At 71.0% G+C, this 53,058-nt stretch carries 70 protein-coding genes and 1 pseudogene (1 of these 71 only partly in view); 50 read left to right on the top strand and 21 right to left on the bottom strand.

The window, feature by feature from the left end; genetic code table 11:
• The 15 genes from ABTZ58_RS09965 to ABTZ58_RS09895 all read left to right on the top strand — a co-directional run.
• Positions 1 to 474, top strand: partial view of a hypothetical protein gene (locus ABTZ58_RS09965; protein ID WP_351352954.1) — the final stretch only. Its footprint begins 864 nt before the window's first position; only the last 474 of its 1,338 coding nucleotides appear in the window; the start codon falls outside the window, past its left edge; its stop codon occupies positions 472 to 474.
• A gap of 36 nt (positions 475 to 510) precedes the next feature.
• On the top strand, positions 511 to 729 hold the full coding sequence (locus ABTZ58_RS09960) for a hypothetical protein (RefSeq protein ID WP_351352951.1): 219 nt from the start codon (positions 511 to 513) through the stop codon (positions 727 to 729).
• Entirely contained in the window at positions 726 to 890 is a 165-nt protein-coding gene (locus ABTZ58_RS09955) for a hypothetical protein (protein ID WP_351352948.1), read from the top strand. Before ABTZ58_RS09960 ends, ABTZ58_RS09955 begins: the two co-directional genes overlap by 4 nt.
• Positions 891 to 899: 9 nt before the next feature.
• Positions 900 to 1,445 carry a class I SAM-dependent methyltransferase gene (locus ABTZ58_RS09950; RefSeq protein WP_351352945.1) on the top strand — a complete coding sequence of 182 codons (546 nt, stop codon included), beginning with the start codon at positions 900 to 902 and terminating at the stop codon, positions 1,443 to 1,445.
• Positions 1,438 to 1,644, top strand: coding sequence for a hypothetical protein (locus ABTZ58_RS09945; RefSeq protein ID WP_351352942.1), 207 nt, complete (start codon positions 1,438 to 1,440; stop codon positions 1,642 to 1,644). The genes ABTZ58_RS09950 and ABTZ58_RS09945 overlap by 8 nt, the downstream gene beginning before the upstream one ends.
• Before the next feature lie 793 nt (positions 1,645 to 2,437).
• On the top strand, positions 2,438 to 2,602 hold the full coding sequence (locus ABTZ58_RS09940) for a hypothetical protein (protein WP_351352939.1): 165 nt from the start codon (positions 2,438 to 2,440) through the stop codon (positions 2,600 to 2,602).
• 194 nt (positions 2,603 to 2,796) lie between these two features.
• Positions 2,797 to 3,234: a phage terminase small subunit gene (locus ABTZ58_RS09935; protein ID WP_351352936.1), complete on the top strand. Its 438-nt coding sequence runs from the start codon at positions 2,797 to 2,799 to the stop codon at positions 3,232 to 3,234.
• Positions 3,227 to 4,954, top strand: coding sequence for a terminase large subunit domain-containing protein (locus tag ABTZ58_RS09930; RefSeq protein WP_351352933.1), 1,728 nt, complete (start codon positions 3,227 to 3,229; stop codon positions 4,952 to 4,954). The genes ABTZ58_RS09935 and ABTZ58_RS09930 overlap by 8 nt, the downstream gene beginning before the upstream one ends.
• Positions 4,951 to 6,381 carry a phage portal protein gene (locus ABTZ58_RS09925; protein WP_351352930.1) on the top strand — a complete coding sequence of 477 codons (1,431 nt, stop codon included), beginning with the start codon at positions 4,951 to 4,953 and terminating at the stop codon, positions 6,379 to 6,381. Before ABTZ58_RS09930 ends, ABTZ58_RS09925 begins: the two co-directional genes overlap by 4 nt.
• Positions 6,359 to 7,132 carry a VG15 protein gene (locus ABTZ58_RS09920; RefSeq protein WP_351352927.1) on the top strand — a complete coding sequence of 258 codons (774 nt, stop codon included), beginning with the start codon at positions 6,359 to 6,361 and terminating at the stop codon, positions 7,130 to 7,132. The genes ABTZ58_RS09925 and ABTZ58_RS09920 overlap by 23 nt, the downstream gene beginning before the upstream one ends.
• A 59-nt stretch (positions 7,133 to 7,191) precedes the next feature.
• Positions 7,192 to 7,788: a hypothetical protein gene (locus ABTZ58_RS09915; protein ID WP_351352924.1), complete on the top strand. Its 597-nt coding sequence runs from the start codon at positions 7,192 to 7,194 to the stop codon at positions 7,786 to 7,788.
• 15 nt (positions 7,789 to 7,803) lie between these two features.
• A complete protein-coding gene (locus ABTZ58_RS09910; protein ID WP_351352921.1) occupies positions 7,804 to 8,763 on the top strand; it encodes a phage major capsid protein in 960 nt (319 codons plus the stop codon).
• Between the two features lie 50 nt (positions 8,764 to 8,813).
• Complete coding sequence (locus tag ABTZ58_RS09905; RefSeq protein ID WP_351352918.1) at positions 8,814 to 9,788, top strand: glycosyltransferase family 4 protein; 975 nt, start codon at positions 8,814 to 8,816, stop codon at positions 9,786 to 9,788.
• 9 nt (positions 9,789 to 9,797) lie between these two features.
• Positions 9,798 to 10,214, top strand: coding sequence for a hypothetical protein (locus ABTZ58_RS09900; RefSeq protein ID WP_351352915.1), 417 nt, complete (start codon positions 9,798 to 9,800; stop codon positions 10,212 to 10,214).
• The gene (locus ABTZ58_RS09895) at positions 10,214 to 10,585 is read left to right on the top strand and encodes a hypothetical protein (RefSeq protein WP_351352911.1); all 372 of its coding nucleotides are present in this window, start codon (positions 10,214 to 10,216) and stop codon (positions 10,583 to 10,585) included. The genes ABTZ58_RS09900 and ABTZ58_RS09895 overlap by 1 nt, the downstream gene beginning before the upstream one ends.
• Here the strand turns inward: ABTZ58_RS09895 and ABTZ58_RS09890 are convergent.
• Entirely contained in the window at positions 10,582 to 10,905 is a 324-nt protein-coding gene (locus ABTZ58_RS09890) for a DUF4429 domain-containing protein (protein WP_351352908.1), read from the bottom strand. The genes ABTZ58_RS09895 and ABTZ58_RS09890 overlap by 4 nt on opposite strands.
• 32 nt (positions 10,906 to 10,937) lie before the next feature.
• Here ABTZ58_RS09890 and ABTZ58_RS09885 point away from each other — a divergent pair, with 32 nt between their 5' ends.
• From ABTZ58_RS09885 to ABTZ58_RS09810, 17 genes are all read left to right on the top strand, one after another.
• Positions 10,938 to 11,264: an HK97 gp10 family phage protein gene (locus ABTZ58_RS09885; RefSeq protein ID WP_351352905.1), complete on the top strand. Its 327-nt coding sequence runs from the start codon at positions 10,938 to 10,940 to the stop codon at positions 11,262 to 11,264.
• The gene (locus tag ABTZ58_RS09880; RefSeq protein ID WP_351352902.1) at positions 11,264 to 11,665 is read left to right on the top strand and encodes a hypothetical protein; all 402 of its coding nucleotides are present in this window, start codon (positions 11,264 to 11,266) and stop codon (positions 11,663 to 11,665) included. The genes ABTZ58_RS09885 and ABTZ58_RS09880 overlap by 1 nt, the downstream gene beginning before the upstream one ends.
• A gap of 74 nt (positions 11,666 to 11,739) precedes the next feature.
• Positions 11,740 to 12,327, top strand: coding sequence for a phage tail tube protein (locus ABTZ58_RS09875; RefSeq protein WP_351352899.1), 588 nt, complete (start codon positions 11,740 to 11,742; stop codon positions 12,325 to 12,327).
• Between the two features lie 86 nt (positions 12,328 to 12,413).
• Positions 12,414 to 12,833, top strand: a complete 420-nt coding sequence (locus ABTZ58_RS09870; RefSeq protein WP_351352896.1) for a hypothetical protein — start codon at positions 12,414 to 12,416, stop codon at positions 12,831 to 12,833.
• A 59-nt stretch (positions 12,834 to 12,892) separates the two neighbouring features.
• Positions 12,893 to 13,243, top strand: a complete 351-nt coding sequence (locus ABTZ58_RS09865; RefSeq protein ID WP_351352893.1) for a hypothetical protein — start codon at positions 12,893 to 12,895, stop codon at positions 13,241 to 13,243.
• An 18-nt stretch (positions 13,244 to 13,261) separates the two neighbouring features.
• A complete protein-coding gene (locus tag ABTZ58_RS09860; RefSeq protein ID WP_351352890.1) occupies positions 13,262 to 17,788 on the top strand; it encodes a hypothetical protein in 4,527 nt (1,508 codons plus the stop codon).
• Positions 17,788 to 20,016: a hypothetical protein gene (locus ABTZ58_RS09855; RefSeq protein WP_351352887.1), complete on the top strand. Its 2,229-nt coding sequence runs from the start codon at positions 17,788 to 17,790 to the stop codon at positions 20,014 to 20,016. The genes ABTZ58_RS09860 and ABTZ58_RS09855 overlap by 1 nt, the downstream gene beginning before the upstream one ends.
• A 3-nt stretch (positions 20,017 to 20,019) precedes the next feature.
• Positions 20,020 to 21,111: a DUF5047 domain-containing protein gene (locus ABTZ58_RS09850; protein ID WP_351352884.1), complete on the top strand. Its 1,092-nt coding sequence runs from the start codon at positions 20,020 to 20,022 to the stop codon at positions 21,109 to 21,111.
• Positions 21,108 to 21,386 carry a hypothetical protein gene (locus ABTZ58_RS09845; protein ID WP_351352881.1) on the top strand — a complete coding sequence of 93 codons (279 nt, stop codon included), beginning with the start codon at positions 21,108 to 21,110 and terminating at the stop codon, positions 21,384 to 21,386. Before ABTZ58_RS09850 ends, ABTZ58_RS09845 begins: the two co-directional genes overlap by 4 nt.
• An 11-nt stretch (positions 21,387 to 21,397) precedes the next feature.
• Positions 21,398 to 21,988 (top strand): hypothetical protein, encoded by a 591-nt coding sequence (locus tag ABTZ58_RS09840; RefSeq protein WP_351352878.1) that lies wholly within the window; start codon positions 21,398 to 21,400, stop codon positions 21,986 to 21,988.
• A gap of 22 nt (positions 21,989 to 22,010) precedes the next feature.
• A complete protein-coding gene (locus ABTZ58_RS09835; RefSeq protein WP_351352875.1) occupies positions 22,011 to 22,781 on the top strand; it encodes a peptidoglycan recognition protein family protein in 771 nt (256 codons plus the stop codon).
• A gap of 2 nt (positions 22,782 to 22,783) precedes the next feature.
• A complete protein-coding gene (locus ABTZ58_RS09830; protein WP_351352872.1) occupies positions 22,784 to 23,140 on the top strand; it encodes a hypothetical protein in 357 nt (118 codons plus the stop codon).
• A 33-nt stretch (positions 23,141 to 23,173) separates the two neighbouring features.
• Positions 23,174 to 23,494: a hypothetical protein gene (locus tag ABTZ58_RS09825; protein ID WP_351352869.1), complete on the top strand. Its 321-nt coding sequence runs from the start codon at positions 23,174 to 23,176 to the stop codon at positions 23,492 to 23,494.
• Positions 23,451 to 23,666, top strand: coding sequence for a DUF7620 family protein (locus tag ABTZ58_RS40150; protein ID WP_502996042.1), 216 nt, complete (start codon positions 23,451 to 23,453; stop codon positions 23,664 to 23,666). Before ABTZ58_RS09825 ends, ABTZ58_RS40150 begins: the two co-directional genes overlap by 44 nt.
• A gap of 8 nt (positions 23,667 to 23,674) precedes the next feature.
• Positions 23,675 to 23,992, top strand: coding sequence for a putative phage holin (locus ABTZ58_RS09820; protein ID WP_351352866.1), 318 nt, complete (start codon positions 23,675 to 23,677; stop codon positions 23,990 to 23,992).
• A 3-nt stretch (positions 23,993 to 23,995) separates the two neighbouring features.
• A complete protein-coding gene (locus ABTZ58_RS09815) occupies positions 23,996 to 24,307 on the top strand; it encodes a hypothetical protein (RefSeq protein ID WP_351352863.1) in 312 nt (103 codons plus the stop codon).
• An 8-nt stretch (positions 24,308 to 24,315) separates the two neighbouring features.
• Positions 24,316 to 24,474, top strand: coding sequence for a hypothetical protein (locus ABTZ58_RS09810; RefSeq protein ID WP_351352860.1), 159 nt, complete (start codon positions 24,316 to 24,318; stop codon positions 24,472 to 24,474).
• Between the two features lie 151 nt (positions 24,475 to 24,625).
• Here ABTZ58_RS09810 and ABTZ58_RS09805 read toward each other — a convergent pair whose 3' ends face one another.
• The gene (locus ABTZ58_RS09805) at positions 24,626 to 24,913 is read right to left on the bottom strand and encodes a sigma-70 family RNA polymerase sigma factor (protein WP_351352857.1); all 288 of its coding nucleotides are present in this window, start codon (positions 24,911 to 24,913) and stop codon (positions 24,626 to 24,628) included.
• An 85-nt stretch (positions 24,914 to 24,998) separates the two neighbouring features.
• On the opposite strand from ABTZ58_RS09805, the gene ABTZ58_RS09800 reads away from it, so the two are divergent.
• The 3 genes from ABTZ58_RS09800 (at position 24,999) to ABTZ58_RS09790 (ending at position 26,866) form a co-directional block, all read left to right on the top strand.
• On the top strand, positions 24,999 to 25,193 hold the full coding sequence (locus ABTZ58_RS09800; RefSeq protein WP_351352854.1) for a hypothetical protein: 195 nt from the start codon (positions 24,999 to 25,001) through the stop codon (positions 25,191 to 25,193).
• Between the two features lie 212 nt (positions 25,194 to 25,405).
• Positions 25,406 to 25,627 carry a hypothetical protein gene (locus tag ABTZ58_RS09795; RefSeq protein ID WP_351352851.1) on the top strand — a complete coding sequence of 74 codons (222 nt, stop codon included), beginning with the start codon at positions 25,406 to 25,408 and terminating at the stop codon, positions 25,625 to 25,627.
• 219 nt (positions 25,628 to 25,846) lie between these two features.
• Positions 25,847 to 26,866, top strand: coding sequence for a tyrosine-type recombinase/integrase (locus tag ABTZ58_RS09790; RefSeq protein WP_351352848.1), 1,020 nt, complete (start codon positions 25,847 to 25,849; stop codon positions 26,864 to 26,866).
• A 194-nt stretch (positions 26,867 to 27,060) separates the two neighbouring features.
• Here the strand turns inward: ABTZ58_RS09790 and ABTZ58_RS09785 are convergent, their stop codons facing one another.
• Positions 27,061 to 27,399, bottom strand: a complete 339-nt coding sequence (locus ABTZ58_RS09785) for a DUF6233 domain-containing protein (RefSeq protein ID WP_351352845.1) — start codon at positions 27,397 to 27,399, stop codon at positions 27,061 to 27,063.
• Between the two features lie 24 nt (positions 27,400 to 27,423).
• On the opposite strand from ABTZ58_RS09785, the gene ABTZ58_RS09780 reads away from it, so the two are divergent.
• The 3 genes from ABTZ58_RS09780 to ABTZ58_RS09770 all read left to right on the top strand — a co-directional run bounded on the left by ABTZ58_RS09780 (position 27,424) and on the right by ABTZ58_RS09770 (position 28,425).
• Entirely contained in the window at positions 27,424 to 27,630 is a 207-nt protein-coding gene (locus ABTZ58_RS09780) for a hypothetical protein (protein ID WP_351352842.1), read from the top strand.
• Between the two features lie 21 nt (positions 27,631 to 27,651).
• Entirely contained in the window at positions 27,652 to 27,867 is a 216-nt protein-coding gene (locus ABTZ58_RS09775; protein ID WP_351352839.1) for a hypothetical protein, read from the top strand.
• 99 nt (positions 27,868 to 27,966) lie between these two features.
• The gene (locus ABTZ58_RS09770) at positions 27,967 to 28,425 is read left to right on the top strand and encodes a DUF6221 family protein (protein WP_351352836.1); all 459 of its coding nucleotides are present in this window, start codon (positions 27,967 to 27,969) and stop codon (positions 28,423 to 28,425) included.
• Here ABTZ58_RS09770 and ABTZ58_RS09765 read toward each other — a convergent pair.
• Positions 28,422 to 28,619 (bottom strand): hypothetical protein, encoded by a 198-nt coding sequence (locus ABTZ58_RS09765; protein ID WP_351352833.1) that lies wholly within the window; start codon positions 28,617 to 28,619, stop codon positions 28,422 to 28,424. The two genes, ABTZ58_RS09770 and ABTZ58_RS09765, sit on opposite strands and share 4 nt — an antisense overlap.
• A 145-nt stretch (positions 28,620 to 28,764) precedes the next feature.
• On the opposite strand from ABTZ58_RS09765, the gene ABTZ58_RS09760 reads away from it, so the two are divergent.
• Together ABTZ58_RS09760 and ABTZ58_RS09755 are read left to right on the top strand one after the other, a co-directional pair.
• Positions 28,765 to 29,376 (top strand): hypothetical protein, encoded by a 612-nt coding sequence (locus ABTZ58_RS09760; protein WP_351352830.1) that lies wholly within the window; start codon positions 28,765 to 28,767, stop codon positions 29,374 to 29,376.
• Positions 29,377 to 29,418: 42 nt separating this feature from the next.
• Entirely contained in the window at positions 29,419 to 29,958 is a 540-nt protein-coding gene (locus ABTZ58_RS09755) for a hypothetical protein (protein ID WP_351352827.1), read from the top strand.
• Between the two features lie 18 nt (positions 29,959 to 29,976).
• Here ABTZ58_RS09755 and ABTZ58_RS09750 read toward each other — a convergent pair whose 3' ends face one another.
• Positions 29,977 to 30,168, bottom strand: a complete 192-nt coding sequence (locus ABTZ58_RS09750) for a hypothetical protein (protein WP_351352824.1) — start codon at positions 30,166 to 30,168, stop codon at positions 29,977 to 29,979.
• 85 nt (positions 30,169 to 30,253) lie between these two features.
• Here ABTZ58_RS09750 and ABTZ58_RS09745 point away from each other — a divergent pair, with 85 nt between their 5' ends.
• Positions 30,254 to 30,490, top strand: a complete 237-nt coding sequence (locus tag ABTZ58_RS09745; RefSeq protein ID WP_351352821.1) for a hypothetical protein — start codon at positions 30,254 to 30,256, stop codon at positions 30,488 to 30,490.
• A 6-nt stretch (positions 30,491 to 30,496) separates the two neighbouring features.
• Here the strand turns inward: ABTZ58_RS09745 and ABTZ58_RS09740 are convergent, their stop codons facing one another.
• The gene (locus ABTZ58_RS09740) at positions 30,497 to 30,763 is read right to left on the bottom strand and encodes a GntR family transcriptional regulator (protein ID WP_351352818.1); all 267 of its coding nucleotides are present in this window, start codon (positions 30,761 to 30,763) and stop codon (positions 30,497 to 30,499) included.
• A gap of 161 nt (positions 30,764 to 30,924) precedes the next feature.
• Between ABTZ58_RS09740 and ABTZ58_RS09735 the strand changes: the two genes are divergently transcribed.
• On the top strand, positions 30,925 to 31,110 hold the full coding sequence (locus tag ABTZ58_RS09735; RefSeq protein ID WP_351352815.1) for a hypothetical protein: 186 nt from the start codon (positions 30,925 to 30,927) through the stop codon (positions 31,108 to 31,110).
• Positions 31,111 to 31,389: 279 nt separating this feature from the next.
• Here ABTZ58_RS09735 and ABTZ58_RS09730 read toward each other — a convergent pair whose 3' ends face one another.
• The 3 genes from ABTZ58_RS09730 to ABTZ58_RS09720 all read right to left on the bottom strand — a co-directional run bounded on the left by ABTZ58_RS09730 (position 31,390) and on the right by ABTZ58_RS09720 (position 33,589).
• Entirely contained in the window at positions 31,390 to 31,620 is a 231-nt protein-coding gene (locus ABTZ58_RS09730; protein ID WP_351352812.1) for a helix-turn-helix domain-containing protein, read from the bottom strand.
• A 649-nt stretch (positions 31,621 to 32,269) separates the two neighbouring features.
• On the bottom strand, positions 32,270 to 32,623 hold the full coding sequence (locus ABTZ58_RS09725) for a DUF8825 domain-containing protein (protein WP_351352809.1): 354 nt from the start codon (positions 32,621 to 32,623) through the stop codon (positions 32,270 to 32,272).
• 51 nt (positions 32,624 to 32,674) lie between these two features.
• Positions 32,675 to 33,589, bottom strand: coding sequence for a ketopantoate reductase family protein (locus ABTZ58_RS09720; RefSeq protein ID WP_351352806.1), 915 nt, complete (start codon positions 33,587 to 33,589; stop codon positions 32,675 to 32,677).
• Positions 33,590 to 33,690: 101 nt separating this feature from the next.
• Here ABTZ58_RS09720 and ABTZ58_RS09715 point away from each other — a divergent pair, with 101 nt between their 5' ends.
• A complete protein-coding gene (locus tag ABTZ58_RS09715; protein WP_351352803.1) occupies positions 33,691 to 33,924 on the top strand; it encodes a DUF2277 domain-containing protein in 234 nt (77 codons plus the stop codon).
• Positions 33,925 to 34,344: 420 nt separating this feature from the next.
• Here the strand turns inward: ABTZ58_RS09715 and ABTZ58_RS09710 are convergent, their stop codons facing one another.
• Both ABTZ58_RS09710 and ABTZ58_RS09705 read right to left on the bottom strand, forming a co-directional pair.
• Positions 34,345 to 35,625, bottom strand: coding sequence for a phosphatase PAP2 family protein (locus tag ABTZ58_RS09710; protein WP_351353663.1), 1,281 nt, complete (start codon positions 35,623 to 35,625; stop codon positions 34,345 to 34,347).
• Positions 35,626 to 35,764: 139 nt separating this feature from the next.
• The gene (locus tag ABTZ58_RS09705; protein ID WP_351352800.1) at positions 35,765 to 36,361 is read right to left on the bottom strand and encodes a DedA family protein; all 597 of its coding nucleotides are present in this window, start codon (positions 36,359 to 36,361) and stop codon (positions 35,765 to 35,767) included.
• Positions 36,362 to 36,652: 291 nt separating this feature from the next.
• Here ABTZ58_RS09705 and ABTZ58_RS09700 point away from each other — a divergent pair, with 291 nt between their 5' ends.
• The gene (locus tag ABTZ58_RS09700; RefSeq protein WP_351352797.1) at positions 36,653 to 37,192 is read left to right on the top strand and encodes a superoxide dismutase family protein; all 540 of its coding nucleotides are present in this window, start codon (positions 36,653 to 36,655) and stop codon (positions 37,190 to 37,192) included.
• Between the two features lie 98 nt (positions 37,193 to 37,290).
• Here the strand turns inward: ABTZ58_RS09700 and ABTZ58_RS09695 are convergent, their stop codons facing one another.
• The 4 genes from ABTZ58_RS09695 to ABTZ58_RS09680 form a co-directional block, all read right to left on the bottom strand.
• A complete protein-coding gene (locus ABTZ58_RS09695) occupies positions 37,291 to 37,743 on the bottom strand; it encodes a DoxX family protein (RefSeq protein ID WP_351352794.1) in 453 nt (150 codons plus the stop codon).
• Between the two features lie 77 nt (positions 37,744 to 37,820).
• Entirely contained in the window at positions 37,821 to 39,761 is a 1,941-nt protein-coding gene (locus tag ABTZ58_RS09690; RefSeq protein WP_351352791.1) for an FAD/NAD(P)-binding protein, read from the bottom strand.
• Positions 39,762 to 39,968: 207 nt separating this feature from the next.
• Positions 39,969 to 41,609: an alkaline phosphatase D family protein gene (locus ABTZ58_RS09685; protein ID WP_351352788.1), complete on the bottom strand. Its 1,641-nt coding sequence runs from the start codon at positions 41,607 to 41,609 to the stop codon at positions 39,969 to 39,971.
• Positions 41,610 to 41,691: 82 nt separating this feature from the next.
• Positions 41,692 to 42,336 carry an HNH endonuclease family protein gene (locus tag ABTZ58_RS09680; protein ID WP_351352785.1) on the bottom strand — a complete coding sequence of 215 codons (645 nt, stop codon included), beginning with the start codon at positions 42,334 to 42,336 and terminating at the stop codon, positions 41,692 to 41,694.
• Between the two features lie 398 nt (positions 42,337 to 42,734).
• On the opposite strand from ABTZ58_RS09680, the gene ABTZ58_RS09675 reads away from it, so the two are divergent.
• Positions 42,735 to 43,316, top strand: coding sequence for a TMEM165/GDT1 family protein (locus ABTZ58_RS09675; RefSeq protein WP_351352782.1), 582 nt, complete (start codon positions 42,735 to 42,737; stop codon positions 43,314 to 43,316).
• 197 nt (positions 43,317 to 43,513) lie between these two features.
• On the top strand, positions 43,514 to 44,173 hold the full coding sequence (locus ABTZ58_RS09670) for an HAD-IA family hydrolase (protein ID WP_351352779.1): 660 nt from the start codon (positions 43,514 to 43,516) through the stop codon (positions 44,171 to 44,173).
• Positions 44,174 to 44,246: 73 nt separating this feature from the next.
• On the opposite strand, the gene cpt is transcribed toward ABTZ58_RS09670, so the two are convergent.
• A complete protein-coding gene (gene cpt, locus ABTZ58_RS09665; RefSeq protein WP_351352776.1) occupies positions 44,247 to 44,786 on the bottom strand; it encodes a chloramphenicol phosphotransferase CPT in 540 nt (179 codons plus the stop codon).
• Between the two features lie 27 nt (positions 44,787 to 44,813).
• Positions 44,814 to 46,631, bottom strand: a complete 1,818-nt coding sequence (locus tag ABTZ58_RS09660) for a peptidoglycan-binding domain-containing protein (protein WP_351352773.1) — start codon at positions 46,629 to 46,631, stop codon at positions 44,814 to 44,816.
• Between the two features lie 158 nt (positions 46,632 to 46,789).
• Between ABTZ58_RS09660 and ABTZ58_RS09655 the strand changes: the two genes are divergently transcribed.
• Positions 46,790 to 48,841, top strand: coding sequence for a DHA2 family efflux MFS transporter permease subunit (locus ABTZ58_RS09655; protein ID WP_351352770.1), 2,052 nt, complete (start codon positions 46,790 to 46,792; stop codon positions 48,839 to 48,841).
• A 2-nt stretch (positions 48,842 to 48,843) separates the two neighbouring features.
• Here the strand turns inward: ABTZ58_RS09655 and ABTZ58_RS09650 are convergent, their stop codons facing one another.
• Entirely contained in the window at positions 48,844 to 49,335 is a 492-nt protein-coding gene (locus ABTZ58_RS09650; RefSeq protein WP_351352767.1) for a GNAT family N-acetyltransferase, read from the bottom strand.
• A 170-nt stretch (positions 49,336 to 49,505) separates the two neighbouring features.
• Between ABTZ58_RS09650 and ABTZ58_RS09645 the strand changes: the two genes are divergently transcribed.
• Positions 49,506 to 50,204, top strand: coding sequence for a hypothetical protein (locus tag ABTZ58_RS09645; RefSeq protein ID WP_351352764.1), 699 nt, complete (start codon positions 49,506 to 49,508; stop codon positions 50,202 to 50,204).
• Positions 50,205 to 50,208: 4 nt separating this feature from the next.
• Complete coding sequence (locus tag ABTZ58_RS09640) at positions 50,209 to 50,838, top strand: hypothetical protein (protein ID WP_351352761.1); 630 nt, start codon at positions 50,209 to 50,211, stop codon at positions 50,836 to 50,838.
• Positions 50,839 to 50,856: 18 nt separating this feature from the next.
• On the opposite strand, the gene ABTZ58_RS09635 is transcribed toward ABTZ58_RS09640, so the two are convergent.
• Positions 50,857 to 51,264 (bottom strand): DnaJ family domain-containing protein, encoded by a 408-nt coding sequence (locus ABTZ58_RS09635; protein ID WP_351352758.1) that lies wholly within the window; start codon positions 51,262 to 51,264, stop codon positions 50,857 to 50,859.
• Positions 51,265 to 51,351: 87 nt separating this feature from the next.
• Here ABTZ58_RS09635 and ABTZ58_RS09630 point away from each other — a divergent pair, with 87 nt between their 5' ends.
• On the top strand, positions 51,352 to 51,744 hold the full coding sequence (locus ABTZ58_RS09630) for a hypothetical protein (RefSeq protein WP_351352755.1): 393 nt from the start codon (positions 51,352 to 51,354) through the stop codon (positions 51,742 to 51,744).
• Between the two features lie 10 nt (positions 51,745 to 51,754).
• Here the strand turns inward: ABTZ58_RS09630 and ABTZ58_RS09625 are convergent, their stop codons facing one another.
• On the bottom strand, positions 51,755 to 52,423 hold the full coding sequence (locus ABTZ58_RS09625; protein WP_351352752.1) for an O-methyltransferase: 669 nt from the start codon (positions 52,421 to 52,423) through the stop codon (positions 51,755 to 51,757).
• 96 nt (positions 52,424 to 52,519) lie between these two features.
• Positions 52,520 to 52,672: pseudogene (locus tag ABTZ58_RS09620) on the bottom strand (MFS transporter); the annotation flags it as partial.
• Positions 52,673 to 53,058: the final 386 nt, after the last annotated feature.

Genomic DNA, 53,058 nt, shown 5'->3' with positions numbered 1-53,058 from the left:
GCGACCACCGGCTCGCTGCTGACGAACGGGACCGTGTACCTGTCGAAGATCCACATCCCGGACGACGTCACCATCACCAAGATCTACTGGTGGGTCACCACGGCCGGGGCCACCGCCACCGCGGGGCAGAACTGGGTCGGCCTCTACAGCGCGGCCGGCACGAGGCTCGCCACCACCGGCGTCGACTCCTCCGTCGCTAGCACCGGGCTGAAGACCACCACCATCTCCGGCGTCAACCTCACCGCGGGCAGCTTCGTGTGGGTGGCGATGGTGTTCAACGCGACCACCGCGCCGACCATCGCCCGGGCCACCGGCAGCGGCGGCCTCGCCACTGCCGTCAACGCCGGGCTCACCTCCGGCACCTACCGGTTCGCCACCAACGGCACGGCACAGACCACACTCCCCGCGTCGATCACGCCCGGCAGCAACACCGCCGCAGGCTTCGCCGGACCCTGGGCCGCCATCGGACCCTGACCGGCACCCAACCCGCATCCCGAAAGGCCCGCGCCCATGGCCCGCTTGCAGATCCTCGAACTGCCCACCGAGCATCACGGCGACGACATGATCACGCCGTTCGTGCTCGTCATCGACGAAGTCGACACTGACCCGGACGGGAAAGTGATGATGAAGGCCGCCGACTGGGAGGCCACGCGCGACCGCCTCGGCGCCAGGGCAATCCTCATCTTCGAGGAGACCGTTGAAATTCCGGCCAACGAGGTGTCGCCGTGAGCGACAAGAAGACCAACCCCGTCGACGAGGCCCGCCGCCTCGTCGCCGAAGACGAGCAGCGGAAAACCGACGACTGCCTCGCCGAGATCGAGCAGGTGCTCGCCAAGTACGGGCGGAAGCTGCAGATCACCCAGCCGCAGATCACGATCGTCCCCATGTAGGAGACCGCCATGCCCACCAGCATCGCCGAGGGCAAGGATTGGTCCCTCGAACGGTTCAAGCGTCACCTGCCCGACACCGTCTGCGACGTCGGGCCCGGTGAAGGCACCTACGCCAAGCTGTTCCGGCCCGCACACCACGGCGTGTGGTGGACCGCAGTCGAGATCCACAAGCCGTACATCCGCAAGTACGGGCTCAAGAACACGGCCAAGCGCAAGGACATGTACGACGAGGTCCACAACCTCGACGCCCGCGTCGCACCCGACCACCTGTTCCACCGAGACCTCGTGATCTACGGCGACGTCCTGGAACACATGGCCCGAGGCGACGCCGTCGACCTCCTGCGCAAGGCCGAAGCCGCCGGCGCGTGGAACATCCTCATCAGCCTGCCCATCGTCGAAGCCCCGCAAGGCGAAGTCGACGGAAACCCGCACGAGGCCCACGTCCACCACTGGGACGCCGACGACATGGACCAGGTGCTCGCCGAACTCGGTGGCGCGGTCGAGTCGATGCGCGGCGGCACGCTCGGCGTGTGGTGGTGGAGTCGGCGTGGCTGACGTTCACATCAAGATGTCCGACGGCGTCCGTGAGGTCGACGTCGAGATAAGCGGCAGCGAGGACGAGCCACTTCAGCGCGCGGAAGATACGGCTGTCCGCCTGCTCGGCCACCTCACTCGGTCCGCGCCAGCTGACCGGCGCATCGGCTTCAACAACTGGGCACTCAACAGCGAGACGGAACGCAGCCCCGAGGAGTAACCGATGCCTGGAGGCTGGACAAACAGCGACCGCAAGACCCGGCTACCGTCCGGCTGGGCGAAGATCCGAGCCCGCATCCTCGAACGCGACCCGATCTGCAAGCTGTGCGGCGTTCGGCCCTCGACGCACTGCGATCACACCGTGCCCAAGGAAGATCGCCATGGTGACGAGGACCTTCAGGGCGTGTGCGGCATCTGCCACGACCAGAAGTCCAGCCGCGAGGGGAACGAAGCCCAGCGCAACAACCCCCGGCCCGGACGAACACGGCCCCCCGAACAACACCCCGGGCTGAGGTGAGACTGTGCCCCGCTACCTGATCGTCCACCCCCGGGACCAGCGCAGGGATGACGTCCTTGTTGAGGACCCCCACCTCAGCCTCCGCTTCGACGCGGGCTGGGCCGTGCTCGAAGATGCACGAGGTGTCTGCCTTGCCATCCCGAGCGGGCAAGGAGCGTCCATCCAGCGGGTAGACGAAGGGGAGCCCGCGCCGCAAGAGGAGTGATCCACTGTGGCAAGCCGAGGACGAGGCAACGCATCCACGCTGCGCAGGTACTGGAGCACAGGACCGGGCGCAGCCAAGATCCGATGGGGCACACCCGGCGACTGGACCAGGTGCACACGCCAGCTGCACAAGTACATGGGCGCCAGGGCCAAGGGCTACTGCCAGCTACTCCACATCCGCAACACGGGAGTAGGCGCAGGCAGCAGGGCCAACGTCGGCAGGAGGTAGGCGGCCGGCCACCCGAGGGGCACGGCAGGCCAGGGCCTGGGCCACGGAGGGAGCGTGGTCAGGGTGCTGCACGTCGTGCCCTTGGGTGACGCGGTGGAGCACGTGGCCGAGGACGACTGTGTCTGCGGGCCAACGCTCAAGCCGATCGTCGGTGATGGCGGGTCGATCCAATGGCTGATGATCCATCACAGCCTGGACGGCCGGGAGATCATCGAAGAAGATCGCTGATTCCATGATCCAAATGGAAACGGACATAGGGGGCATATCCCCTCCCCCATGATCTTTTCGGATCGGGGCCGTATAGCACCTGACATCCCGCCCGGGTTTCCTAGGGCGGCCGGCCGCCCTGGTGGCGCGCCGTTTCAAGATCGTGGCCACGCCCTGGAGGCGGGGCCGTCCGCACCGAGACCCTGGAGGTCGCCATGGGTGCACGTGGACCTATCGGCAAGCGCTCCGAGGAGCGGATGGGGCATCGCTCCAAGGGCGAGAAGGATTCGATTACCAAGGCCCCGTCTGGCCCGCCGCTGGATCTGCCGGAACTGCCGGACCCTGATCCGCTGTGGCATCCGATCGCCACCGACTGGTACCTGTCTCTGCAGGAGTCCGGCCAGGCCGTCTTCTATCAGCCGTCGGACTGGGCGATGGCCCGCTACGCGGCGGAGCTGATGTCGCGGGGCCTGTCCTCGGACCGGCCCCCGAACGGCCAGTACGTCTCGGCGCTCGACAGCGTGATGGCCCGGCTCCTTACGACCGAGGGGGATCGTCGCCGGGCGCGGATCGAGCTGGAGCGGAAGCCAGCCGGTCCGCAGTTGGCGTCGGTGAAGCCGCTGGATGCCTACCGTGACCTCGCGGGTGGCTGACGAGGCCGTCCCTGAGGTCGTGGAGCCGTTCACGATCGGGCCGACGTGGAAGCGTGGCCCGGACGGCCGGTTCATCCTTCCCGAGTACACGCTGGGCTGGCACTGCCTGGCGTGGACGGCCACGTATCTCCAGCACTACGTCGGAAAGGCCTGGCAATACACCCCTGAGCAGGCCCGGTTGACGCTGTGGTGGTACGCGATGGATCCGGCGACGAACCGGTTCCTGTGGCGGGACGGTGTGATCCAGCGACTGAAGGGCTGGGGCAAGGACCCGCTGATCGCCACGTGGTCGGCGTTCGAGTTCGTCGGCCCGTGCCGATTCGGCCGGATCGCCGACGAGGACAACGAGTGGGGCGTCCCGGCCGGGCAGCCGCTGGGCGTGCAGCACCCCGCGGCCTGGGTGCAGATCGCGGCAGTGTCGCAGGACCAGACGCGGAACACGATGACGCTGTTCCCGTCGATCCTGACGAAGCGGGCGATCGAGGAGTACCGCATCGACCTCGGCAAGGAGATCATCTATGCCGACAAGGGGCGGGCTCGCATCGAGGCGGTGACCTCGTCGCCGCGCGCGCTGGAGGGCGGCCGGCCGACGGCGGTGAACCTGGGGGAGACCCACCACTGGGTGGAGGGCAATCAGGGCCACGAGATGGCCGCGGTGATCGAACGCAACGCCACCAAGAGCGCGGACGGTCAGTCCCGGACCTTGGCGAACACGAACGCCTACGAGCCTGGCGAGGATTCCGTCGCCGAGCGGACCAGGGAAGCCTTCGAGGCGGCCGAGGCTGGCCGCGCGGCGGACACGGGCTTGTTCTACGACTCGCTGGAGGCCCCGGCTGAGGCGAAGCTGACTGAGGAGTGGATCGAGCCGACGCTGCGGGCGGTCCGCGGCGACTCGGCGTGGCTGGACATCGAGCGGTTGAAGGCGTCGATCCTGGACGTCCGGAACCCGCCGAGCCGGTCCCGCCGTTTCTGGTTCAACCAGATCGTTGCTGCGGAGGACGCGTTCCTCGCCCCGTATGAGTGGGACGCCTGCCGCCGGGAGGGCGCCGGTCTGCAGCCGAACGACGAGATCGTCCTTTTCTTCGACGGGTCCAAGAGCGACGACGCCACGGGCCTCGCTGCCTGCCGCATGTCGGACGGTTTCGTCACGGCGCTCGGTGTGTGGCAGCGGCCGGCGAACTGGCCGCAGGACGTGCCGTGGCGGGTGCCGCGCGAGGAAGTCGACGGGACGGTGGACCAGGTGTTCGCGGACTACCGGCCGATCGCGTTCTTCGCCGACCCGGGCGCGGGCCACGACGATGCGGACGGCGAGCGCTACTGGGACGGCTACATCGACGCCTGGGCACAGCGGTACGGCAAGAAGCTGAAGCTCAAGGCCGTGACGGGCGGAGCGAACCGGCACGCGGTGCTGTGGGACATGCGTGACCGGCGCCGACAGCAGACGTTCACGGAGGCTGTGGATCGCTTCTACCGGGACGTTTTGGAGCGGCAACTGACCCACGACGGGCACCGGGTTCTGCGGCAGCACGTGGCGAACGCGCGGCGCCGCACGAACGCCTGGGGCTACACGATCGGCAAGGAGCACCGTGAGTCCGCTCGGAAGATCGACCTCGCGGTGTGCGCGATCGGGGCGCGGATGCTGCGCCGGATGATGCTGAACTCGACGGCGTGGGCGAAGCGCGGCACGCCCGGCAAGGGACGGGTGGTGGTGCTCCGATGACTGCGACCATCCCCGAACTGCCGCTTCTGTCGCTCTCCGGTGACGAGGCTCAGTTGCTGACGGCGCTGCGCTCCGATCTGCTGTCGCAGCGGTTCAAGCTGGAGCTGCTCGACGCGTACTTCAACGGCGAGCAGCGCGTTCGAGACCTGGGCATCTCCATTCCGCCGCAGCTCAAAGGTCTCCACACGGTGATCGGCTGGCCGCGCATCGGCGTGGAGGCGCTGGAGCAGCGCCTCGACCTGGAGGCGTTCCGCTGGGCTGACGGTACGGACGCCTCTGATCTGGAGGAGATCGCCGAGTCGAACGACCTCTACGACGAAGCGTCGTTGGCGCACTTGGACGCTCTGACCTACGGCCGCGAGTATGTGGCGGTCGGCTCGGGGGAGGGCGACGATCCGCCGCTGATCACGTTCGAGTCGCCGCTGGACATGACGATGTTCTGGGATGCCCGGCTGCGTCTGGCGACAGCTGCGCTGCGGGAGTCCGTCGAGGATGGGATGCGGATCGCGACCCTGTATCTGCCCGATCAGACGGTGTACGCGGCCGAGGTCGATGGCGGCTGGGAGGTCTTCGACCGGGACATCCACAACCTGGGCATGGTGCCGGTGCTGCGGATGGCGAACCGGCAGCGCACCGCGGACCGCATCGGCAAGTCGGAGATCACGCCCGAGGTGATGTCGATCACGGACGCGGCCTGCCGCCGGCTGATGGGTATCGAGGTGGGGGCCGAGTTCTTCCAGGCGCCGCAGCGGTACATTCTCGGCGCCTCAGAGTCGGCGTTCCAGGACGCGGAGGGCAATCCAACGGCGGCTTGGGAGACCTACCTAGGGCGCTACGTGGCGCTGGAACGGGATGAGGATGGCGAGGTCCCGACTGTGGGGCAGTTCGCAGCTCATGATCCGTCCGGCCAGACGAAGATCATCGACCTGTATGCGCGGATCATGGCCACTCAGCTAGGCCTGCCGCCGCACATGCTGGGCTACACCAGCGACAACCCGGCCTCCGCGGATGCGATCCGCTCGTCGGAGGCGATGCTGGTGAAGAAGGCGGAGCGGAGGATTCGCCGGTTCTCTGCGACGCACCGGGACGCGATGAGGCTGGCGCTGTGGTTCCGTGATGGCGAGCCGCCGCCGAAGGAGCGACGCATCGAGTGCGTGTGGCGCAACCCGGCCACCCCGACGATCGCCGCCCAGACGGATGCCGCGGTGAAGATGGTCCAGGCTGGGATTTTGCCGGCCGACGGGGACGTGGTGCTGGAGATGGCGGGCCTGTCGGAGGATCAGCGGCGCCGGGTGGCGGCCGAGCGCCGTCGCAGCGTCAGCAGCGCGGCCAGCCGACAGCTCATGGAGCGCCTGGCGTCCCTGGGCGGAGGCGACGAGCCGCCGCCGGTGGCGGAGGTGACCGGTGGCGACGACGGTCTCGGATAGCGGCGATGAGGCGAACCGCTACCGGGTCGCGCAGATCGGTCTGACGCGGCTGCTGGTGCGGGACGTTCGCGGGGTGCGGCGGTTGATCCTGCCGTCCCGTCTGCGTGAGAGCGTCCCGGACTGGCTGACCGTGATGAACGCCATCGTTGCCCAGTACGCGCGGACCTCGGCCGCTCTGGCTGCGGACTTCTACGAGGCGCAGCGGGAAGCGGCCGGTGTGCCAGGTTCGTTCACGGTGCCCGTCGCGGATCCGCCTTCGCCTGAACAGACGGAGGCCTCGCTGCGCTGGGCGACGAAGGATCTGTGGCCCCGGGCTCCGGAGGAGGCCACCCCGGCGCAGCTGCAGCCGATCGGCGTGCGGCTGGCGCAGGCGGAGAAGAAGGTCGAGCAGGTCGCCCAGAAGCTGGTGGCTGATACGGGCCGCGGCACTGTCCGGGAGGCGGTGCGGCAGGATCGGCAGGCCACCGCGTGGGCGCGTTCGGCGGCCCGTGGGGCGTGCGCCTTCTGCAAGATGCTCGCCCTGCGCGGTGCGGTGTACGAGAAGGACACGGCGGATTTCCGGGCGCACGACGGCTGTCACTGCGGCGTGGTCCCGGTGTTCAAGGGGCAGCGGTTCGAGCTGTCCCCGCATGCCCGTGAGTGGGAGCGCATCTACCGCGAGTACGCGCAGGGCCACTCCGGCGACCAGCTGCGCCTGTTCCGGCGGGCGCTCGCCGAGCACGACAGCAATCCGCTGCCGGGCTCGCACTGACCAACCCCTATGGCCGTCCCGGTGGCGGCCTCTCTCAGCCCCTGGAGGGCGACTTCACCATGCCCGAGAACGAGGAGACAACCGAGCAGGTCGAGACGGAGCCGCAGGAGACCGCGACCGCCCCGGAGGCGGCGCAGGCGAAGGCGGATCCGTGGGCGGACCCCGAGGCGGCGCGCAAGGAGATCGAGAAGCTGCGCAAGGAGTCCGCCGGCTGGCGCACGAAGTACCAGGAGACCAAGCCTCTGGCGCAGAAGGCACGGGAGCTGGAGGACGCGCAAAAGTCGGAGCAGGAGCGGCTCACCGAGCAGCTCACCGCTGCCGAGCAGCGCATCCAGTCCTTCCGGCAGCGCGCCGTCCGCTCCGAGGTGAAGGCCCTGGCGGCGGCCGAGTTCGCCGACCCGGAGGACGCGCACGCGTTCCTCGACCTCAACTCCTACGTCGACGACGACGGCGACGTCGACACGGCGGCGATCCAGCAGGACCTGAAGGACCTTCTGAAGCGCAAGCCGCACCTCGCCAAGCCGGCCGATACCTCGCCGCGGGCGCCGAAGGCGGACCGCACGCAGGGCTCCTCGGGCAACGGCAACCGAACCCCCAATGATCCGGCGGCTGTGTTCGCCGACTTCATGAGCCAGGGCCTCGCACGGGGCCACTGAGAGAGGTAGCCCCCGATGGCGACGAATCCCATCAAGCTGTCCACCATCGACCCGATCTTCCTTCCGGAGACGCTGGTCGGCCCCATCTTCGAGAAGTCCGTCGAGGGCAGCGCCGTCATGTCGCTGGCCCGCCGGGTGCCGCTGTCGATGACGGCGAACACCGCGGTGCCGGTGCCGCTGGACGTACCGATGGCCGACTGGGTGTCCGAGGGTGGCCGTAAACCGCTCAGCTCGGGCGGCGTCGAGGTCAAGCAGATGAGCGGCAAGAAGATCGCCGTCCTCATCCCCGTGTCGATGGAGGTTGCGAACTCCAACGCGGCCGGCCTGTGGACGCAGCTGCAGCGCGACCTGCCGACGGCGTTCGCCCGGGCTTTCGACATGGCCACGATCCACGGCAAGAACATGAAGGGCGGCACCGGCCCCTTCGCCGACTACCTGGCCGCCACCTCCAAGGCCGTCTCGCTCGGCACGACCGCCCAGAACCAGGGCGGCATCTGGGGCGACTTCGTCTCCGGCATGGAGGAGATCATCGACGACGACTGGGACTACACCGGCACCGTCGCCGACAACCGGCTGAAGCCGAAGCTGCTGGCCGCCACGTCCACCACGGGCGAGCCGCTGTTCGTGGCGACCCGCCAGCCGGGCGCCGGCACCGGGGCTGCACTGCAGGGCGAGCTGATCGGCGAGCCGATCGCCTACTCCCGCAGCGTCTCCGGCAAGCTGCGCCGCCAGTCCACCTCGGTCGACTCGGGGCTGCGCGCGATCGGCGGCGACTTCTCGCAGGCCGCCTACGGCGTGGGCATGGAGATCAGCATCCGTCTGTCGCGTGAGGCGACGTACATCGACGAGGACGGCGGCGTCCACTCGGCGTTCCAGGAGAACCTGGTGCTGCTCCTCGCGGAGGCGTACTACGGCTTCGTTCTGGGCGACGCCGAGGCGTTCGTCAAGTTCACCGGCACTCCGAGCGGCAGCTGATGGACGCGGTCCCGGCTTCCGCGCCGGGCGGGACCGCGCCGCTCAGCATCGTGGCCCGTGTTCACGCGATGCCGCCGGAGCACAACGCGGGTGCCGAGCACATGCTCGTGTCCATGCTGCGGCCTCTGGTGGAGCGCGGGCACGACGTGTCCGTGTGGCTGTCCCGGTACGGCAAGGCCAGCAAGGTCTACGACTACCGGGGCATCCGCGTGGTGCCGCTGGAGGCCCGCCTGGACTTCCCCACAGCAGTCCGTAAGGCGCACGTGCTCATCTCGCATCTGGAGTGCGTGCCGTCCACGTCGGCACTCGCCCGCGGGTACGGCAAGCCGGTGGTGGTGATCTGCCACAACACGCACCGGCCCACGTTCCGGGACGCTGCGGCGGGCGGCACGGCTCTCGCCGTGTACAACAGCCAGTGGATGCGGCGGGAGGCGGAGTTGTTCTTCGCCGAGTACCCGAAGGCCGTGCGCCCGGGCGCCGAGCTGATCGTGCGCCCGCCGGTGTTCGCCGACGAGTACGCCACCCGGCCCGGCAAGGCGATCACGCTGATCAACTGCAACCCGGAGAAGGGCGGCAAAGTCCTGGAGGCCTTGGCGCGCCGCATGCCGGATCAGCAGTTCCTCGCGGTCAAAGGCGCCTACGGAGAGCAGATCCTCCCCGATCTGCCGAACGTCGAGGTCGTCGACCATGTGCGCGGCGAGGACATGCGGGAGAAGGTCTACAGCCGCACGAGAGTGCTGTTGATGCCGTCGTCCTACGAGTCGTGGGGCCGCGTCGGCATTGAGGCGCTCGCCTCGGGCATCCCTGTCGTGGCCCACCCCACGCCGGGCCTGTGCGAGTCGCTCGGTGAGGCCGGGGTGTTCGTCGACCGCAACGACGTGGCGGGCTACGAGGCGGTGCTGCGCAAGCTCCTCACGCCCGCCGAGTACCGACTGGCCTCCAAGCGGGCCAAGGCCCGGTCTGCCGAGCTGGACCCGACCGGTGAACTGGCCGCCTGGTGTGACGCCGTGGAGGCCCTGGCCTAGGAGGTCGGCATGGCGTTCGTGGCACCGACAGCGGAGGAACTCGGCCTGTACCTCGGGCTCCCTGAGATCGACGGAGCCCGGGCTGATCTACTCATCCAGCAGGCGGTCGCCCTGTGCGAGACGGTGGTGAAGCCGCTGCCCGACCAAGCAACCGCCGTGGTGCTGTCGGCTGCTGGCCGGGCCTACGTCAATCCGCAGCAGGTGTCCTACGAGACGATCGGCCCCATGTCGGTGCAGCGTCCGTCCGGCTCGGGCGGCCTGTACCTGACGCGGGCCGACAAGGCGGCCCTGAAGAGCGCGGCTGGCCGAGGCGGCGCGTTCACCGTCGACCCGACCCCGGCCACGGCGGATCCGTCACCGACGTACCCGGTCGATGACGGCTACGGTCCGCCGCTGGAGTACGAGCCGGGCTGGGGGTGGGTGTAGTGCCTGCCCCGTATCCGTTCGGGGAGACGGTGCGGATCGTGCGCACCGGCCCTTCGCCCGGGCGGGATCCGCGCGGCCAGCCGCTGCCGGGCCCGGATGAGTCGTTCGACTTGCCGGGCTGCGTGGTGGCGCCGCGGGAGCAGACGCCGACGGTGGGTGGCTCGGAGCAGCAGGGCCGGGACACCGTCATCGTCGGCTGGACCGTCTACGCCCCGGCCGATCATCCGAGGATGCCGCTGCGCACCACCGACAAGGCCCGCATCCGGGGCGTCACCTGCGAGATCACGGGTGAGCCTGGCGACTGGGGCCGCAACCCTTTCACCGGGCTCCGCGGTGTGGTGCAGTTCGCCGCCGACCGGGTGACCGGCTAGCCCCGCGCCTGCTCCACAGCGGCGATCAGCTTCTGCGCTGCGTCGTTGCTCTTGCGGGGGATGGACAGGCTGTACGGGTCCTCATATGAGGGCCGACCCCCTCCCCAGGAGCCGGTCGGCTTCTCGGGGGCGGGCTGGGTGTCCGGCATAAGGAACTGAACGTAGCCGTGAAACAGCCGGTTGCCGGGCTTGAAGCGGTTGCCGGTCACATCTGCAGCCCGGATCCGAACGGGCGCCGGCTTCGGCCCTATTGGTGTCTTCGTGATGGTGACCCACTCGCCGTCGAAGCTGATACGGCCCTGTACGCCTTTGACGTCCATACGCCCCCCTTGAGTTGTGAGGAGACGAGGGTATGGCAGCGCGGTTCAAGCTGAAGCGGAAAGGCGTGGGCCAGCTGCTCAGGTCGGAGATGATCCGGGCGGACCTGGTGCGCCGTGCCGAGAACATCAAGACGACAGCGGTGGCCATCTCGCCGGTTGGCGGCGCGAGGGATCAGCACCCGGGCCAGTACAAGGGCGCCTGGGAGGTAGACAGCACCCGGCGCGGCGGTCGACGCCGAGACCGGGCTGTCGCTTACGTGCGGAACCCGACGTACTACGCCCGGTGGGTGGAGTACGGCACCGAGCGGGTGCCCGCCCACCACGTCCTGCTGCGGGCCGCAGCCTCGGGTGGCGACTGATGGCCGCCGTCGGCTCGGTCGACGTCGAGCTGGAGGTCATCGTGTGGCTGCGCGCCCGCCTCGACCCGAGCGTCGTCGTCCGGGACGAGACGGACAACAACCTCCTCAACGAGCTGCCCACGGTGCAGGTCCAGCGCATCCCGTCTGGCGGCGATGACGGGATCCGCCTCGACAGGGCCTTCATCGACATCGACGTGTATGCCGCGACGCGCGCCGAGGCGATCGCCCTGTCGGCGACGATCCGCGGCCTGCTGCTGGGCGAGCTGCGCGGCGCCTCGACGGATGCGGCCGTGTTCGCTCGGGTGGGCACGATCAGCGCTCCTGGCGTCCGCCCCTACGAGAACACCGCCCTGCGACGCGTCGGGGCGGTCTACGAGATCTACAGTCACCCGGTCTCCTGACCGGCTGGGCCCGCGCCGGACCCTGTAATCCGACCCCGCCTGCCGCGGGGTCTTCGCATGTCTGGAGACCCTCCATGGTTTCGATCACCCGCGCGGCGGACCTTCTGGAAGTCGGCGCGAACGGCGGCGGCTGGGTGGCCCCCCTGGGCACCACCTCGCCCGGAGACCCGGCCATTCAGCCGGCGTCGCCGTGGCTGCCCCTGGGCGCCATCAGCGACGACGGACTCGTCCAGGGTTTTGAGGAGGACACCCAGTCCTTCACGCCCTGGGGCTACACCGCCCCGATCCGCACCACCATCACGTCCAGCCTGCGCACGTTCGGGCTGACGGTGTGGGAGACGGGCCGCACCACGGTGCAGTCGCTGCAGTACCGCATCGACAGCGCGGACCTGACCCCCACGGCCGGGCTGACCACGTTCGCCGAGACGGCGAGCCCCGTCCCGGACCGCCGCGCGTTCTGGTTCGTCGTCCTGGACGGCGACTCGTTCCAGCGCGGCTTCTACGTGCCCGAGGGCGAGATCACCGAACGCTCGGACGTCACCCACAAGCAGGACGAGATCGCCGGCTTCGAGTGGACGATCACCGCCTACCCGGACACCGCCGGCAACACCGTCTACCACTTCGACCGAGTCCCGGAGACCGAGGCGTACACCGGGTCCTGAGCCGGTGGACGGGCCGCCACCCTGGCGCGGGCCCGGCCCGTCCACCTTTCACCCCTGCCCGCGCCCTGAACGAAGGAGCCCGCGCCGTGGCCAACACGAGCAGCACCAGCAGCAGGAAGCCCCGCAGCGCCGCCCGCGCCACATCCAGGCCTGCCGCCACCCGGCGAAAGGCCGCAGAGGTCGACGAGAAGGAGATCAGCCCGGTGGAGGCCCAGGAGATCGAAGCCGAGGGCCACTACATCACGGCAACGCTCTGCGGCGAGGAAGTGCAGGTCGTCCCGCCGACGCTCTGGCGAGCCTCATGGCAGCGCCTCCTGCAGCAGGGCTTGATCGATGCCTTCGCCGAGAAGGTGTTCCACCCGGACGACTTCGAGCTGTACGTGGAGCTCGACCCGACCATGCAGGAGTGGGCCGAGTTCACCGAGGAAGCGGCCCGGATGGCGGGTGAGAGCCAGGGAAACTCACGTGGACCCGCCGCGTCGTCGAGGCGCACGCCGAGGCGGTAGAGGCAGACCTCCTCCGCTACTACCAGGGCGTTGACCTGTTCGACGCGTTCCGCGGGGAGATGTCGTGGCGGCGGCTACGGGTCCTGATCCAGCACCTGCCGCCCGAGTCGGCGACCTGGACTGCACTGCGCAACGAGCTCACCCCTGAGCAGCTCGCCGAGCAGGCCGCAAAGGGTGAGCCAGAGAAGGGCCGCTGGTCACAACTGGAGCAGCTCGTGGCCGCCAACCTGGACGCCACCAAGCGCGTCGAGTGGGTCCTGCAGTGCGTGAACATCGAGCAGAAGTCGAAGCGCCCAGACCCACCCGAGCCGACCCGTCGACCCGGGGCGAGGCCACGCAAGGCGAAGCCGAAGCTCACTGAGACCAGCGCCGACCGGCTGTTTCAGCTTCTACAGGGAGGCGCCGCGTAGCGCCACGGAGGAGGTGCCGTGGCCGCCATCAGCGTGGGTTCCGTCGAGGTCGACGTCGTCCCCAACACCCGTGGAATCCGCAGGCAGCTCCAGCGCAGCCTCGTCCCTGCCGCAGATCAGGTCGGGGACGAGGTCGGCCGCATCATCGGGCGGCACATCTCCACACAGGTGGCACAGGCCATCCGCAACGGCGTCACCGCCGGCGGCCGGACGGCGCAGGCCCCGGCCGCCCGCCAGGGCCAGGCGACGGGCAGCACGTTCGCCCGCTCGCTGCGCACGACACTGGAAGCCGCTCTTCGGAACCTGCCCGAGGTCCGGCTACACGCCAACAGCACGGACGCTCAGCGAGAGATCTACAACATCCGGCGGCAGTTGCAGACCCTGCAGGACTCCCGGATCGGGATCGATATCAGCTCCGCCGATGCGGTCGCCGCCATCAACCACCTGCAGCAGCGCCTGCAGCGGCTGTCCGCGTCAGACGCTGACGTGGCGATCCGTGTGGACGCGGCCAGTGCGGCCACCACGCTGGCCGCGATCCAGGCTCAGGTGGACCGGCTCGACGGACAGACGGCCACCGTCGACGTCGACACCCGCTCCGCGGCAGCGAACATGCGGATGCTCACCTCCGCCGCCATCATGTTCGGCCCGGCGATCATTCCGGCCCTGCCCGTGGTCGCGGCCGGGCTGGGCGCCATCGCCGCGGCGGCCTCGGCCGCAGCCGTCGGCATCGGTGGCATCGCCCTCGTCGCCGTGCCGGCCTTCGTCCAGATGGGCAAGGTCATGCAGGCGCAGAAGGCCGCCCAGGACGCCTCCACGAACGCGGCTCTCAAGGGCGGGCAGGCGGCATCCCAAGGCGCCCAGCGGGCTCTGCAGATGGCGTCAGCCCAGCAGTCCCTCGCGTCCGCGCACCGCAACGCAGCCCGCCAGATTCGGCAGGCCGAGCAGGGCGTCGCCGATGCGGTGCGCTCCGCCTCGGAGGCGAACCGCCGGGCCAAGCAGCAGCTCGCCGATGCTGTACAGCAGGCGGCGGACCGGCAACGGCAGGCCGCCGAGCAGGTGAGCCGCGCCGAGGAGTCGCTGGCGGACGCGCAGCGGGACGCCCGGCAGGCCCAGCTGGACCTGAACCAGGCCCGCCGCGACGCCGCCCAGGAACTCGCCGACCTGGAGACACGCCTCGCCAACGCCCAGCTGTCCGAGCGGGACGCGGTGCTCTCCGTCGAGGAGGCACGCAACCGGCTGCGCCAGGTGCAGGCCGCCGGTTCGCAGGCGTCGCTGCTGGAGCAGCAGCGGGCGCAGCTCGCCTACGACCAGGCCGTACAGCGGCTCAAGGAGCAGCAGGCCGAGACGAAGAGCCTCACGTCGCAGAAGAAGGCCGCTGACAAGGCCGGCGTCGAGGGCTCCAAGACGGTGCAGGACGCCCAGGAGCGTCTCAGGCGGGCCGACGAGGCGGTCACCGACCAGCAGCGGGAGCTCGCCCAGGCGCGGCAGGACGCTGCCCGCCAGCAGGTCGAGGCCCAGCGCGAGGTGGCGGAGGCCCAGCGGAACGTCGCCCGCACCCAGGAGGACGGGGCCCGTTCGGTGGCCCGCGCCCAGGAGCAGCTGGCCGAGGCGCAGCAGTCGGCCGCCGATTCGATCGCCTCGGCCCAGCGCCAGATTGCCTCCGCGTCGCTTTCGGCGGCCGGGGGCGTCGATCAGGCTGCCATCGCGCAGGCGAAGTACCAAGCTGAGCTGGCCAAGCTCACCCCGGCGGCACGGGAGACGTTCGAAGCATTCCTTGACCTGAAGTCCGCGTTCTCAGACTGGTCGCGAGCGCTGCAGCCGGCCGTGATGCCGATCTTCACGCGGGCCTTGGTGGGGCTGAAGAACAGCCTGCCGGGGCTGACGCCGTTCGTTCTTGAGGCCGCCGAGGCGATTGGCGATCTGCAGGACCGGGCCTCGCGGGGCTTCAAGTCGCCGTGGTGGCAGTCCTTCAAAAAGGATCTGCGGGGCGCCGTGCGGCCCGCGATCATCGGGCTTGGCGTCGCCTTCGGGAACACCTTCAAGGGCATGGTCGGGGTGCTGCAGGCCTTCTTTCCGCACATGGACTCCATCTCGGAGCGAATGCAGCGGATCACGAAGCGCTTCGCGGACTGGGGCGCCAGCCTCAAGGGCAGCCCTGCCTTCGAGCGGTTCCTGGCGTACTCCTCGGAGCACGCCCCGCTGCTCGCCGACACCTTCGGCAAGATCGCCGTGGGGCTCATCGACATCGGCCAGGCCCTGGAGCCCGTCTCGGGTCCGCTGCTCGCCACGCTCGGCGCCATGGCGCAGGGCATCAGCTCCCTGGCGACGAACGTGCCTGAGCTGGTCATCGCCATGTGGGGCCTGTTTGTGGTGACCCGCCTGTGGGCCGCGGCCATGGTGGTCGTGAACGGCGCGCTGGCCGCCTTCAACCTGATCTCCAGGGCCGGGCCATGGGGGTGGATCGTCCTCGCTATCGGGGCCGTGGTCCTCGCCGTGCTGTACATGTACCGCCGGTTCGACTGGTTCCGCACCGCCGTGCAGGCCGTCTGGTCGGCGATCCAGACCGCCGCCATGTGGCTGTGGAACAACGGGCTGAGGCCCGCCTTCACCGCTATCTGGGGCGGGCTCCAGACGGTCGGGCGCTGGGCGATGTGGCTGTGGACGAACGCCATCAAGCCGGCGTTCGACTTCATCGTCCTGGCGGGGAGGATCCTGCTCACGGCTCTCGTCACCCTGGCGCTGCTGCCGATCGTCGCGGCGATCAAGATCGTGGGCGCCATTGCCATGTGGCTCTGGTCGAACGCGATCAAGCCAGCGTTCGAGGCGATCGGCGCGATCGCCATGTGGCTGTGGACGAACGCCTTCCGCCCCGCATTCCAGCTGATCGGCGACCAGGCGAAGTGGCTGTGGAGCAACGCCATCAAGCCTGCTTGGTCCAGCATTCAGGCTGGCGCCAAGTGGCTGTGGGAGAATGCCCTGCGGCCCATCTTCCGGGCCATCCGGGAGGGCATGCGGGCGGTCGGCCAGCAGGGCACTTGGCTGTGGAAGAACGCACTGAAGCCCGCCTGGGACGGCATCGTGGCCGTGGCCACCGTCGCCTGGACCAAGGGCCTGCGCCCCGCCTTCAATGCGATCAAGTCCGCGGTCAAGACGGTCGGCGACTCCTTCGAGTCGGCTCGTAAGGCAATCAAGATCGCCTGGGACAAGCTGAGGGGAGTGGCACGCGAGCCCGTCCAGTACGTGGTGGACGTCGTCTACAACAACGGCATCCGCGGCGTATGGAACAAGGTCGCGAGTGCTTTCGGGGCGCCGAAACTGCCGTCGTTCAAGTTCGAGTCCGGGGGCATCATGCCCGGCTACACCCCGGGCAAGGACGTTCACAAGTTCGTGTCGCCGACCGGCGGGCGGCTGGAGCTGTCCGGTGGCGAGGCCATCATGCGGCCCGAGTTCACGCGCGCGGTTGGCTCGGGCTTCGTCGGCGCGATGAACAGCATCGCCAAGTCCCGGGGCGCTCAGGGCGTCAAGGCTGCCTTGGCACCGATGCTCGGCGGCAACCCGAACACCCCGACCGACACGTCCCTGCGCTACGCGGGCGGCGGCGTGGTGCAGCGGTTCGCCGACGGCGGCATCTTCGGATGGATCAAGAAGACGGCGAGCGCCGCGGTCGGCGCCGGATCTGAGGCCTGGAACTTCGTCAAGAAGGGGGCTTCCTGGCTCAACGACACCCTCGAAGCGTCCGCCCGCGCGGGCGTCAAGAACGTCGTGGACCCGCTGCTGCGGAACTTCCCCGGCATGGACACCGGATTCGGTGCGATGATCCGCCGCATTCCCACGCGGATCATCGACGCCATGTTCGGCTACAGCAGGGAGGCCGACAAGCGGGGCGCCGGCGGGATCGGCGGCCCGCGGATCGCCGCCGCGTTGAAGTGGGCGAAGACGCAGCACGGCAAGCCGTACCAGTGGGCGGGAAACGGCGACCCGTCGTGGGACTGCTCCGGCTTCATGTCGGCGATCGAGTCCGTCATCCGCGGGCAGAAGCCGCACCGACGTTGGGCCACGATGGCGTTCCACGGGAAGACTGCGCCGCCCGGGTGGGTCTACCACGGCAACTCCGCATTCAAGATCGGCATCACGAATGCGGGCGTCGGCCACACCGCGGGCACCCTCGGCAAGACGAACGTCGAGTCGCGCGGGGGTGACGGCGTCGTCGTGGGCTCCCGGGCCCGCGGTTACAAGGACAGTCTGTTCAACAGTTGGTACGGCTTCATGCCCGGCAAGTACGACTCGGGCGGCTACCTCCAGCCCGGGCTCAATCTCGCCTACAACGGAACCGGCCGCCCGGAGCCGGTGTTCACCACGGCGCAGGCCAACGCGCTCACCTCGCTGGCGGCGCGTGGCGGCTCCTGTGGCCCGGCCACGTTCGAGGGCGACCTGTACCTGGACTCCGGTGAGTTCCTGGGCCGGGTGCGGGGTGAGGCGCAGCAGGTGGTTATGGAGCGGGATCGTCTGGTGATGGCTGCTGGTCGTGGTGGGAGGAGGCTCTGATGCCGATCCCCGGGAACCTCCTCAGCCCCACCACGGAGACCATCGACCCGAACACCTCGGGCTGGACGGCCAAGCTCAACTGCACGATCCTCATGGGCATCGGCGGCCGTACCGGCGGGGGCGGCTGCCTGTCGGTGCGGTCGGTGGCCGCGGGGGAGATGCAGGCCCGCACCGTCTCCTCCTACCCGGTCATCGCAGGCACCGTCTACTACGCGTTCGCGGACACGGCGGGGCAGGTGCCGGAGCGGATCGGCATCCGGTGGTTGGCCGGGGCGACGGAGCTGTCCGTCACCTGGTCGCTGACGACGATGTCCGCCTCGGCCGGCTGGCATCGCGTGTCGGTGGCGGGCGCGGCCCCGGCCGGGGCTACGCAGGCGCAGGTGCTGCTGTCGTCCACGGAGGTCGGGGCGGGCGTCTCGCACTTCTGGGAGAACATCTATCTCGGGGCGCCCATCAGAACGCTGGGCAACCTGCTGCCCTTCAACACGGAATCCAGCGAGGTCGACGCCTCCGGCTGGGCGCCGGTCGTCAACGCCGGCATCACCCGCCAGGTGCCGGTCATGAACTGGGCGGTCAACAACTACCTGGCCGGCGGGCAGGCCCTGGCGATGACCGCCATCGCCGCGGGCAACGCCAGCATCCTGGCGGTGGACCGGCCGGCGGTCACCCCGGGCCAGGAGTACCTGGCCTACGCCTACCTGCAGCCGCCCACGGTGGCGTCGACGGCGTGGATCGAGCTGCGGTTCTACGACGTCAACGGCAACCAGGTCCAGGCGACCCGCAGTGTGCTCGCCCCGCCGACCCCGGCGACCGGCATGTACCGGCAGCGCGTCTCCGACATCGCCCCGGCGAACGCCGCGACCTGCTCGCTCGCCGCGGGCCTGGACGGGGCGTCGGCCGGGCAGGTGCTCCGTCTGGAGACCATCGTCATCGCCGCCGCTCCGCAGCTGCAGTCCGGCACCGTCGTGCCCTACGCTGACGGCTCGTTCGAGCAGGGCGTCGCCGGGTGGACGGTGGCGTCCGGCGTGGCGACGATCGCCCGCACCAGCCCGTGGGGGGACTCCTCCTTCGAGGGCGCCTACTCGCTGGCCGTGACATCGTCCACCGCCAGCGCCTCCACGATCCGCTCCGCGCGATTCCCGGTCACCGAGGGCGTGAACTGGCGGGCCCAGATCGTCGCCCACCCGGACGCCGGCACGTGGACGTCCGTGGTCGTCCGTATCCGCTGGTACGGCGCCGCCGACAACGACCTCGGCACCAACGGCGGCGTTTCCTACGGCGTGCCCGGCTCGTCGTGGTACGCGATGCCGTCGGAGGGCGTGGCTCCCGCAGGGGCGACGCAGGCCGCGGTCGAGCTGGTCACGACGGCGTCTGCTGGTGCGAGCGTCCTCAACGTCGACCTGGTCACGCTATGGCAGGTGCTGCCGCAGACCGCGATCCAGGCGCACTCGGACGCCGGCTATATCACCCTGACCCTGCGCGAGCTGCCGCCCGACTTCTACCTGTCGCTGTACCGCACGGCGGCCGACGGCTCCCGCACGCTGGTCCGCGGTACGAACGGGCTCATCGACATGCAGCCCATCACCTCGGACCTTCTGATCGTTGAGGATCACGAGGCGCCGTTCGGTGTCGCGGTCGCCTACAACATCGTCATCCGCAACGCGGACGGCACCACAGCGTCCACCCGCTCCTCGACGCCCGTCACCCTCCAACTGGCCAACCTCAACGAGGCGTGGCTGAAGGACCCGGGCAACCCGCAGCGCAACCTGCGGGTGCTGGTGCAGCGCGCGCCGGACTGGGCCCGGCCCATCGAGCAGGCCGTGCACCGTGTGCGGGGCCGCCGTAACCCGGTCGTCCTCTCCGGCGTCCGGGGCGGGCTGGAAGGCGAACTGGCGATCTGGACGCGCAGCGACGAAGAACGCCAGGCCCTGCACCTGCTGCTGGACTCCGGCAACACGCTGCTGTGGCAGGCCGCCCGGGGCATGGGCGTCTCCGACATGTACGTGTCGGTCGCCCAGATCTCCGAGGCCCGTGTGGGCGCGCTCGCACAGGAACTGTGGCGGGCGTGGACGCTGCCCCTGACCCAGCAGGACATGCCGGTCACGCTCGGCGTCAACGGCTCGGGCGGGCGCACCTGCCAGGACGTGCTTACGGAGTTCGCCACCTGCGCCGACCTGCTGGACGTGTACGCCACGTCCGAGGATCTGCTGCTCGACCGCCGGGGGTGATCGGTGTACCCCGTCTCCGATCGCTTCCTGGCGCGGCTTGCCGAGTCGCACACGCCGATCACGCAGGTGCAGCTGTTCCTCACCACGGGCGACGTCATCGACCTGCCGCACATCGGCGGGTCGGTGACGGTGGATCGCAGCCAGTCGATCCGCCGCACGTGCACCGTCACCTGCCCGGAGCCGAAGCTCATCCCGCGCACCCCCACGGATCAGCTCGCCACCTACGGGGCGCGGCTGCGGATCTCCCGCGGCGTCGAGTACGGCGACGGCAGCCAAGAGCTGGTGCCGCTGGGGGTTTTCCGCCTGGACTCGGTGGACGGAGACGTCTCCGAAGGGCCGGTGACGCTGCAGGGCAAGGGCCTTGAGGCGGTCGTCCAGGACGACCGGTTCACCACCCGCTACCGGGCATCCGGGACGGTCGTCACCGCCATCACCAGCCTGATCCGCCGCAGCATCATCGGTGCAGACGTCATCAGCGAGATCACCGACACGGCTATCGGTGCCCGCTGGTTCGACGTCGAAGCCGATCCGTGGGCCGGCTGCCAGGAGATTGCCGCAGCCGCGGGCGCCGAGGTGTATGCGAACTCGGACGGCGTGTTCGTCATCCGGATCATGCCGGACCTCGCGACCGTCGACCCGGTGTGGGCGGTTGAGGCGACCGAGGGCGGCGTCTACATATCCGGTAACCGGGCCATGGCCAGCGACGGCGTGCACAACGCGGTCCTCGCGCGGGGGGAGAGCACCTCCGACAGCGTCCCGCCGGTGTCCTACCTGGCCACCGACAGTGACCCCAACAGCCCCACCTACTGGGGCGGCCCCTTCGGTCGGCGGCCCCTGTTCTACAGCTCGTCCACGCTCACCACCCTGGCCGCCTGCCAGAACGCGGCACGGCTCAAGCTCGCCGAGGCCAAGGCCCCGAACGCCTCCGGGGACATCTCCTCGCTGCCGAACCCGGCGCTGGAGCCGGGCGACGTGCTGCGGGTGGTGCACGAGGACGGCAGCCGCGAACTCCACCAGGTGGCCTCGTTCTCGGTGCCGCTGGATATCGGCGGCGACTTCCCCATCTCCACCATCAGCGCCAAGGAGGACGCGTGAGCGACAAGAGCCTCCACGCGCACGCGCGCGAGTACGCCCAATACCAGGCGGAAGAGGCGGTCCGCGCCGGCGAGAACACCCCGAGCGTGCGCGGCTCCCGCCTCATGCTCGCCACCGTCACCAACGTCCTCACCGGCGGCCTCCTCGAAGTCGACGGCGACATGGAAGTCCGCCGCCTCGCCTCCTACACCACGCCCGCAGACGGAGACCTCGTCGTCCTCGCCGACTTCGGCAACGGCAACTGGGCCGTCCTCGGCAAGCTCGCCACGACCTGAGAGGGGGGCCCGTGACCGCGCCCGACCAGTACGGCCAAGACGTCCAGATCTGGCAGAGGACGGACCCGCCGTCCATCGACGGCGCCGCCAAGGCACTCGCCGACGGGATCATCCCGCACACCGTGATGTGGTTCGCCTCAGCGTCCGAACGCGGCGCCACCCTCACCGCCCCCGAAGAGGGCATGGCCACGTGGCTGCGAGACGTCAACCGGCTGGAGATCTACAACGGCTCCGCCTGGATAACCCCGGAGCCGTCCCTCGTCACCGGCACCACCGGCCTGTCCGCCGCTTCAGGGTTCTCCATCATCGACTTCTTCGGGCACCGGCAGGGCCGCGTCACGTCGATTGACTTCTACCTGACGCGCACCGGCGGCGACATCACCCTCAGCAACGGCAACCTCGTCGACCTGGTCGTCGCGACCGTGCCCACCAGTTGGCGGCCCACCCACGCCACCATCTCCGGCTGCTGGGACTCCGGCATCAGGCATGGCGGCTTCGTTATCGGCGTCGACGGCATCGTCACCCTGCGCACCTCCAGCGGAACCATCAGCACCGGCACGAATTTGCGGTTCCAGCTCACCTTCATTCGCACCGTCTTCTAACCCGCCCAGAAAGGGGGACGGCGTGCAGCTCGTCTCCAGATCGCAGTGGGGTGCCCGCGCCTACCGCACACCCAACGGAGCCACCCCGTACAGTCGGCCGCGCCGCGGCGTGAAGCTCCACTACCTCGGCACCGCCTACTCGGACAGGCCGCACGACCGGTGCGACGACTACGTCCGCCAGATCCAGGCCCAGCACATGGACGGCAACGGCTGGTCCGACATCGGCTACAGCTTCGTCGTCTGCACCCACGGCTACGTCTACGAGGGCCGCGGCCTGTACCGCCGCAACAGCGCGAACGGCAACACCACCCTCAACGACCAGGACTACGCCGTGCTGCTGATGGTCGGATCCTCCGGCCTCACGAAGCCCACGGACGCCCAGCTCAACGGGGCGCGCGACGCCATCGAGCACTGCCGCACCAGCGGCCCGGCCGGCACGTGGATCGGCGGCCACCGCGACGGCTACGCCACCAGCTGCCCCGGAGACACCATCTACGCCTGGGTCAAGGCCGGCGCGCCACGGCCCGCCACCCCGGCCCCGGCCGCACCCAAGCCTTCGACGGAGGCAGAGATGAAGCTCAGCGACCAGATCAAGCTCGGCGACTGGATCCCCAAGTACTGGCCCAACGACAAGGGCCTGCAGGACAAGCAGATCCCCGTCGACGTGGCGCTCGGCTCCGGCTACGCCCACTCCCGCAAGTCCGCCGAGAACACCGTCGCCATCCTCGCCGAACTCAAGGCGCTGCGAACCGAGGTCGCCCAGCTGCGGGCCGCCATCACGAAGGAGTCCTGACCATGCGCATCTTCGGTAGAGAGCCCGCTCTCGTCATCGCCACCGTCTCAGCTGGCCTGTCGCTGCTGGTGACCTTCCAGTTCGGCCTGTCCGCCGAGCAGGCCGGCGCGATCGTCGCCTTCATCTCCGCCGTGTTCGCCGCGGCCACCGCGGCCGTGACCCGGCCCATCGCGCCCTCGGCGTTCACCGGCCTCGTTGCCGCGGTCGCCGCGCTGCTCGCCGCCTACGGGCTGGACCTCGGCCCGGAGAAGATCGGCGCCCTCAACGCGGTCGTGCTCGCCACGCTCGGCCTGCTCACCCGCGGCCAGGTCGCGCCGGCCACCCCCAGCACCCCCGCCGCCGAGCCGCCGCGCGTCTGATCGAGTGCACCACTTACATAAGGGGAGGGCGCAGTGAGCGAGGTCTTCGGCGTCAACCCGGGCGACGCTGGAGCCGTCACGCTCCTCGTCGTAGTCGTCCTGCTGGTCCTCACCGGCCGCCTAGTGCCCCGGAAGACCCACGAGGACGCCCTCGCGGACAGGGACAACTGGCGGCAGGCGTTCCTCGAGAGCGAGGCGGCACGCAAGGTCGAGCACGAACAGACCGGTGAGCTGCTGGAGATGGCCAAGCTCGGCGGTCACATCCTCACCGCCTTGCCCCACCCGGGGCACGCGGACGAGGAGGAGGTGAATGCCGGTGATCGGATGGGTCAGGCGCCTCGTCCTCGGATGTGACCGCACCGAGCCGAGCGACTCCGAAGCCGCCCTGAAGCGGGCACGGGAGGCACGCCAGCAGGCCGAGGCACGCCAGCCCATCGTCTCCGCCGTGGCCGCGAAACTGAGGCACGCCCGCGAGGAAAACCACTTCCGTGAGCGGATCGAGGCCGCGTTCAGAGGAGCACCGTAGTGAGAGAGATGGGCGTCGACATGTGGGTCAACCTGATCGCGTCGGCACTGGCCACGCTGGTCTGCGCCGCATTCGTCGTCATCTACCACGTGAAGACGACGTGGTGGAGGTCCCAGACTGGCCGCAACCTCATGGGGCTGCCGACCGCGATCGGGTTGCTGTTCCTGTACACCGTCCTCATCACGCTGTGGCCGGACGGCTGCATCGCCGTCATCCTGCGGGCGGTTCGGACGGCACTGGCGCTGGCGATCAGCGCACTGATCGCGCAGCGCATCCGCATCCTGTTGCAAGCCCAGCGGGAAAGCCGCAACCGAACTGGAGTGTGACCCGTGCCTGACTGCAACCGCAGTTCTCCGCCTGCCGACTGGCCGGGTATGGAGATGGTCGGCCTGACGAGGCTGACCGACGACATCCACTATGGCTGGTTGGCCAAGGAGACTAATCCGACCTTCTGGCACTGGTGCAAGGCGCTGGAGGGCGTCCCCTCGGAGCGCAAGGTGCACGAAGGCTGTTGGGTTGCCGCAGGCACCAGCGCCCACACCCTCGTCTCCCGCGAGCCGCTCACCCTGGAGCCGTCGCTGCTGTGGAGGTGCTGCGGCATCCATGGCTTCGTCCGTAATGGCCAATGGATCAACGCCTAGGAGGCGCTATGCCCGATCCGATCCCTCTCCGCCCGCGCCGGGACGACACGGCCGCGGACGTCAGGTCGCTGGTGCAGCTCGGCCAGGAAGACCCCCCGCCCGTACCGGCGCCGGCCACGAACCCGTTCCTCGAACCGGACTGGCCGGCCGACGACGAACCCGCGTGACAGACGCCCCGCCCTCCTGCTTTCGGCAGGGGAGCGGGGCGCTTCGTCGTACCTGGGGGTCGAACTACTGCTGCTACTAGTCGAAGTACTAGCCCATCCCAGATTGGGAGTTGGCCTGTCGACCTCTCGATAACATGCCATATCGCGGGCGTTATTGGGGGTGATTGTCCGACTCCTTGTCGGCTCGCTTGCCCGTCGTCCGACCCTCGGCGATCTGCTGGGCGCGCGCCCTGCTGATCCCCAGTTCGGCGGCAACCTGGGCGTGACTGAGCCCGTCGCCGCGCATCTCCAGAACGGCTTCGCGTCGGATCTCGCGCAGCCACTTCTGCAAGTCGGGGATGGCTTGCAGTGCCGCGCTCACATTCTTGGCGCGCTGGATGGCGTTGCCCTGCTCGGCAAGGTGCTTGAGGTTCTCGAACGGGCTCGGCGGGTTCGTCATGGAATCAGTGTAAGGGGTGGGTTGACATGCGTAAGGGGTGCCCTTACATTTGAAGGGTCGGTTTAGCACGAACAGAGGAAGTGACATGGGCGAGCGCGAGAACGTCAGGAACGCAGGCAGCAACTATGGCGTGCACATCGAGAGCCACACTCGCGTGATCGGCGGACGACTCTACGAGTTCGCCCGTCAGACGTGGCGTGACGGCCGCGTAGAGCTGTGGGCGAAGCCCGTCGGCACCACTCACGGCAGCCGCCACCACATCCTCGGCTTCTCCCGGTGATCACGGATCACCGAGGTACGACCCACGAAGTCTCGATTGAGAAGACGCATCACAACGGGACGACAGGAGCGGGCGAGATGAGCGCAACCTGCCTCTGCGGGTGGCGCGACTGGGAGCCGTTCACCCCGCAAGGGGAGAGGTTCGCCGTCCTCCAGCTCCAGTACCGCGCAACCGACCACCTGCCACACGCCGCCAAGCGACGGAGGAAACACATGCCCTACACCCGCCTCGTACCGACCTATGACAACCACAAGCGCCGCGCGATCGAAGCGGATGGGACTGTCCACGCCGCCCGTGGGGCTGCCGGAGGCGCCGGAGGATTTACCACGGCCTGCGTCGTCTACCCGGCACCCCGGGTGAAGCGACTGGAGTTCACGCCTGAAGGGCCCGTCACCTGCAACGGCTGCCTGAAGGCTCTCGGTGATGTTGCCTGAACGTGACGGCGCCCCGGCTGAGGAAAGCAGCCGGGGCGCCGCCTCGTACCATAACCGATCGGAGATCAAGATGGAGTGTTGCGAGGGATGTCTGCGTCCCTTCTGCCGCGTGTGCGGCGTTCACCACTGCGGTGTGCTCGACCAGCTCTGCCCGTGCGGCAACCCCGACCACAACTGCGAGTGCGATTGCGGCGTCTTCGGTGGCAAGGAGGAGGTGACGTGACCGACCTCGCCCCGCACCAGCCGGATGCCACCCCTGCCGTCTACGACGCTGCGACGCTCGCCGTCCTGGCCGCCATGGAAGAGGCAGCCGAGAAGCACCTCGACGCCATCCGCCCCCACAACACCAAACGCAGCTACGCCAACGACTGGGCGCTGTGGGAGGAGTTCCACGACTGGCTGGGGGAGCGGACCGGCAGTCGCCTGCCCTCGACCGCCGTCACCAAGGGCACGCTCGTCGGGTTCGTTGTCTGGCTCGACACCATCAAGCTCGCCGCGCCCAACAGCATCGACCGGCGTATCACCGGCGTCACCGTCACCGCGCGGGACCAGTACGGCGTCGAGGTGCCGAAGGCCGCCACGGTCGCCGCCCGGCAAGCCCTCAAGCCGCTGAAGAACGACCCCGAACGCATGGCGCGCGGACGGGGCAAGGCGGCAGCGGCCACACCTCATCAGCTCCAGCAGATGGCCGCTGCCGTACCCGCCGGGCTTACAGGCCTCCGCGACCGCGCCCTCTGGCTCATGGCCTTCGGGATCTGCGGACGCTCCGCCGAAGTCGCCGGACTCCGAGCCGAAGGCATCACGCAGGTCAGCAAGGGACTGGATGTCCAAGTCCCGGCCGTCAAGGGCCGACCGCCGCGCAAGGTCGAGGTCGCCTACGGCAAGAACTCCGACACGTGCCCAGTCCGCGCCTGGCTCACCTGGAAGGCGGCTGCAAGCATCGAGTCGGGTCCAGCCTTCGTCGCCATCGACGTCCGAGGAAGGCTGGGTACAGGACATCTCTCTGCCGAAGCTGTCCGCGAGATCATCGCGCGCAACGCCGAGCGTGCGGGGATCGCCGTCCGCCTCACCGGCCACTCGATGCGGGCAGGGTTCATCACCACGGCGCGGCAGGCCGGGAAGCGTGAGGAGAAGATCCGCGCCCAGTCCGGCCACGCCGAGAACAGCCCCGCCTTCTGGGGCTACATCCGCGAAGCCGACAAGTGGACCGACGCGGCCAGCGAGGACATCGGTCTCTGAGTACGACAACACCCCCGCAGCTTCGGCTGCGGGGGCGTTCCGCTGTCCGAGGGCTTAGCCCCAGGTGGTGTCGTCGTCCATGATGCCTCCCCAGATCGGTGCGGCCAAGGTACGCGGAACGCGGCCGTCCTGTCAGGAGGTCGTGCCACACTGGCCGTAGGCCCCGCCGGGCTCCCCCGTCTCGGCGGGGTCTGTCACGTCTGTCGCAGGCCGGGCTCGGGGTTGCAGACCTGGCACATCTCGACGTGCAGGCTTTCGTCCTCCAGCGCCAGGAGCGCTTCGTCGCGGCTGAGGAATCCGTGGTTGCCCTTCCAGATGCCGCAGCCGCCGCGGTGGAGCACGGTGCGTCGGTCGCGGGCCGGCTCCAGCTTCCACCGGGCTTCTTCGCGTGCCCGCTGGGCTGCCCGTCGGTCGCGGTCGATCTCGGCCCGCAGCGTCTGGATCCGCGCCCGGGTGGTTCGGAGCTGGTAGTCCAGCCACTCCTCCAAAGCGGTCAGCTTCGCGAGGCGCTCCTCGGGCGGCATGTCGTTCATGTGTTCGAGTCTAGGGTGGTGCCCGTGAGCAGCAACATCGGCCCCGGCCGCTACCACCTCACCCTGACCCGCGACGGCCACCCGGCCATGCACGGCTGGTGGGACCGTGAGACGGTGGCCCGCGACCGGCTCCGGGGCTGGATCGGAGACTGGGGCGGGCCCGGGGTGCGCATCACCCTCGTCGACGAGGACACCGGCACGACGTTGACGGAGTGGCCGGACGAGGCGTGATCTGCTGGCATGCTGTCCGCTATGGCCCACCGCCCCTACCCGGTCCGCGAGCGTGCCCTGCGGCAGATCATGCGCCGACACCGCAACGAACTCCCGCCGCACCTGCTGTTCCGCGCTGCGCAGCCCAGCGGCCGCGAAGCCGGCGAGCGGATGCGGGCCGCTTTCGCCGCGCTCCCAACTGCGGGCGCCTACGTCCTGTCGACGCGACGCCCCGGCGTTGTCAGTGGCCCCTCGTAGCATGGGCTCATCGTTGTTCGCGCTTCTTGTGCGTGCGACTACTCGAACGGCGCCCCGCGGTGGTCACGCACCGGCGGGGCGCCGCGGTAAGGAGGGGCCGTGGACGACCTGGTGCAGTTCCTGCGCGACCGGCTGGACGAAGACGAGCGGACCGCGCGTGAGGCTGCGATGTCGGTCGGCCGCACCGGCTACAAGAATGGCGTCCTGGTCAACCCGCCCGCGCGCTTCGGTGACGACCTGGTAGCGGACGGCGCGCAGTGGGTATCGAGCCATCACCTCGTAGTCCGAAAGCGGCTGGGGCCCGAAGAGAAGGGTCGCATCGTGGCAGACTGCGGCGGCTTCGGCGCGAGGCCTGTCGCCGTACATGCAGCGGCTCACGACCCGGCCCGCGTCCTCGCCGAGGTCGAAGCCAAGCGGCGGGTCATCGAACGCTGCACCGCCGTTCAGGGTCTGCTACTGGACGACTTCACCGCAGAGCACCTCGCAGATGAAGTCCTCGCCCTGATCGCCCTGCCCTACGCCGACCACCCGGACTACCGCGAGGAGTGGCGGCCCTAGCCCTCCGCGTGCCGCACGGCCTTCTTCAGCGCCATCTCCACCGGGTACCGGTCCAGCCCGGCCTCGGCCGCATAGGCGGTGACCCCGTCCTGCACGGCGACGGCTTGTTCGACGGTGAGTCGCTGCTCCTGGATCGCCGCCCACGCCTCACGCTCAGCCGCCAGCAGGGTCGGGGGGAAGTCGAAGTCGCTCACGGGTGGAGATCCTAAGCCGCGCGGTCACGGGCCCATGAGGCGGCCTCGAAGTGGTGGACTCCTGCACGCAGCCTTGACGTAGTGATGCGGGGGGTGCATCATCGAGGTATCGGGAAGTCACACAAGGATCTACCGAGGAGTCACTTTGTCCAGCAGCACCGCTCGCGCCATCGCCGAGAACGACCGCTTCTCCATCGCGGACCGCATGCCCATCGGCAGCCGCTACACCGACGGCGAGGAGGAATTCACCCTCGTCGCCTACTCGGTCGACCCTCACAGCCGGACCGCTCACCCCCTCTTCATTGCTGACGCGGACATCGCCGCCGGCCCCAACACTCACTGGTACGACCGGGCCACCACGGGGAGCATTGCACTGCTGGAGGTCTCCGACCTTCTCGGCATCGACGACGCAGCGCTCCAGCCCGCCGAGCCGGACCAGGAGCGAACCGACGCCGCCATCGGCGCCCTGGCCAGCCGCGAAGAGCACACCTTCCGCGACACCAGGGACTTCTCCCGCGTCATGCTGCACGGCGACCTCAACTCCGACGAAGAGGTGGCCGCGTTCCTCGCTTACGCCAAGGCTGAGCTGGAGCTGCGTGTGGCGCAGGGACAGCTTGAGAGGGTGTCGCGGGAGCGTTCCGAGCGGATTGCCCTGGTCGCCGACCTGGCGGGCTCGCAGCGACGGGCTGCCAAGGTGCTAGGACTGAACCAGTCGACCATCAGCCGCGCCCTCCGCGAGCGTCCGGAACGGCCGTAACTGCATCCGCAAGCTCCACGAGAAGTAGTGAGGATACCGGCTATGAATTACGACCTCAGCGACCCGAGCGCACGTGACATCCGGGCGGCAGCCCACAGGGCCTACCTGGAGTCCCGTATCGATGGAATCGACGATCCGGATGAGCGGGTCAACGAGATCCTGGCCCAGCACGCTCGTGTCGCTGACCCGGAGAACTGCACCGACGCTGATCTCGCTCTGCTGCTCGGCGAGAACTGGCGGGACGTGATCGTCGTCCTCCAGCAGGCTGCCAATCTCACTCGGGACCAGGCGGAGAAGATCGCTGCCTTTGCGCTGGGCCCGAACTGGGAGCTTGACCTGGAGGAGGCGCATGCTGCGCTATCCGGAACTGGGCTCGCCGACTGGAGTGACGCCGCTGAGGCGTGCGATGCGGCCACTGAGCATACGTGGTCGAAGGGTGGCCCCTTCTGGGAGGCCAACGACGCGTTCAGCTGTGCGCTCATGGCGGCTATGGCAGGAGAACGTATTCCTGAGATGACGCGTCGTGACCTGATGAGCGCCTGGCGCACCGCCTTTGGAGCTGACCGCGCCAACGAGAAGTGAGGGCCCGAGCCCTGCACGCTACGCGGCCTCGATGACGTCCCCGCGTTCGACCTGCCGCAGCTCGGCCAGCAGCCGGCTGTACTCCTCCCGCTGCTCATCCGTCAGCCGCAGCGTCGGATGCCCGCCTGGCCCGGTCCACAGCGCGCGGATCGCCGCGTTCAGCTCAGCAGCCGAGCGCAGCGAAGGCCGCGGCGAGACATCGGGGGACATGCCGATCAGGGTAGCCGCCCGGTCTGACAGCGGGCTATGAGTTACGTCGTCCGTATAGGACGAGTAGAGCGACTAGGAGGTCACCATGCCCGACAGCCCCGCGTACAGGCGACTCCAGCAGGCGGCAGCGGAAGCGACCAAAGGGGCGGGCCTACTCGCCCTGCGCACACTCAGAGACGTCCACTGGGAGTGCGTCGCCCTTGAGGAGGAATGGGCTGGCCGCGACGAGCCGGGCGCCGAAGAGGTACGGGCCGCCCTCGCCCGCATCCGCGCCAAGCTGGACCCGGCCGTCGCCGCGCCCTGGGATGACGACGGGGCCTGATGGCGGTCACGGGTTCTCGGCGGGCGGCTGACCCACGTAGGTGCCGCGCCCCTGAACCTTCCACACGACCCGCTCCTCAACGAGCACGTCAAGGGCGCGCCGCACCGTCGTCCTCGCGATCCCATACTCCTGCACCAGCCGCGTCTCGGACGCGATCGGCCGGCCCTCCGCCCAGTCGCCGCGGGCGATCCGCGCCTTCAGGATTTCGGCGAGCTGCCGGTACGGAGTGACGGGGCCTTCGTGGTCGATCTCGGCATCCGGGTCTGCGGCCATGATCTCGACGCTAGGCAGCGCCCTACATGTCAGCATCTCGGGCTACGTATCGAGACGTCGCGAGACAGGCCGATACAAGTCGGGCTAGCCTGCAATTGCAGGACCCCCGCGACCGCGGACACGGCCCGGGGGCATGGCCGACAGCTGCAAGGAGCGTCGACATGGACGAGGGTACGGACACCGACCCCGACCGCCAGACCACACCCCCAGACGAGCCCTGCCCGTGCGGCAGCCACGACCACAAGCCGCTGCGCATCGGCGACCGGCTTTCACCCAGCGGCCACACCGTAGGACCCGTCCACGTCTGCCCGGCTGAATCACCCGTGGGACTACGGGGTGTCCTGTGATCGCCCGCCAGGATGAGGACAGTGGTGTCTGTGGGCCCTGCCAGCTCGGTGAATGCGGACACTGCGACGGCAACCACGACCTGCGCTCTGGGCGAGGGCCGGCGGTGCCGCTCCTCCGGTGTGCCCATCGCTGCATCCGAGGCCAGGAGCGGCCGGGAAGGAAGGGCTAAGCTCAGGCCACAGCATCACCGCAGGGTGAATGGGCGCTACACCCTCTTCCCTTAGGTGATCACCGTGTTGTTGAATCTCATCGGTCAGTGAACGGCCGCCTCGGTGCCATCAACCGTGCAGGAGGTCGGTGACATGAACCCGCAGAGCGTGAGCAACCAACAGCAGGTGGCTGAGCTTCATCTCGTGGCCGGCTTCCATACGCTGGACCGTCGACCGGTCGATGCCGGTGACGTGGGCGAGGGATTCCTGGGTGAGGTTCTGGTGCAGTCGCCGAACGCGGATGCGGTCCCCGGTCGCCCGGCGGGCGTCGAGGATCCACTGCGGGTGATCGGCTGGCACCCGAGCAACGCTTTACCGACCAAGATCATAAGTCAGCAGCAGATTTGAGGCACTCTTCGATCATGAAGTAGTGCCCAGCGACACCCCCGCCACCCCCCACCGACAGCCCTGTGGTCTGGCATATGCCGCAGGGCTCCGTGTAGTGTCCAGGAATCGAACGCACGTTCGCTCTTTCGAGTGAAGCAGGGCATCAACCTGCGACTCCGCGGCAACGCGACGAGTGAACACAAGAACGTGCCGGGCTCCGTCGCTAGCGGCTAGCCCCCCCTCGGCGAGGGCGCCCGGCACTTGGGGCGGCCCCCTGCTTCCTCGTTGGCACGGGGGAGCAGAGGGCCGTCTGACTGGCTGACGTGCAACGATGCCGCTTCCTGTTAGGAGATATTTAGGAGGCGAGGCTGTGGGGTATCCCCGCGTATTGCCGTGACATCGACGGCGCATTGGCGGGCTGATGATGGCTCGACTGGACCCGTCACCGACCGCTGAGCTGCTGTTTCCACCTCGAAGCCCCAGTTGAATGACCCCCCTCCAAAGCGAGGTGTAGCGTGGGCATCCGCTCTTACAAGCAGGATGTCGGCGGTTCGAAACCGTCCGCGCCCACGGACACCGAGCAGTCAGAGGCCCCCGGGGAGTTCCCTGGGGGCCTCTTCCGTCACGACGTTCCGTCCGCTTCACCCGGAGGGGTCTCGTGGGCGTGCTTCAGTTCCGAGCGGGCCGCCACCCGGTCGGGGCCGGTCAGTTCGGACCAGTAGCGGTGCGTGCTGACGAACACCGCGAGTTCGTGCTCGCGCCGCCGGAGTTTCTCCACCTCGGCCTGCTCGTCGGCGGTCCAGCCGGGGGAGGCGGGGCGTTCCACCTTGCGCCAGCCGTTGTCGTCGCTGAAGCCGTCCAGCGGCTCCACCGACCAGGGAAGTCGCTTCAGAAGGGCCGACAGCTCGGCCCGGACCTGATGGAGTTCCTCCTGACCGGCGAGGAGGTCACTCGGAAAGTCATAGGTCGTAGCCACGGCCCAATGATACGCCTGTTCGAATTGGTGGAGCGAGTTCCTTCCTGTGGTTCATGCGAACGGGTGTACCAGCCGGAGCTCGCCGACGATCCGCTCCGTCACCGGTGCCGGGATCCCGTGGCGCTCGGCCGCGCGGAGCAACGCGCCGCCGATGGCGTCCAGTTCGAGCGGCCGGCCCGCCTCCGCGTCACGCTGCATCGACGACTTCGTCGCGGGCGGGAACGCATCGTAGCGGGCGAGGGCCTGGGCCGGGTCCGACGGGCCGCCGCACGCCCGGCTGATCGCGGCTGTCTCCGCCACCAGGGCCGTCAGTTCGTCGCGGTGGTGGGTGCGCACGTCCCCCAGGGGGAGGCCGTAGCGGGTGGTCAGCAGGGCGAAGGGGGCCAGGAACGACATCTTCGCCCACAGGGTCGCCGTCTCGTCGTCCTGGAGGCGGGTGGCGGGACCGGCGGCGCCGAGGGCCTCGGCGAGGGCGTCGAGGCGGGTGCGGGGAACGTCCGTACCGGCCAGGTCGATCTCCGCGAAGGGGCTGGTGTGTTCGATGACGCCCGGGGCGACCCGGGTCGACTCCACGCGGATGACGGCGGGGGCGACCCGGTCGGGGCGGTAGCGTGCGCGCAGGGCGGCCGGGTGTTCGACGCCGTTGAGGAACGGCACGAGGAGGCCGTCGCCCGGGGCGGAGGCGGGTACGCGCCGCAGGGCCGCGTCGAGGGCGGTGTGCTTGACGGTCACCAGACAGGCGTCGACCGGTTCGCGCAGCTCGGTGCCGGCCTCGACGCGGGCCGTGAAGTCGCCGAACCGGGCGCTGCGGACCCGGATGCCGTCGGTGCGCAGGGTCGCGGCCGTCTCCTCGCCGGACAGGCAGATCACGCGGTGGCCCGCGCGGGAGAGCAGGGCGGCGAGCAGGCCGCCCACGCCGCCGGGGCCCAGGACGGCCACGGTGAGTTCGTTCGCAGGGTTCGTCACGGAGGTTCCTCTCGCCGGTCGGCCCCGGAAGGGTGGCCGCCTGGACGTGATCATGGCAGGAAACGCTGTCGTGGGAGTGGCGAAAGGGTGAGACTGGGGGCATGTGCCGGAGTATCAAGACGCTTCGTCCGCCCGCGCTGCCCGAAGAGGCCACGGAGGCGGACATCCGCGCTGCCGCGTTGCAGTACGTGCGGAAGGTTTCGGGCTTCCGCGCCCCCGCCGCTCACAACCAGGAGGTGTTCGACCGCGCCGTGGAGGCCGTCGCGCAGGCCACGGCCGAGCTGCTCGACGGGCTGGAGGTCAGGGGCGCCGGGGCCGGCCGCCGGGCGAGCTGAGCCCGACCGTGCCCGGCCGCGCCCGGCCGTTTCCGCCGCCTTGCCCGCCGGTGCCCTCGCCCGTCGGTGCCCTCGGCCGCCGGTGCCCCCGGTCGGCGTCCCGCCCGCTGGCGCCTTGCCCGTCGGCGCCCTCGCCCGTCGGTGCCCTCGGCCGCCGGTGCCCCCGGTCGGCGTCCCGCCCGCTGGCGCCTTGCCCGTCGGCGCCCCCCGTACGTCGGCGTCCCGCCCGCTGGCGCCTTGCCCGTCGGCGCCCCCGTTCGTCGGCGCCCCCGTTCGCCGGCGTCCCGCCGGCGCCCCCGCAGGCGGCATGCCGCACGCCGACGCCCCTCACGCCGACGCCCCTCACGCCCGCGCCCCTCACGCCGGCGCCCCTCACGCCCGCGCCCCTCACGTCGGCACGCCGCAGGCGGCGCGCACCCCTCACGCCGGCTGTGGCTCCGTTCGCGGTGGCGGGACGGTGGCGCCCTCCCACAGCTTGGTGAGGCGCTGGTAGCCGTAGACCACCGAGGCCATGACCAGCAGGAGCAGCGGTCCGGCGAGCCACGGGTACCGGGCCATCTCCAGCGGAGCGAAGCGGTACGCCGCCAGGAGCGCGACGAAGACGACCGTGCCGTAGCCGACCAGCAGGAGCCCCGCCCGGTCCCAGCCGCGGTCGAACGTGCGCAGCCCGGCCTCGATCGTGTACGCGAACACCACGCCGGCGACGAGGTCGACGCCGTAGTGCCAGCCGAACCCCAGCGTCGCGGCGAGCGTGGCGACCAGCCAGAACGTGCCCGCGACCCGCAGACCGCGTGGCCCCCTGCGGGTGTGGATGAAGATCGCGGTCGCCCACGCCGTGTGCAGGCTCGGCATGCAGTTGCGCGGGGTTATCTCGTCGAAGGGCAGGTGGTAGGGCGTGGTGATCGGCGGCAGCGTGTTCGGCCACAGGTCGGCCGCCGCCCAGGTCCCGCCGTCGGGGCCGTAGGCGAACATCGGGCCGACCACGGGATAGATCATGTAGACGGCCGGTCCGACCAGACCGATCACCAGGAAGGTGCGCACCAGGTGGTGGCGCGGAAAGCGCCGCTCGGCGGCCACGTTGCGCAGCTGGTACAGCGCGACGACGACCGCCGCCACCGCGAGCTGGGCGTAGACGGCGTCGAGGGTGTGCTCCGCGACCGGTCCGCCGGCCTCCAGCAGCCGGCCCGCCAGCCAGGACGGGTTGCCCAGGGCGTGATCGGCCATGGCGATGTACGGGTCGAGCGTGACCGGCAGCGTCTGCGACGTGATCAGCAGCCAGGTGTCGCCGGTCTTGCGGCCGGTCACCAGCAGCAGGCCGAGCCCCACGCCCTTCAGCAGCAGGACGCGATCCGGTCCGGTGCGCCGGGTGAGGGCGATGACGGCGAGGCCCAGGACGACCCACAGCGCGCCGTTGCCGAAGGGGTGGCCGTCCTCCGTCAGACTGGCGCCGATCGCCCACCGCACCGCCAGGAAGACCAGGTCGATGCCGATCGCCGCCCCGAGGGCGATCAGCCGCTGCCGCCAGGTGAGCACCACCATGGTCAGCGCCATGCTGGCGTAGAGCAGGAATCCGGACTTGGGGGCGTGGATCACCTCGCGCGCCTGCTGGGTGATCGGCCCGGGTATCCCGAGGTGGTGCGCGACGATCTGGAGCGCGACGAGGAAGCCCAGGGTGATCACGCCCGCCGTGGCCCACAGCACCGCGCGCCGGCGCTGGGGCGCGGCGAGCGCCCCCCGTGCCGTGCGCGTGCTCTCCGAGGCTTTCCGCGACGCCGTTGTCGTCAATGTCCCAGCCGCTTCCAGGTGTCGGTTCGATCGTGGTGAGGGCCCGGAGCCCGGGCTACGTCGTCCTCGGCTCGCGCCGCATCAGATACGCCGCCCCGGCCCCGGCCCCGAACAGGGCCCCCACCGACACCGCCGTGCCCAGCCAGCTCGCACCCAGCCAGTGGGCGCCGAAGTACCCGAGGGAGACGCTGTAACAGGCCCAGGTCAGGCCGGCCAGGGCGGACCAGGGGAGGAAGTCGCGGGCGCGGCGGTGCGCGGCACCCGCGCCGAGGGAGACGACCGAGCGGCCGGCGGGAGCGAACCGGGCGAGGACGACGAGCGCGCCGCCGCCCCGTGCGAGGGCGGCGCCGAGACGTTCCTGCGCGGTGGTCAGCCGCCGGGAACGCGAGATCGCCCGGTCCAGCCGGGCACCGCCCCGCCAGGCGATCCGGTAGGCGACCAGGTCACCGAGGACGGAGGCGGTGGCCGCGCACAGGGTCAGGACGAGGATGTCCGGCACGTCGGTCGCCGAGCCCGCTGCCGCCGCCGTGGCCGCCGTGATCACCAGGATGCCGCTGGGCAGCACCGGCAGGAACACGTCCAGCAGCACGGAGAGGGTGACCACCGCGTAGATCCATGGGCTGCCGATCAGCGACCCCACCTGCTCCAGCACCGCGACTCCCCGTGATCCCCCGTGGGCCGGACCGTGCCGCGATGACCCGGGGGGAGCGGCAAGGGGTGGCCGATGACAGCCATACAGCGTACGCGGGGGTGTGACGGGCGGTTCACGGGGGGCTCGTGTGTTCGGTACGGAGTGTTCACCTCGTCCCGGGTCGTCACCTTGTCGCCGTCACCTTGTCACCCGGCTGCCGCGCCCCGGAGGGCGGTGCGGGCGGACGTCCCGTAGCAACGGAGAAGACGCGCGGTCCCCGAAGGCCCGCACCGGTGAGGAACGGTGGAGACGATGCTGGCTGGGATATGTGCGGGCGCCGTCGCAGCCGCCCTGTTCGCGGGCGGTCCGGACGGCGCCGGGGGCTACGCGATGCGGACGGACGCCCGGTTCGTCCCGCCGGGCGCCGCCGGACGGTCACCGGCGCTCACCTACGACCGTGAGCTCGTGCCGGTGGCCTCGTGGATCGAGGTCGGCCAGCGCACGGCACGGGACGGTGCCACGACCGTCCGGTTGCGGGTGACCGGGATGAAGCCCGGGCACCCCTACGGCGTCCATGTGCACCGCGAGCCCTGCGGCGCCGACCCGCAGGCCGCCGGCGGGCACTACCAGCACCGGCCGTCGGGCGATCCGCACCACGTCGGTCCGCACAACGAGGTCTGGCTGGACTTCACGGCCGACCGGCACGGCAGGGCGGCGGCGAGCGCCCGGCACCCCTGGGGCTTCCGGCGGGGTGAGGCGTCCTCGGTGGTGATCCACGGCGTGCCGGGCGGCGCGGGAGCGCGGGTGGCCTGCTTCACGGTGCCGTTCGGCTGGGTGGCCGGGAGCCGATAGCGGACCGGGTGCACGGGGCACCGGGGGCCTGGCCGAGGGAGACGGCGCCTTCCCGGGTGCGGGAAGGCGCCGTTGTCGTCCGCCGGACGCGGAGGGAATCAGACGGCCACCGGCGCCTGGTCCGCCGTCCGCGGCCCCTGCTCGGACGCGCTCCGCCGCAGCAGCCGGTCCAGGCCGAACGCGCCGGAGCCCGTGAAGATCAGCAGGAACATGGCCCAGCAGTACATGGCCGCGCCCTCGCCGTTGTTCTGGATCGGCCACAGCGCCTCCGGCTGGTGGACCTTGAAGTACGCGTAGGCCATCGCACCGGAGGAGATGAAAGCCGCGACCCGCGTGCCGAGGCCCAGCAGGACCAGGGTGCCGCCGACCAGTTCGATGACGGCGGCGTACCAGTTCGGCCAGGCGCCGGCCGCGGCCGTGCCGCCCTGGCCGTCCGCGCCGCCGAGGACGCCGAAGAGCGCGACGGCGCCGTGGCAGGCGAACAGCAGGCCGATGACGATCCGGAAGAGCGCGAGGGCGTATGGCTGCGCCCCGTTGAGACGAGTGGTCATGTGGGGGTCTCCTTCGGTCGGCCGGCCCGGGGGAGGCCGGTCGGGGGACGGAACCGATCGACCCACGTTAGGTCTGCCTAACAGATGCTTGCAAGTTCAACATTTGGCCACTGCTTTACCTCTGGCCGCGGCCCCGTGTCGGCCCCCGCCGCACGTAGGGCCCCTCTCGCCACCGCGTCCGCGTCCGAAAGAGTGACCGAATCCACCCCCGGGCGGGCGCCCGCCGCCGTCACCCAGTGCACGCCCTCCGTCGGCACGCCGAACGCGAACCGTCGCGCGTGAGTGCGGTTTTGACGATCTATCAGATGGTAAGGGCGTGGCGTCACATCCAACCCCCCTGTCTCGTAACCGTCGACGGTGTGCGGGCGGCACTGCCCCGTGCGGAGCAGTCCGGCGAGGAGCGCGTCGGCCGTGTGGCGCAGGTCGGGTTCCGGCAGCCGGGCCTCTATGAGGGTTCTCACGGAGACGGCCGAACCGGGCACGTCGGGTGAGTGCGCCGTCCAGCCACCGGCCTCCTCCGCCACCCGCAGGCGCGGCCCGAGCACCTCCATCACCCCCGCCTCCACCAGGGCGGCGAGCTCCTCGATGCGGCGCCGGGGCGGGCCGATGGAGAGGAAGGCGTTGAGCGGGGTGTACCAGCGGTCGAGGTGGTCCCGGCGGGAGGCGCCGGCGAGCCCGCCGTGGTCGACGACCAGCCGGAGTTCGTTGCGCAGATCGCGCAGGACGTCGAGGGCCGCCTTCGGCGGGCCGTGCACATTGCCCAGAGCGGCCTGCGCGGCGTCCTCGCGCAGGTACGACAGCAGCCAGTCGCGCCAGGCGCCCGGACCGTCGAAGCCCCGCCCGGCGTACGGCCGGGAGATCCGCTCCCAGGACCAGCGGCTCGTGTCCGCCACGCCGAACTCGTCCAGCACCAGCGCCTCTTGCGGGTCCCCGTGCGGGACGGCGAGGAAGCGGTCGGTGAAGTCCCGTCGCGTGCTGCCCGTCCTGCGCAGCAGGGCGCGGTAGTAGACCGTCTCCACCTCCTTCGCCACCAGCGGCCATATCTCCGCCAGGAAGTCGGGCGCGTCCCCGGAGTCCGCGCGCTTGCGGAAGCCCGCGATCACCTCGGGCGTGAGGACGAGCGGGACGTGCCGGCCGTACGGGCCCTTGGCGTTGTCGCCGCGTGCCTGGTACGGGACGCCGCGCCGCGAACCGGCGTACAGCCGCGGCTCCCGCCCGGAGGGGAGGTAGCGCAGGCCCCCGCCGTCCCGTACGAAACGGCCGCCGCGGCCGGTCGTCAGCAGGGCCGTGTGGTCGAAGAAGTTGAGGCCGAGGCCGCGCAGCAGGACGGGTTCGCCCGGGGCGATGCCGGACAGGTCGACGTCGGCCGGATTGGCGGGCGGGACGTGGCGCAGTCCGTGGCGGGCGGCGTGGGCCGCGAGGCGTGCCTGGTCCGGGCCGGCGGTCACCGGCAGATGGCCCTGGGTCAGGACCACCGCGGACAGGCCGGTCAGGGTGCGGCCGTCGTCCAGGGCGAGGGTCTGCCGGCCGTCGGGGGCGTCGTCGAGCCGGATCGCGCGGGCCCGGTGCGTCTCGATGCGGACGGCGGGCGGTGCCAGCCGCACGACCTCGGCGAACACCCACTCCAGGTAACGGCCGTAGTCCGCCCGGGCCGGGTACTCGTCCGGTCCCAGTGCGCCGTCCGCCCACTCGTACAGGCTCGGGCCCGGGCGGATCGGGCCCGAGCAGTCCACGCTGTCGTCGGTGAACAGGGTGACCTGGCAGGCCACGGTGTTCATCAGCAGCTCGGGCGACTGGGCGGTGCGCCAGACGCGGCCGGGGCCGGGCGGGTCGGGGTCGATCACGTGGACCGTCAGCCGGGTGCCGGGCGGGAGGAGTTCCGGGGCGGAGGCACACAGGCGTTCAAGGACGCTGGTGCCCCGGGGCCCGGCCCCGACGAGGGCGACGGAGAGCGGCCCCGCCGTCCCGGGCGGTACGGATGCCTCTGCCGGTGCGGATTCCTCGGGCGACGCAGACAAGGGTGGGGCTCCAGGGCGTGGGGGTGCGTGGGGCGGGGCCCGCTCGAAGGGAAGCGGACGGTCCGCCGGAGGGGAAGCGGACGGTCCGCCTCATCATGCCGTCGCCGGGAGCGGTGATCGAGGCCAGTGGGGGAGACAGGCCCGCACTGTGACATGCGTCACCGGAAGTGCGGGACGCAGTGGTGACAACCGGGCGGAAAAGGCGAGTTACGGGGCAAGCTCGGTGTCCAGGAGGGTCGTCAGCCGAGGGCCCGTCCCCTGCCGCGCCTTGGCGTGCTCCAGCCGGAGCCGGGCCGAACGGCCGCGCAGGGTCAGGGTCATGAGCTGGTTGCCGAACCAGGGCCCGCCCGTCTTGCGCCAGCCGACCGGCGGCCGAGACAGGCGGCCGTGCCGGGCGAGGAAACGGCCGAAGCCGCGCGCCGCGGCGCTCCAGCCGGCCCGGAAGGCCAGCCGCATCGACAGCGGCACCGAGTTGTGGACGGGGGAGCAGACCAGCTGCACCACGCGCGCGTCCGGCCCCGGCTCGGACCGCCACGAGGGCTCGGCGATGTAGGCGTGGTGGACGTCCCCGGACAGCACGCACACCGTCGCCGGCGCGTCCGCCCCCGACCCCGCCTCGGCGATCAGCTCCGCCAGCCCGGCGAAGGAGTCGGGGAACGCCGCCCAGTGCTCCAGGTCGGCGGCCCGCCGCACCTTCTCGCTCAGCCGGGCCCAGCGGGGGCCGCGCTCGCCCCGGCACAGCGCCGCGTTCCACCCCTCCGCGTCGTGCACCAGGTGGGGCAGCAGCCAGGGCAGGGAGGTGCCGATCAGCAGGTGGTCGTAGGCCCCGGGGGAGTCCAGGACCTGCTCGCGCAGCCAGGCCTCCTCGCCCGGGTCGAGCATCGCGCGGTCCTCCTCGTCGAGGACGCGGGCCGCCCGGCTGTCCACCATCACCAGCCGTACGCGCCCGAAGTCGCGCCGGTAGCTCCAGCGGGCCGTGGCCGGGTCGGCGTCGGCCCGGGCGGTGAAGGCGCGCAGCACGTCGGTGCCGTCGGGCAGGGAGCGGACCCGCTCGTAGACCGGGTCGGCCGCCAGTTCCTCCGGGGAGAGGTTGCCCAGGTGCTGGTGGACCCAGTACGACATCAGGCCGCTCAGCAGCCGCTCCTGCCACCAGCCGGTGGAGCGCATGTCGGCGAGCCAGGCGGCGGAGGTGTTCCAGTCGTCGATGACGTCGTGGTCGTCGAAGATCATGAAGCTCGGCACCGTGGACAGCAGCCAGCGGATGCGCGGGTCGAGCCAGGACTCGTAGTAGAGGTGCGTGTACTCCTCGTAGTCCGCGACCCCGCTGCCCGGGGGCTCCTTCGGGTCGCGGCGCTCGGCCAGCCACTGCTGCGTGGCGTCGGAGGTCTCGTCGGCGTACACCTGGTCGCCGAGCAGCAGCAGCACGTGCGGCCGCTCGCCCTCCGGGTCGGCCGCGAGGCGGGTGGCGAGCGCGTCCAGGGCGTCCGGGCCGACGGGGTCGTCCCCACCGGCCGGCGGGGAGGCCCAGCGGCAGGAGCCGAAGGCGACCTGGAGGGCGCCGTCCGGGCCCGGCGCGTGGATCGCGGAGGGGGGGAAGGGCGAGCCGGGCAGCGGCCACACCCGGGTGTCGTCGAGGAGCACCTCGTACGTCGTGGTCGTCCCGGCCGTGAGGCCGGTCACCGGCACGAGCGCGTAGTGGTGCCCCGCGATCTGGAAGGTGCGGGCCGTGCCGCCGGCGCCGTCGGCGCAGCGCACCTCGGCCGTGCACGGGCGGCTCGTCTCGACCCAGACGGTCGCGGACGAGCCGTCGGTGTACCTCAGCAGTGGTCCGAGGCGCAGTCCGGCCATGGCGTTCCCCTCTCCGTCGCCCCGTACGGTACGGAACGACGGAGGTCAGCGGGGAAGTTCCGGCACGAATTCCTCGCGCGTGTCAGCAGCTCGCGAGGTGGTTGGTCAGGGCGGACTTCTCGGCGGAGTCCACCGAGAGGCCGTAGTAGTACTTCACCTGGACCCAGGCGCGGACGTAGGTGCAGCGGTAAGCCGTCCGGGAGGGCATCCAGGTGGCGGGGTCCTGGTCGCCCTTGGCCTGGTTGACGTCGTCGGTGACCGCGATGAGCTGCGGGCGGGTCAGGTCGTTGGCGAAGGCCTGACGGCGGGAGGTCGTCCAGGAGTCGGCGCCGGAGTCCCACGCCTCGGCGAGCGGGACCAGGTGGTCGATGTCGACGTCGGAGGCGGCCGACCAGGTGGCGCCGTCGTAGGGGGAGTACCAGCTGCCACTGGTGGCGGCGCAGGCGGAGTCCTGGACGACGTTGGTGCCGTCGCGCTTGAGGACGACCTCGCGGGTGTTGCAGGCGCCCGACTGGGTGATCCAGTGCGGGAAGAGGTCGCGGTTGTAGCCGGTGCGGTCCTCGGTGGCCACGGTGAGCGTGGCGAGGTAGGAGCGGGCGGTGGCGCCGCTGACCGGGGTGGGGAGGGCGGCGGAGGCCGTGGGGGCGCTGAAGAGGGCCACGGAGGATATGAGGGCGGTGAACGCCGCGGCCACGCTCAGCCGTCGACGCGCGTAGAACCTGGGCATGCGAACTCCCTGGGGAGAGGGGGGTGTTGGCGGGCGAGCGTGGGAATGCTCGCGGTGCCGTGTTGCGCACAGGTGTGCGCCCGGTGAGAAGTTAGTGACGCGTGCATGACATGACAAGATTCAAGACGGAACTTTTCACTCCGGGACCGTCGCGTACCATGGACGGCGCAGAAGGGGAGTAGCTCTTCGCCGGACCGTCGACATACTGCTCAGCCCGCCTGAGCCGGCGCCCGGAGGCAGGTCCTTTCCCGGACCGGCCAGCGAGACCTTCGGCAAGCAGTGCGCGCCCGTGCCCTACGGCACGGGCCCCGAGTGCGCTGCCGTGCCGAGGTGTCGCGTCGAATGTCTCCGACAGGATCAGCACTCTCGGTGGGGCAGCCCCGACCGATTGAGGAACCTTGATCAGCCTGACCGTGACGGCCGTCGTCTTCGGTGTCGTCTTCCTCGCCGAACTGCCGGACAAGACCGCCCTCGCCGGCCTCGTCCTCGGCACCCGGTACCGCGCCTCCTACGTCTTCGCCGGGGTCGCCGCCGCCTTCGCGCTGCACGTCGCGCTCGCCGTCGCGGCCGGCAGCGTGCTGACCCTGCTGCCGCAGCAGATCGTGCACGCGCTGACCGGCGTGCTCTTCCTCGGTGGCGCCGCGGTGCTGCTGCTGAGGAAGGGCGAGGACGAGGAGGAGGTCCGCAAGCCGGAGAACCAGTCCTTCTGGAAGGTCTCGGGCGCGGGCTTCATGCTCATCCTGGTGGCCGAGTTCGGCGATCTCACCCAGATCATGACCGCGAACCTGGCCGCCCGCTACGACGACCCGCTCTCCGTCGGCCTGGGCGCGGTGCTGGCGCTGTGGGCGGTGGCCGGGCTCGGCATCGTCGGTGGAAAGGCGCTGATGAAGAAGGTGCCGCTGCGGCTGATCACGCAGATCGCGGCGCTGCTGATGCTGGGTCTCGGGGTGTGGAGCCTGTGGGAGGCCGTGACCGGCTGAGCTGAACAGTGGGTGAACGTCCACAGGGGGCCCCTGGCGCGAACCCGGACTTGTTTTGTACCGTGGTGGAACAAAGTGGCCTCCGCCCGTTTTCCCTGACCGGCGGGCGGGGCCGCCTTGTCCCCCGGCTACGACGGACGCGACCGGCCGTCCGCCCTTTCCCGCGCTGGAACGCGCCCCGAGCCTTGGAGCTGCCGATGACGGCCACCGCCGTGCTCACCGCCCGCGCCCTCCTGCTGGACATGGACGGCACCCTGGTCAACTCCGACGCCGCCGTCGAACGCGTCTGGCGGCGCTGGGCCGAGCGGCACGGGCTCGACGGGGACGAAGTCATGAAGGTCGTCCACGGGCGGCAGGGCTACGCCTCGATGGCGCTGCTGCTGCCCGGCCGGCCGATGGAGCAGAACCACGCCGACAACGCCCGGATGCTCGCCGAGGAGACGGCCGACACGGACGGTGTCGTCCCGGTCCCGGGGGCGCCGGAGTTCCTGGCCTCCCTGCGGGGGCTGCCGCACGCGCTGGTGACCTCCGCCGACGTGCCACTGTCCACGGCGCGGATGGCCGCGGCCGGTCTCGGCCTGCCCGAGGTGCGGGTCACCGCGGAGTCCGTCGGGGCGAGCAAGCCCGACCCGGAGGGCTTCCTCAAGGGCGCCGCCGAGTTGGGCGTCGCCCCCGCGGACTGTGTCGTCTTCGAGGACTCCTCAGCCGGGATCGCGGCCGGGCGCGCCGCCGGGATGACGGTCGTCGGGGTGGGGCCCCGGGCCGCGTTCCACGAGCCGGACGTGGTGGTGGAGGACCTCAGGCGGGTGCGCGTCCAGGCGGAGGCGGACGGGACGATCCGGCTGCACATCGGCTGATCCCCGCGCCGGGCTCCGCCCCGGTCAGGTGGTCCGGCTCGGCGCCGGGGGAGGACCCGGCCGGCCCGGTCGTTCAGCCGACGTGCGCGGCGATGACCCGTGCGCAGTCCAGCGACTCCGTACGGGTGGTGTCCACCTCCACGTCGTAGGTCATGCCCTCGTGCACGATCCGCGCCTGGCTCGCGGCCATGCCCGGGACCCGGTCGCCGCGCGCGATCTCCCGCCCGGCCGCGACCTCGCCGTCACACCTGACGCCGGCCCACAGCACGTCCAGGCCGGCCAGGGCCCGCTCCCAGCGCTGCCGGGACGCCGGTCCGCCGAGGAAGACGTCGTCGACGACGACCCTGGCACCCGCCCGGGCCATCGCGGCGATGCCCCGCGTCCAGGCCGCCTCCAGGGCACGGAACTCCTCGCCCACGTCCACGCCGCCGTCCGCCGCGAAGGTGATGCCGGCCTCGGAGCCCCGCAGCCGCGCGGGCATCGCGTCGACGAAGTCGTCGACCGAGAAGGCCAGCCAGGGGTCGGGCAGCACCTGCTGCAGGCACCGGGCGATGCCCGACTTGCCGGAACCGGAACCGGAACCGCCGTTGAGAACGATCACCCGAGTGGTCACGGCCTCACCGTAGGGCGACACGGGCGGTCAGGGCTCCCGGGTTTCCGCCTCCAGCCTCTGACGGGTCTGCCGGTCGTAGACGCCGAGGTCTTCGGTCTGGACGCCGCGGGACCACTGGTAGGTGCGGACGGCGTCCTCGAGACGCTGGTCGAAGGTGCCGTCGGCGTCGTCGTTGTAGAGGTACAACTGCCGCAGCCGCAGCTGGAGTTCGGTGACCTCCGGGCCGCTGTCACCGCGGCGCAGGACGGTGGCTCCGCCGTTCTGGCCGGCGTTCTCCGGTGCGCCCGGTCCGGTCGGCGCGGCGGACGTCGGTACGGCCGACGGCTCGGACGACGACCGCGCAGGGCTCGGCGAGGCACCGGCCGTGGACGGCGACGGGGAGGGCGACGCGCTCGCGCTGCGGGACGGCGACGGGGGTGATGCCGAGGGGGACGACGGGCCGGCCGACGGCGTGCCCTCCGGGGACACGGACGCCGCGCTGCTCGCCGGGGCGTCCGGCACGCTCGCCCGGATGTCGTCCGGCAGCGCCGTGTTCCGGGAGGGGCTCTCGTAGGTGAACAGCCCGGTCGCGTACCCGGCCGCGGCCACCAGGCCGACGCAGGCGGCGGCAGCGGCGACCAGGGCCGCACGGCGCCGGCGCCGGGTCCGGTCCGCAGCCCCCGACCCGGCCGCGTCCCCGGCCTCCGGCCCCGGCCCGTCGAAAAGACGCAGGTCGGTGACGCTGGGCTCACTCGTGCCCGGCACGAGGGGGGCGGGCAGGACGGTGGTGTCCGAGGCGGCGGGCAGCACGGTGGTCGCGTCCGGGTCGACGGGCAGCACGGTGGTCGCGTCCTGGTCGACAGGGCGGCGCAGGGGGGTGGTGGCGTCGGTGGGCGGGACGGGGGAGGGCGCCCGGCCGGCTCCCTCGGCGTCCGGGGCCTGCGCGCGGCTTGGCGTGCCGGCAGCTCCGGCGGTCCGCCCGGACTGCGCGGCGCCCGCCTGCGGGGCCGGGCCGGTCTGCGCGGCAGGACCCGGCTGGGGGGCAGGGGACGAGTCGGGCATCGAGGGCTGTGAGGGCGTCACAGGGCCCGCGGGCCCACCGCCCGCTGCCCGGGGCGGCTGGGCGCCGGGGGTCGGCGTCGGCGGGAGTGCCGAGGTGCTCGCGGGCCTGCCGCCGGCCGCCCGGGGCGGCTGGTCGTCGGTGCCGGGCGTGGGCCCCTCCGGGGAGGGCGTGGTGCGGGTCGGCGTGTCTTCCGCTGCCCGGGGCGGCTGCGCGCCGGGGGTCGCCACCGGGTTTCGTGGGAGTGCCGAGGTGCTCGCGGGCCTGCCGCCGGCCGCCCGGGGCGGCCGGCCGTCGGGGGTCGGCGTCGGCGGGAGTGCCGAGGTGCTCGCGAGGCCGCCAGACCCGGCCGGGGCCGCCGCATCATCCTGGGGCGGCACGGCCGGACCTCCGCCCGCCGCCCGGGGCGGCTGGTCGTCGGTGCCGGGCGTGGGCCCCTCCGGGGAGGGCGTGGCGCGGGTCGGCGTGTCTTCCGCTGCCCGGGGCGGCTGGCCGTCGGGGGTCGGCGTTGCCGGGGGTGCCGAGGTGCCCGCGGGTCTGCCGCCCGCTTCCCGCGGCTGCCGGCCGTCGGCGTTGCCGTGTTCTCGCTCGCCGGCCGGGGCGTCCGGGCCGGGACCCGGGGCGTTGTCGATCTCCACGTACGGGCGGATCCGCAGGGGGTCGAAGTCCTCCGCCGCCGCCGCCTCGGCCGTGCGGGCGTCGCGGAGGGCCTCGGCGGCGCGGTGGGTGCACGCGCAGGAGGGGGTGTTGTCCCGCTGTCTGGGCGCGCCGCACTCCGGGCACGGGTGGCCGTTGGGCTGTGCCACGCGTTCCTCCCTCCCCTCGCGAACTCCAGAGATTATCCAGATCTTCTCCACAGCGCGGCGGGCGAGCCCCCGGAATCACGGCTTCCAAAGGGACTCGGCGGGCCATACCCCCGCACACCGGTCACGATGGAGAAAGTCACAGGACCTCGGGAGGTCTCATGGCCGGGGACACCCACGCCACGAAACCGTCGTCCGCGGGCGCCGCGGCCGGGGAGCAGGTGCCCGGAAACGTGCTGGTCTCCATCGGAGCCCTGCTGCTCGGCATGCTGCTCGCCGCCCTCGACCAGACCATCGTCTCGACAGCGCTGCCGACGATCGTCAGCGATCTCGGCGGTCTGGATCACCTGTCCTGGGTGGTCACGGCGTATCTGCTGGCCGCGACCGCCGCGACCCCGCTGTGGGGCAAACTCGGCGACCAGTACGGGCGCAAGCGGCTGTTCCAGACCGCGATCGTGATCTTCCTTCTCGGGTCCGCGCTGTGCGGGGCGGCGCAGGACATGGCGCAGCTGATCGCCTTCCGGGCCCTGCAGGGGCTCGGCGGCGGCGGGCTGATCGTGCTGTCGATGGCGATCGTCGGCGACCTCGTGCCCCCGCGCGAACGCGGTCGCTACCAGGGCCTGTTCGGGGCCGTCTTCGGCGCGACCAGCGTGCTCGGGCCGCTGCTCGGCGGGCTGTTCACCCAGCACCTGAGCTGGCGCTGGGTGTTCTACGTCAACCTGCCCGTCGGCATCGTCGCGCTCGCCGTGATCGCCGCCGTGCTGCGCATCCCGCGCAAGGACCAGCGGCACGTCATCGACTACCTCGGCACGTTCCTCATCGCCGCCGTCGCCACCTGCCTGGTGCTGGTCGCCTCCCTCGGCGGCACGACCTGGGGATGGGGGTCCGCGCAGATCGTCGGTCTCGCCGTCCTGGGCATCGTCCTCGCCGTCGCCTTCGTGGCCGTCGAGCGGCGGGCCGCCGAACCGGTGCTGCCGCTGCACCTCTTCCGCGTGCGGACCTTCACGCTCTCCGCCGTGATCAGCTTCGTCGTCGGTTTCGCGATGTTCGGCGCGATGACCTACCTGCCGACCTTCCTCCAGGTCGTCCAGGGCATCAGCCCCACCATGTCCGGTGTGCACATGCTCCCGATGGTGCTGGGGCTGCTGCTGGCCTCGACCGCCTCCGGGCAGATCGTCAGCCGCACCGGCCGCTGGAAGGTGTTCCCGATCGCCGGCACCGGGATCACCACGCTCGGACTGCTCCTGCTGCACCAGCTCGACGAGAACAGCTCCACCGCCGAACTGAGCGGCTTCTTCTTCGTCTTCGGGCTCGGACTCGGCCTGGTGATGCAAGTCCTCGTGCTCATCGTGCAGAACGCCGTCCCGTACGCGGACCTGGGCGTGGCCACTGCCGGCGCGACCTTCTTCCGCTCCATCGGCGCCTCGTTCGGCGTCGCCGTCTTCGGCACGGTGTTCGCGGGCCGGCTCGGCGACCAGCTCACGGACGCCTTCCGGGGAGCGCCGCTGCCGCCCGGCGCCTCGGTGGACGCGCTGGAGGCCGACCCGCGCGGCATCGCCGCCCTGCCGCCCGACCTGCGCCCGCCCGCCCTGCACGCCTACGCCACGGCCATCACGGACGTCTTCCTCTACGCCGCCCCCGTCGCCCTCCTGGGCTTCGTCCTGGCCTGGTTCCTCAAGGAGGACCGGCTGCGCGGCTCGGTCACCGCGCCCGACGCCACCCAGACCCTCGCCAGCAACCCCGTCGAACGGTCCTCCTACGACGAGGTGTGCCGGGCCCTGTCGGTGCTCGGCACCCGCGAGGGCCGGCGTGAGGTCTACCGGAACATCACCGCCCGGGCGGGCTACGACCTGCTGCCCGCCGCGAGCTGGCTGCTGCTGCGGATCCGCCGGTACGGCTCGGTGGAGCCGGGCGTGCTGGCCGAACGCGGGCCCGTGCAGCTGACCGTGATCATGGAGGCCGCCCGGCAGGTGGAGGAACGGCGGCTCGCCCTGCGCGAGGGCCTCGACCTCGTCCTGACCGACCAGGGGCGCGAGGTCGCCGAACGGTTGGCCCAGGCGCGTGAGGAGTCGCTCGCCGAGCTGCTCGGCGACTGGTGGGGGCCGGACCGGCCGACCGACCTCCGACGGCTCGTGCGGGAGCTGAACGGCGAGCTGTGCGGGGCGCGGCGCGAACGGCCGGACGCCCCGCGGGCGGTGCAACGGTCGGTCTGACCTCAGGCGAGCCGTTTGGCGAACCAGTGCTCCGCGTACGGGTCGTCGTTGTACGGGGCGGTCTGGCGGTAGCCGAGCCGGGCGTAGAGGGCGCGGGCCTCCACGAGGTCGCCGCGGGTGTCGAGGACCATGCGTACGGCGCCGAGCGCGCGGGCGGCGTCCTCGGCGGCCCGGACCAGCAGCGGCGCCCCACCCTTGCCGCGCATCGGCTCGTGCACGAAGACCCGCGTGAGCTCGGCCGTCGTGGCGTCCAGCAGCCGGACGCCCGCGCTGCCGGCCGGCTCGCCGCCGTGCCGGGCGACCAGCAACTGCCCGCGCGGCGGCGCGAGGTCCGCGCCGGGGTCCTTCGCGATCTCCCGCTCCAGCTCGTCCGGGTCGGTGCGGCGCCCCTCGTGCAGCAGGTACCAGCGGTCGCTGACCTCGGTGTAGTACGCCCGCCAGAGCGCGCCGGCGACGGGGGAGTCGTACGGTTCCGGGATCACGGTCCAGGTCATGACCCGCATTGTCGACAGGTGCCCCTCCTGTCACGCAACCGGATATCCCGGGGCCGCCCGGGCACCCGCGCTCGGCCCCGGGCGCCGTTTGGCGGCGGGCTTTGCGGCAACCCGGACTGGGAACCGGCTCGCGAGGAGGGCCGGTTGGGCCGAGAACCCGGAAGGCATCCATGTCCACTGGCCTGATCATTGCTCTGATCGTGATCGCGGCGGTCGTCGTCATCATCGCGGCCGTCATGACCCTGCGCGCCCGGCGCGGGCCCCGGCGCGGCCCGAGCCTGAAGCGGCGCTTCGGACCCGAGTACGAGCGGGTCCTCGCCCGGCACGACGGTGACACCAGTGCCGCCGAGCGCGAGCTGACCGAGCGTCTGCAGCGCCACGGCGACCTGCGCGAGCGGCCGCTGGAGCCGGCGCAGCGCGAACAGTACGAGGCGCGCTGGACGGCCGCCCAGGAGCGGTTCGTCGACTCGCCGCGGGAGGCGGTCGCCGAGGCGGACCGGCTGATCGCCGAGCTGGCCGGCGCCCGGGGCTTCCCGGACGGCGGGCAGTACGAGGAGCAGCTCGCCGCGCTGTCCGTGCACCACGCCCATCACGTGGACGGCTACCGGCGCGTGCACCGTGCGGCGCACCTGCGCGCCGAGGACGCCCGCGACGGCGGCCAGGGTACGGAAGACATGCGCGAGGCCATGGTGGCGGCCCGCGCGCTGTTCGAGGAACTGGTGCGGCCCGGCCACCCCGACGGTGGCCGGCACGAGGAGGACCGGCACGAGGGACACCACCGTGCCGGGCTGAACGGCGGCCGCAAGGATCCGGGCCGCGGCGGCCACATGCCGTGGGCGATGAACCGGCGTCAGGCGAAGGAGAGCTGAGGCGATGACCGACATGACCCGACCGCCCGGCGACCACACGCCGACCGCGCCCGACGCCCGCGGCGAGAGCGCCCTGGGCACCGGCCGCGGCAGGACCGACGCGGACCGCGCGGCGGCACCCGGCACGGGCACGCCCGGCACCGGGGCGCTCCACGGCGACGAGTACGGCACCGGCACGCCCGGCAGGGAAACGCCCCGCGGCGATTCCCCGGCCACCGGCACGCCCGGCACGGACGCGGCCCACGGTGACGCCCTCGGCACCGGCACGGACGCGGCCCACGGCGAGGCGCACGGCGTCGGCGGCACCGGCACCCCGGCGCACCGGCCCGGCCCCGACGCGCGCGACCGGCTCTTCCCGCACGACCACTCCGACAAGCTCGGCGCGCGCCTGCAGCACGCCGTCGCGGGGTTCGTCGACGGGCCCCGGGCCGCCGTCGAGGAGGCCGACCAGGTGCTGGAGGAGATCGCGGCCCGGTTCACCGAGGCCGTGGCCGAGCGCCGCCGCACCCTGCGCCACTCCTGGCAGTCGGTGGAGGGCGGCGAGGGCAGGTCCGTGTCGTCCGCCGACACCGAACAGCTCCGGCTGGCCCTGAAGGACTACCGGGAGCTGGCGGAGCGGCTGTTGCACGTGTGACCCGGGTGAACAGCCCGGCTAACGATCCGCCCGGCGCTCCCGCCACTGCCGTACGACGTCCTCGACGTCGTACGGCTTCTTTCCCAGCGGGGGGCCGGGCGGCGGCTTGAACATCATCTCGCGGATCCTGTCGTTGATCTCGCCGATGATCTTCCGGACGATCCGCTCGGAGGGCGCCGCGTACGCGGCCTCCAGCGCGTCCTCCGCCTCCTTGCGCAGCGCCAGCGCCGGGGGGAGCACGGAAAGACCCTCGCGGGCCATCTTCCGCTTCACCCACCACAGTTCGTCGTAGGTGTTCTCCACGTCGGGCGGGAGCGGGCGGCCCGCTCCCGGCAGCCGGTCGAACTCCCCGCGCGCCTCGGCCTCACGGATCTGCCGGTCGACCCAGGACCCGAAGTCCACGCCGGGTGGCTTTCGCTCGGTCATGAGGCCATTGTGCCGGACACGGCGCAACTGGGCGTTCTATCATTCGGCGGGCTTGCAGACCCACCGGGACGTCTCAGAGGAGCGCACGTGCTCGAACTCACCATGGCCGCCGTGTCCGCGGCGGAGGAGGGGGCCACGGCCGGCATGCTCATGGCCGACGCGCCCAGCGAGCCGGGTGCCGTGCTGCGGGTGGGCCGCGACAAGTCGGTGTGCCGGCTCGGCACCCCGGACGACTGGCTGTTCGTCTCCCGCGTCCACCTGGAGTTCCTGTGCGGCCCGGACGGCACCTGGCAGGTCACCTGGCTGCGCGGCTCCCAGCCCGACCCGTCCTCGGAAGTCCGCCTGACGGTCGGGGAGTACACCCAGCCCCTCGCCTACGGCGGCACCGTCCCGCTGCCCCGGGGCGGCAGCGGCGAGCTCGTCGTGCAGGACCGCACCGCCCCGCGCAGCGTCAACGTGGGCTTCTACCACGAGGTGTGACGGCCCGGGCTCACACCACGCGGGCCAGCGCGAAACCGTCGTAGCCCTTCATGCCGACCGTCTGGATCGCCGTGCCGCTCAGCCGCGGGTGTCCGGCGATCAGGTCGATCGCGGCGCGGGTGCCCGTCACGTCCGCAGCGGTGCTGTCGGCGTCGACGACCCGGCCGCCCCGCACCACGTTGTCCAGGACGATCAGGCTGCCCGTGCTGGTGAGCTTGACGGCCCACTCCACGTAGTGCGGGTTGTTGACCTTGTCGGCGTCGATGAAGACCAGGTCGAACGGCGGCGGGTTCTCGTCGGCCAGCTGGGGCAGCGACTCCAGGGCCGGGCCGACCCGCACCTCGACCAGCTGGTCCAGCCCGGCGCGGGCGATGTTGCGGACGGCGACCTCGGCGTGCCGGGGGTCGTACTCCAGGGAGACCAGCCGCCCGTCGGCGGGCAGGGCGCGGGCCAGCCAGATCGTGCTGTACCCGCCGAGCGTGCCGATCTCCAGGATGTGGCGGGCGCCCTGGATCTGGGCGAGGAGCTGCAGGAGCTTGCCCTGGTTGCCCGCCACGTTGATGTGCGGAAGCCCGGCGGCGTCGCTGTCGCGCAGGGCGGCCGCCAGGGCTTCGTCGTCGGGGGCGAGCCGTTCGGTGAAGTAGGTGTCGACCTCGTCCCAGACGTGCGACTCGCTCATGCACCCCTGCCTTTCGTGCGTCCGCGCATGGTTAGCGTGTCTAACTACTGGCGCCGACGACGATAGTTGGTGCGGCGGTTGCCTGTCAGTGGCTTCTCACCCGGCGTGTCGACCGGCCACCGCGGGCGCCGAGCCGGGCAGCGGACGTCCCGCCGACTCCGCCATGCGCCACACCGCGAAACCGCCGATCACGGCCGCGGCCATCATGTAGTACGCGGGCATCATCAGGTTCCCGGTCGCGCCGATCAGGGGCACGGTCCCGCGCGGCGGCGCTGTCGTACGGGCCGAAAAGCGACGATAGGCGTATTTGTGCCGCTCACGGGCGGTGCGCCGATCGTTGCGGACTGCACGTAAAGCGTGGTTGCGCTGGTACGTCTGCCCGGTCGTGCGCGGTTCCCACGAGATCTTGGTGTGACCCTTCTCGCGTCCGCGAGAGGTGACCGCGCATCGCGCGGACTATCGTCGTCCGGAAATAGGCGGAAATACGTCAGGTGGACCCGGGGTGGCTCGCGTCTTTCCCCCGGGGGCGCCGCGCGCGCCCTAAGACGGTGTCCTATGTGGTGATCGCTCGTTGGTCCGTTCATGGGGCGGGGTACGTGGAGTTGGATTGTTCCGGACGGCTTGTGGGAGCTCGC

This window comes from Streptomyces sp. NPDC094143, assembly GCF_040303825.1.
GTDB lineage: Bacteria > Actinomycetota > Actinomycetes > Streptomycetales > Streptomycetaceae > Streptomyces.
The sequence above is the reverse complement of the archived record's forward strand: the minus strand, read 5'-3'. Positions and strand labels throughout refer to the sequence as shown.

Bases quoted from the DNA above. Each gene is read 5' to 3' on its own strand.
- ABTZ58_RS09960 (WP_351352951.1), top strand. From the start codon at position 511: ATGGCCCGCTTGCAGATCCTCGAACTGCCCACCGAGCATCACGGCGAC.
- ABTZ58_RS09950 (WP_351352945.1), top strand. From the start codon at position 900: ATGCCCACCAGCATCGCCGAGGGCAAGGATTGGTCCCTCGAACGGTTC.
- ABTZ58_RS09935 (WP_351352936.1), top strand. From the start codon at position 2,797: ATGGGTGCACGTGGACCTATCGGCAAGCGCTCCGAGGAGCGGATGGGG.
- ABTZ58_RS09925 (WP_351352930.1), top strand. From the start codon at position 4,951: ATGACTGCGACCATCCCCGAACTGCCGCTTCTGTCGCTCTCCGGTGAC.
- ABTZ58_RS09915 (WP_351352924.1), top strand. From the start codon at position 7,192: ATGCCCGAGAACGAGGAGACAACCGAGCAGGTCGAGACGGAGCCGCAG.
- ABTZ58_RS09910 (WP_351352921.1), top strand. From the start codon at position 7,804: ATGGCGACGAATCCCATCAAGCTGTCCACCATCGACCCGATCTTCCTT.
- ABTZ58_RS09900 (WP_351352915.1), top strand. From the start codon at position 9,798: ATGGCGTTCGTGGCACCGACAGCGGAGGAACTCGGCCTGTACCTCGGG.
- ABTZ58_RS09890 (WP_351352908.1), bottom strand. From the start codon at position 10,905: ATGGACGTCAAAGGCGTACAGGGCCGTATCAGCTTCGACGGCGAGTGG.
- ABTZ58_RS09885 (WP_351352905.1), top strand. From the start codon at position 10,938: ATGGCAGCGCGGTTCAAGCTGAAGCGGAAAGGCGTGGGCCAGCTGCTC.
- ABTZ58_RS09880 (WP_351352902.1), top strand. From the start codon at position 11,264: ATGGCCGCCGTCGGCTCGGTCGACGTCGAGCTGGAGGTCATCGTGTGG.
- ABTZ58_RS09875 (WP_351352899.1), top strand. From the start codon at position 11,740: ATGGTTTCGATCACCCGCGCGGCGGACCTTCTGGAAGTCGGCGCGAAC.
- ABTZ58_RS09865 (WP_351352893.1), top strand. From the start codon at position 12,893: ATGTCGTGGCGGCGGCTACGGGTCCTGATCCAGCACCTGCCGCCCGAG.
- ABTZ58_RS09855 (WP_351352887.1), top strand. From the start codon at position 17,788: ATGCCGATCCCCGGGAACCTCCTCAGCCCCACCACGGAGACCATCGAC.
- ABTZ58_RS09830 (WP_351352872.1), top strand. From the start codon at position 22,784: ATGCGCATCTTCGGTAGAGAGCCCGCTCTCGTCATCGCCACCGTCTCA.
- ABTZ58_RS40150 (WP_502996042.1), top strand. From the start codon at position 23,451: ATGCCGGTGATCGGATGGGTCAGGCGCCTCGTCCTCGGATGTGACCGC.
- ABTZ58_RS09820 (WP_351352866.1), top strand. From the start codon at position 23,675: ATGGGCGTCGACATGTGGGTCAACCTGATCGCGTCGGCACTGGCCACG.
- ABTZ58_RS09810 (WP_351352860.1), top strand. From the start codon at position 24,316: ATGCCCGATCCGATCCCTCTCCGCCCGCGCCGGGACGACACGGCCGCG.
- ABTZ58_RS09805 (WP_351352857.1), bottom strand. From the start codon at position 24,913: ATGACGAACCCGCCGAGCCCGTTCGAGAACCTCAAGCACCTTGCCGAG.
- ABTZ58_RS09800 (WP_351352854.1), top strand. From the start codon at position 24,999: ATGGGCGAGCGCGAGAACGTCAGGAACGCAGGCAGCAACTATGGCGTG.
- ABTZ58_RS09795 (WP_351352851.1), top strand. From the start codon at position 25,406: ATGCCCTACACCCGCCTCGTACCGACCTATGACAACCACAAGCGCCGC.
- ABTZ58_RS09785 (WP_351352845.1), bottom strand. From the start codon at position 27,399: ATGAACGACATGCCGCCCGAGGAGCGCCTCGCGAAGCTGACCGCTTTG.
- ABTZ58_RS09775 (WP_351352839.1), top strand. From the start codon at position 27,652: ATGGCCCACCGCCCCTACCCGGTCCGCGAGCGTGCCCTGCGGCAGATC.
- ABTZ58_RS09755 (WP_351352827.1), top strand. From the start codon at position 29,419: ATGAATTACGACCTCAGCGACCCGAGCGCACGTGACATCCGGGCGGCA.
- ABTZ58_RS09750 (WP_351352824.1), bottom strand. From the start codon at position 30,168: ATGTCCCCCGATGTCTCGCCGCGGCCTTCGCTGCGCTCGGCTGCTGAG.
- ABTZ58_RS09745 (WP_351352821.1), top strand. From the start codon at position 30,254: ATGCCCGACAGCCCCGCGTACAGGCGACTCCAGCAGGCGGCAGCGGAA.
- ABTZ58_RS09740 (WP_351352818.1), bottom strand. From the start codon at position 30,763: ATGGCCGCAGACCCGGATGCCGAGATCGACCACGAAGGCCCCGTCACT.
- ABTZ58_RS09735 (WP_351352815.1), top strand. From the start codon at position 30,925: ATGGACGAGGGTACGGACACCGACCCCGACCGCCAGACCACACCCCCA.
- ABTZ58_RS09715 (WP_351352803.1), top strand. From the start codon at position 33,691: ATGTGCCGGAGTATCAAGACGCTTCGTCCGCCCGCGCTGCCCGAAGAG.
- ABTZ58_RS09700 (WP_351352797.1), top strand. From the start codon at position 36,653: ATGCTGGCTGGGATATGTGCGGGCGCCGTCGCAGCCGCCCTGTTCGCG.
- ABTZ58_RS09695 (WP_351352794.1), bottom strand. From the start codon at position 37,743: ATGACCACTCGTCTCAACGGGGCGCAGCCATACGCCCTCGCGCTCTTC.
- ABTZ58_RS09685 (WP_351352788.1), bottom strand. From the start codon at position 41,609: ATGGCCGGACTGCGCCTCGGACCACTGCTGAGGTACACCGACGGCTCG.
- ABTZ58_RS09680 (WP_351352785.1), bottom strand. From the start codon at position 42,336: ATGCCCAGGTTCTACGCGCGTCGACGGCTGAGCGTGGCCGCGGCGTTC.
- ABTZ58_RS09670 (WP_351352779.1), top strand. From the start codon at position 43,514: ATGACGGCCACCGCCGTGCTCACCGCCCGCGCCCTCCTGCTGGACATG.
- ABTZ58_RS09655 (WP_351352770.1), top strand. From the start codon at position 46,790: ATGGCCGGGGACACCCACGCCACGAAACCGTCGTCCGCGGGCGCCGCG.
- ABTZ58_RS09650 (WP_351352767.1), bottom strand. From the start codon at position 49,335: ATGACCTGGACCGTGATCCCGGAACCGTACGACTCCCCCGTCGCCGGC.
- ABTZ58_RS09645 (WP_351352764.1), top strand. From the start codon at position 49,506: ATGTCCACTGGCCTGATCATTGCTCTGATCGTGATCGCGGCGGTCGTC.
- ABTZ58_RS09640 (WP_351352761.1), top strand. From the start codon at position 50,209: ATGACCGACATGACCCGACCGCCCGGCGACCACACGCCGACCGCGCCC.
- ABTZ58_RS09635 (WP_351352758.1), bottom strand. From the start codon at position 51,264: ATGACCGAGCGAAAGCCACCCGGCGTGGACTTCGGGTCCTGGGTCGAC.
- ABTZ58_RS09625 (WP_351352752.1), bottom strand. From the start codon at position 52,423: ATGAGCGAGTCGCACGTCTGGGACGAGGTCGACACCTACTTCACCGAA.